General features: G+C 39.7%; 42 protein-coding genes (1 of these 42 running past the window's edge). 16 read left to right on the top strand and 26 right to left on the bottom strand.

Annotated elements, in window-relative coordinates:
- On the top strand, positions 1-347 hold the 3' portion of the coding sequence (locus tag BV372_RS17480; protein ID WP_086687769.1) for a carbohydrate ABC transporter permease. 481 nt of this gene lie to the left of the window's left edge; the window shows 347 of its 828 coding nt (coding positions 482-828); the start codon falls outside the window, past its left edge; it ends in the stop codon at positions 345-347.
- 56 nt (positions 348-403) lie between these two features.
- Here the strand turns inward: BV372_RS17480 and BV372_RS17475 are convergent, their stop codons facing one another.
- Both BV372_RS17475 and BV372_RS17470 read right to left on the bottom strand, forming a co-directional pair.
- A complete protein-coding gene (locus BV372_RS17475; protein WP_086687768.1) occupies positions 404-1,435 on the bottom strand; it encodes a hypothetical protein in 1,032 nt (343 codons plus the stop codon).
- 154 nt (positions 1,436-1,589) lie between these two features.
- Positions 1,590-2,186, bottom strand: a complete 597-nt coding sequence (locus tag BV372_RS17470; protein ID WP_086687835.1) for a hypothetical protein — start codon at positions 2,184-2,186, stop codon at positions 1,590-1,592.
- Between BV372_RS17470 and BV372_RS36400 the strand changes: the two genes are divergently transcribed.
- The 4 genes from BV372_RS36400 to BV372_RS17455 all read left to right on the top strand — a co-directional run bounded on the left by BV372_RS36400 (position 2,180) and on the right by BV372_RS17455 (position 11,398).
- Positions 2,180-2,329, top strand: coding sequence for a hypothetical protein (locus BV372_RS36400; RefSeq protein ID WP_179198130.1), 150 nt, complete (start codon positions 2,180-2,182; stop codon positions 2,327-2,329). The genes BV372_RS17470 and BV372_RS36400 overlap by 7 nt on opposite strands.
- Positions 2,330-2,849: 520 nt before the next feature.
- Positions 2,850-6,902: a CHAT domain-containing protein gene (locus tag BV372_RS17465; protein WP_086687767.1), complete on the top strand. Its 4,053-nt coding sequence runs from the start codon at positions 2,850-2,852 to the stop codon at positions 6,900-6,902.
- A gap of 235 nt (positions 6,903-7,137) precedes the next feature.
- Positions 7,138-8,100, top strand: coding sequence for a serine protease (locus BV372_RS17460; RefSeq protein ID WP_086687766.1), 963 nt, complete (start codon positions 7,138-7,140; stop codon positions 8,098-8,100).
- A 961-nt stretch (positions 8,101-9,061) separates the two neighbouring features.
- Positions 9,062-11,398, top strand: coding sequence for an adenylate/guanylate cyclase domain-containing protein (locus BV372_RS17455; protein ID WP_086687765.1), 2,337 nt, complete (start codon positions 9,062-9,064; stop codon positions 11,396-11,398).
- Here the strand turns inward: BV372_RS17455 and BV372_RS17450 are convergent.
- From BV372_RS17450 to BV372_RS37145, 3 genes are all read right to left on the bottom strand, one after another.
- Positions 11,378-11,587, bottom strand: a complete 210-nt coding sequence (locus tag BV372_RS17450) for a hypothetical protein (RefSeq protein ID WP_086687764.1) — start codon at positions 11,585-11,587, stop codon at positions 11,378-11,380. The two genes, BV372_RS17455 and BV372_RS17450, sit on opposite strands and share 21 nt — an antisense overlap.
- 261 nt (positions 11,588-11,848) lie before the next feature.
- Positions 11,849-13,024 carry a deoxyhypusine synthase gene (speY, locus tag BV372_RS17445; RefSeq protein WP_086687763.1) on the bottom strand — a complete coding sequence of 392 codons (1,176 nt, stop codon included), beginning with the start codon at positions 13,022-13,024 and terminating at the stop codon, positions 11,849-11,851.
- Between the two features lie 42 nt (positions 13,025-13,066).
- On the bottom strand, positions 13,067-14,014 hold the full coding sequence (locus BV372_RS37145; RefSeq protein WP_218776738.1) for an O-acetyl-ADP-ribose deacetylase: 948 nt from the start codon (positions 14,012-14,014) through the stop codon (positions 13,067-13,069).
- A gap of 169 nt (positions 14,015-14,183) precedes the next feature.
- On the opposite strand from BV372_RS37145, the gene cobO reads away from it, so the two are divergent.
- Entirely contained in the window at positions 14,184-14,861 is a 678-nt protein-coding gene (gene cobO, locus BV372_RS17435) for a cob(I)yrinic acid a,c-diamide adenosyltransferase (protein WP_086687762.1), read from the top strand.
- A 169-nt stretch (positions 14,862-15,030) separates the two neighbouring features.
- On the opposite strand, the gene BV372_RS17430 is transcribed toward cobO, so the two are convergent.
- The 4 genes from BV372_RS17430 to BV372_RS17415 form a co-directional block, all read right to left on the bottom strand.
- Positions 15,031-15,633: a Uma2 family endonuclease gene (locus BV372_RS17430; RefSeq protein ID WP_086687761.1), complete on the bottom strand. Its 603-nt coding sequence runs from the start codon at positions 15,631-15,633 to the stop codon at positions 15,031-15,033.
- A 263-nt stretch (positions 15,634-15,896) separates the two neighbouring features.
- Positions 15,897-16,703, bottom strand: coding sequence for a hypothetical protein (locus BV372_RS17425; RefSeq protein ID WP_086687760.1), 807 nt, complete (start codon positions 16,701-16,703; stop codon positions 15,897-15,899).
- A 616-nt stretch (positions 16,704-17,319) separates the two neighbouring features.
- The gene (locus tag BV372_RS17420; protein ID WP_086687833.1) at positions 17,320-18,369 is read right to left on the bottom strand and encodes a hypothetical protein; all 1,050 of its coding nucleotides are present in this window, start codon (positions 18,367-18,369) and stop codon (positions 17,320-17,322) included.
- A 109-nt stretch (positions 18,370-18,478) separates the two neighbouring features.
- Positions 18,479-19,711: a hypothetical protein gene (locus BV372_RS17415; protein WP_086687759.1), complete on the bottom strand. Its 1,233-nt coding sequence runs from the start codon at positions 19,709-19,711 to the stop codon at positions 18,479-18,481.
- A 400-nt stretch (positions 19,712-20,111) separates the two neighbouring features.
- Between BV372_RS17415 and pap the strand changes: the two genes are divergently transcribed.
- The 4 genes from pap to BV372_RS17395 all read left to right on the top strand — a co-directional run bounded on the left by pap (position 20,112) and on the right by BV372_RS17395 (position 25,057).
- Positions 20,112-21,503, top strand: a complete 1,392-nt coding sequence (gene pap, locus BV372_RS17410) for a polyphosphate:AMP phosphotransferase (protein WP_256973291.1) — start codon at positions 20,112-20,114, stop codon at positions 21,501-21,503.
- Positions 21,504-21,770: 267 nt separating this feature from the next.
- Complete coding sequence (locus BV372_RS17405) at positions 21,771-23,699, top strand: alpha-amylase family glycosyl hydrolase (protein ID WP_086687758.1); 1,929 nt, start codon at positions 21,771-21,773, stop codon at positions 23,697-23,699.
- An 89-nt stretch (positions 23,700-23,788) separates the two neighbouring features.
- A complete protein-coding gene (locus BV372_RS17400; protein ID WP_143845169.1) occupies positions 23,789-24,025 on the top strand; it encodes a universal stress protein in 237 nt (78 codons plus the stop codon).
- A 315-nt stretch (positions 24,026-24,340) separates the two neighbouring features.
- Positions 24,341-25,057, top strand: coding sequence for a response regulator transcription factor (locus BV372_RS17395; protein ID WP_086687756.1), 717 nt, complete (start codon positions 24,341-24,343; stop codon positions 25,055-25,057).
- On the opposite strand, the gene BV372_RS17390 is transcribed toward BV372_RS17395, so the two are convergent.
- The 5 genes from BV372_RS17390 to BV372_RS17370 form a co-directional block, all read right to left on the bottom strand.
- Complete coding sequence (locus BV372_RS17390) at positions 25,015-25,485, bottom strand: response regulator (RefSeq protein ID WP_086687755.1); 471 nt, start codon at positions 25,483-25,485, stop codon at positions 25,015-25,017. The two genes, BV372_RS17395 and BV372_RS17390, sit on opposite strands and share 43 nt — an antisense overlap.
- Before the next feature lie 418 nt (positions 25,486-25,903).
- Positions 25,904-26,479 carry a chemotaxis protein CheB gene (locus BV372_RS17385; RefSeq protein ID WP_086687754.1) on the bottom strand — a complete coding sequence of 192 codons (576 nt, stop codon included), beginning with the start codon at positions 26,477-26,479 and terminating at the stop codon, positions 25,904-25,906.
- Positions 26,479-27,309, bottom strand: a complete 831-nt coding sequence (locus tag BV372_RS17380; protein WP_086687753.1) for a protein-glutamate O-methyltransferase CheR — start codon at positions 27,307-27,309, stop codon at positions 26,479-26,481. Before BV372_RS17380 ends, BV372_RS17385 begins: the two co-directional genes overlap by 1 nt.
- Before the next feature lie 788 nt (positions 27,310-28,097).
- The gene (locus BV372_RS17375; protein WP_086687752.1) at positions 28,098-29,756 is read right to left on the bottom strand and encodes an alpha-amylase family glycosyl hydrolase; all 1,659 of its coding nucleotides are present in this window, start codon (positions 29,754-29,756) and stop codon (positions 28,098-28,100) included.
- Between the two features lie 556 nt (positions 29,757-30,312).
- Entirely contained in the window at positions 30,313-33,921 is a 3,609-nt protein-coding gene (locus BV372_RS17370) for a response regulator (protein WP_086687751.1), read from the bottom strand.
- A gap of 326 nt (positions 33,922-34,247) precedes the next feature.
- On the opposite strand from BV372_RS17370, the gene BV372_RS17365 reads away from it, so the two are divergent.
- Entirely contained in the window at positions 34,248-34,463 is a 216-nt protein-coding gene (locus BV372_RS17365; protein WP_086687750.1) for a hypothetical protein, read from the top strand.
- 176 nt (positions 34,464-34,639) lie between these two features.
- On the opposite strand, the gene BV372_RS17360 is transcribed toward BV372_RS17365, so the two are convergent.
- The gene (locus BV372_RS17360) at positions 34,640-35,362 is read right to left on the bottom strand and encodes a hypothetical protein (protein WP_086687749.1); all 723 of its coding nucleotides are present in this window, start codon (positions 35,360-35,362) and stop codon (positions 34,640-34,642) included.
- Between the two features lie 267 nt (positions 35,363-35,629).
- Between BV372_RS17360 and BV372_RS17355 the strand changes: the two genes are divergently transcribed.
- Entirely contained in the window at positions 35,630-35,812 is a 183-nt protein-coding gene (locus tag BV372_RS17355; protein ID WP_086687748.1) for a CsbD family protein, read from the top strand.
- A gap of 132 nt (positions 35,813-35,944) precedes the next feature.
- A complete protein-coding gene (gene psb35 / locus BV372_RS17350; RefSeq protein ID WP_373270781.1) occupies positions 35,945-36,151 on the top strand; it encodes a photosystem II assembly protein Psb35 in 207 nt (68 codons plus the stop codon).
- Positions 36,152-36,248: 97 nt separating this feature from the next.
- On the opposite strand, the gene BV372_RS17345 is transcribed toward psb35, so the two are convergent.
- Positions 36,249-37,355: a hybrid sensor histidine kinase/response regulator gene (locus BV372_RS17345; RefSeq protein WP_086687746.1), complete on the bottom strand. Its 1,107-nt coding sequence runs from the start codon at positions 37,353-37,355 to the stop codon at positions 36,249-36,251.
- A 347-nt stretch (positions 37,356-37,702) separates the two neighbouring features.
- Between BV372_RS17345 and BV372_RS17340 the strand changes: the two genes are divergently transcribed.
- Positions 37,703-38,416 carry a response regulator transcription factor gene (locus BV372_RS17340; RefSeq protein ID WP_086687745.1) on the top strand — a complete coding sequence of 238 codons (714 nt, stop codon included), beginning with the start codon at positions 37,703-37,705 and terminating at the stop codon, positions 38,414-38,416.
- Between the two features lie 304 nt (positions 38,417-38,720).
- On the opposite strand, the gene BV372_RS17335 is transcribed toward BV372_RS17340, so the two are convergent.
- The 8 genes from BV372_RS17335 to BV372_RS17300 all read right to left on the bottom strand — a co-directional run bounded on the left by BV372_RS17335 (position 38,721) and on the right by BV372_RS17300 (position 54,472).
- The gene (locus BV372_RS17335) at positions 38,721-39,125 is read right to left on the bottom strand and encodes a phosphomannose isomerase type II C-terminal cupin domain (protein ID WP_086687744.1); all 405 of its coding nucleotides are present in this window, start codon (positions 39,123-39,125) and stop codon (positions 38,721-38,723) included.
- An 88-nt stretch (positions 39,126-39,213) separates the two neighbouring features.
- A complete protein-coding gene (locus tag BV372_RS17330; RefSeq protein ID WP_086687743.1) occupies positions 39,214-40,557 on the bottom strand; it encodes a sorbosone dehydrogenase family protein in 1,344 nt (447 codons plus the stop codon).
- 138 nt (positions 40,558-40,695) lie between these two features.
- Positions 40,696-43,002: an NACHT domain-containing NTPase gene (locus tag BV372_RS17325; RefSeq protein ID WP_086687742.1), complete on the bottom strand. Its 2,307-nt coding sequence runs from the start codon at positions 43,000-43,002 to the stop codon at positions 40,696-40,698.
- 224 nt (positions 43,003-43,226) lie between these two features.
- Positions 43,227-44,420, bottom strand: coding sequence for an EAL domain-containing response regulator (locus BV372_RS17320; protein WP_086687741.1), 1,194 nt, complete (start codon positions 44,418-44,420; stop codon positions 43,227-43,229).
- Positions 44,398-48,348 carry a PAS domain S-box protein gene (locus tag BV372_RS17315; RefSeq protein WP_086687740.1) on the bottom strand — a complete coding sequence of 1,317 codons (3,951 nt, stop codon included), beginning with the start codon at positions 48,346-48,348 and terminating at the stop codon, positions 44,398-44,400. The genes BV372_RS17320 and BV372_RS17315 overlap by 23 nt, the downstream gene beginning before the upstream one ends.
- A 768-nt stretch (positions 48,349-49,116) precedes the next feature.
- Positions 49,117-51,918 carry a family 10 glycosylhydrolase gene (locus BV372_RS17310; protein WP_086687739.1) on the bottom strand — a complete coding sequence of 934 codons (2,802 nt, stop codon included), beginning with the start codon at positions 51,916-51,918 and terminating at the stop codon, positions 49,117-49,119.
- A gap of 105 nt (positions 51,919-52,023) precedes the next feature.
- Positions 52,024-53,346, bottom strand: coding sequence for a TIGR03279 family radical SAM protein (locus BV372_RS17305; RefSeq protein ID WP_086687738.1), 1,323 nt, complete (start codon positions 53,344-53,346; stop codon positions 52,024-52,026).
- Positions 53,347-53,509: 163 nt separating this feature from the next.
- Positions 53,510-54,472: an undecaprenyl-diphosphate phosphatase gene (locus BV372_RS17300; protein WP_086687832.1), complete on the bottom strand. Its 963-nt coding sequence runs from the start codon at positions 54,470-54,472 to the stop codon at positions 53,510-53,512.
- 361 nt (positions 54,473-54,833) lie between these two features.
- Here BV372_RS17300 and BV372_RS17295 point away from each other — a divergent pair, with 361 nt between their 5' ends.
- Together BV372_RS17295 and BV372_RS36390 are read left to right on the top strand one after the other, a co-directional pair.
- Positions 54,834-55,613 (top strand): DUF3120 domain-containing protein, encoded by a 780-nt coding sequence (locus BV372_RS17295; RefSeq protein ID WP_179198128.1) that lies wholly within the window; start codon positions 54,834-54,836, stop codon positions 55,611-55,613.
- 6 nt (positions 55,614-55,619) lie between these two features.
- Entirely contained in the window at positions 55,620-55,781 is a 162-nt protein-coding gene (locus BV372_RS36390; protein WP_179198127.1) for a hypothetical protein, read from the top strand.
- A gap of 159 nt (positions 55,782-55,940) precedes the next feature.
- Here BV372_RS36390 and BV372_RS17290 read toward each other — a convergent pair whose 3' ends face one another.
- Both BV372_RS17290 and BV372_RS36385 read right to left on the bottom strand, forming a co-directional pair.
- Positions 55,941-57,080 carry a PepSY domain-containing protein gene (locus BV372_RS17290; RefSeq protein ID WP_086687737.1) on the bottom strand — a complete coding sequence of 380 codons (1,140 nt, stop codon included), beginning with the start codon at positions 57,078-57,080 and terminating at the stop codon, positions 55,941-55,943.
- Positions 57,073-57,237, bottom strand: a complete 165-nt coding sequence (locus BV372_RS36385; RefSeq protein WP_179198126.1) for a hypothetical protein — start codon at positions 57,235-57,237, stop codon at positions 57,073-57,075. Before BV372_RS36385 ends, BV372_RS17290 begins: the two co-directional genes overlap by 8 nt.
- Positions 57,238-57,671 lie beyond the last annotated feature (434 nt).

Genomic DNA, 57,671 nt, shown 5'->3' with positions numbered 1-57,671 from the left:
AGACAATTCCCATAGAGTTAGAGGAAGCCGCAACCATAGACGGGGCGAACCGACTGCAAATTTTGTGGCGAGTGATGTTACCTTTAGCACGTCCAGCCTTGGTGACGCTGTTTTTGTTCACCTTTATTGCTGAATGGAACGATTTGTTTAAACCGTTGGTATTTACCACACGCCCGGAATTAAGAACAGTGCAGCTAGCATTGGCAGAGTTTCAGGAGCAGTTTACCAATAATTGGCCCTTGATGATGGCAGCGGTAACAATTGCAACTGTGCCAGTGATGGTTCTCTTCCTCATCGGTCAGCGTCAGTTTATTCAGGGTATTGCGACGACAGGGATTAAGAATTAGTCAAGGGAGAAGGGAGAAATAACAAAGGACAAATGACCAATGACAAATGACAATTCCTAATTCATTTCCTGAATTTGTAAGCGGATAGTATGTTCAACAGTGCCACTCAGTTGCAATTCCATGATTTCACCACCTAAGGGTTCTAAAGAACTGAGAAGCGATCGCAAATTTGGTGTACTTGCACCTGTATCTACATACAATCGATCTGCTAAATTACTGATGCGCTTCCAAGTCATGTATAACTTGGCGATCGTTTGTTCAATCTGAGATGCTTGATTTACTAAATCAGCCGCTATAGTTAAACAGCCTACTCTTTGCGCTTCTTCTAAGGCTGTTTCAATATCAACATCTGCTTGGGTCAATGCTTGAACTTGAGCAGCGGATTTTAGATATTTTGCCAGATAACGCGCTTCGGTAGTTACCTGTTTGAGGGTATCAACATCGGGGTTAGCAGCAATTTCTTTTTGTAAGTATTTTTGGTGGGGTTCTGGCAGTTTTTCCAATTCCTTCACCAGTGGGGCGATGTAGCGAGGGGGAAGGGTGTTATCTGCTGCTTTTACCTTGACTGGTTCTGGTAGCAATTCTGAGGACATTGCTGTCCATTCGTCGCTGAGTTGGCGTACTTCGCGCCGAGTGATGCGATCGCCTTTTTGCGCAGCTTCACTCACCATCTGCTGCACTTCTGGGGAAGCTTTGGAAGTTTCGACAAAAGCCCGTTTACTAAAATTATTGACCGTGCCAGGATCGAGTTTACCTTCTTCTAAGAGCGTATCAGCACTGTTAGCTAATTGAATCCAAGCATAAGCTTGACTTTTGCTGATTTCTCGTTCTTTGAGCCAGCGGAGAAAACCAGCACCTCGACTATCACCACCGATTTTCTCGCGATCGCGGATCGCGCGTAAAATTCGTCCCCGCCAGATTTCGGTTTGTAAATCAAAGCGATCGCATACCTGCCAAGCTACATCTAGCTGTTGTTGAAAATCCGACTCTAGAATCTGTTCGTCTTCTGGATCGGGCAGTTCAAAGGTAAGATCCGCTGGCTGTTGCAAAGCAGCAGCAATGTCGTTGATAGATTCGTTATATTCCACGACTGGTTGCCGAGTAGTGTATGCGTCGGCTTATTATGCCACAATCTGTGTACTTGGGTAGTGAGATAAAGTCAAATTTTACCTAGTTCATTTGTATTAATTGCTGCTTCTTTCATTGAGTCTCGACTCAGAAGTAGTAGAACAAATAATTTTTTTAGCGTACACCATTGGCTAAAATTCCCAAAATTTTATTAACATCTTTCAGGTAATATTCACTTAAGTCAATCTGAATCTCTTGCCCGTCTAATTTCAAAAATTGCCAAATACTTCCAGTTGTAACAGTTCCATAAATTGCCAAGTTTTCTTTACCTGAGCGTTCGTTAAATATTCTTGCTGCTAGCATCTCTGCTATACATTGTCCTAAACCAGCAGGAATATTTTCTTTTTTCGCCTCCACAATTACAACTACTGGTGCTGTAACAATTAACCTTTCTGGAGAATCGCTAATAATAAAATCACAAATTCCGTTCAATCCCTGTGCTGCATCAACATTAAATTCAACTCCTGAAAACAAATTTATCTTGTCATTTAATTGTCTCCTCAGGTCTATTAAAATTGGTGCAATAATCATTTCTGAACGAGCTTTTTCACTATTGCTAGCAATTGCTATAGGTACATTATATTGAAGAATTTCTTTTAATAACTGGCTGCACTCTAAATCAGATACATTAGCAAAAATATCAGCCGCTTCAATAGTATTTATTTGAAAAGTCTGTTTAACTTTCTCTAAATTAAAATCGCTGTATGCCATATCAGTTTTATGAATATTTTGATGATCTGCGAGATCCCCGACTTCTTCAAGAAGTCGGGGATCTGAACACCGAATATGAGCAACTAAGTAGCCATCATGAACTGCGTACACCAGAACGGATGAAAAAGGGGCGCTTAGGTTAGGGGCTAGGAGCTAGTATTTTTTACTCGCACTTCTTTACTTTTTCAAGCCAGCTAATCACGGGAAAAACCCACAAACCTTGCCATGAAAATCTTTCTTCTCTAGTCCCTAGAACACCGAAAATCTCGGATGGTGTGTTGCTATAAGGCATAACACACCCTTGTATTTTGAAACTTCCCCGCCGAAATGGCAATTGCGTAGGCGTAGTCAGCTTTCTCTAAGAGAGGCTCCGCAAATGGCATCGCTTAGTTTGTTAATGATTAGTAGTCATCATTCCAGGCGTACACCAAAACACATAAAAAAACTTCTGATTCCCCTTCTCGCTTACTCTGAAGGGTTAGGGCGTGTTTTCAAAACCAAAAAGCCTTTTGCACAAAGGAAAATTTTGTCTATGTCGTGCCCGCACTACGTATTTAATTATGAAATTTAAAGATTAAGTGAACTTCCCAAAAACTGCATAAGCTCGAAATCCCTAGATATATAGTAACTCGTAGGTGTAAATCAGCAAACTCACTCAGATTTATGAGCCAAAGAGTTGAAAACTCAAGACAGCAGAGCATTTCACAGATTTTTTGGTACTTGCTACCAAAATTGGCCCGCTACAGTTTCATTTTATTGCTGAGTGTGGTTTTGTTGCCTGATGCAGTGGGGGCAAAGAAAAGTACAGAGTTGCAGATACCACAACAGGCGAAACCAATTTTTCAAGACGATATTCGTGTGGCAGCGAAACCAGCGTATGCAGATTCGTTTTCAGAAAATATAACTAGGGAAGTCTTTACTAGTATTAACGCTGCAAGCTTAGGGCTGCAAATAGCCCAGTCACCAGCTACAAAACCTGCGCCAAGTCCAATCCAACCACTAATTGATAAAGCATCTCAACTCTACAAAGAAGCAATTGAACTGTCCAAGCAACCATCAGCAGCAGCAAAGCGACAAGCAATTACAAAATACGAAGAAATACTAAAAATCTCGAGATTACCAGAAGTACGTGCAGTAATACCTCAAAAAGCTCGCTCCTATGATGAAGCTTCTATACTTGGTACGATCGCCATTATTTACGGTAATCTAAATGAAAACACCAAAGCTCTGGAATATTTTGAGCAAGCATTAGCTATTTCGCGGGAACTAAAGGATCGTCTTCTTGAAGCTGGTACACTTTTTGGGTTCGGCAATATCTACGGCTTCAACCTGACTGAATACACAAAAGCTGTGGGATATCTGGAACAAGCATTAGCTATCTTGCGGGAATCCAAAGAACCAGAAGCTCGCTCCCAACAAGGTGTAACGCTCTTAGCACTGGGTGTATTTTATCGGGAATTAGGGGAAAAGCAAAAAGCGATTGATGCCTACAACCAAGCCCAGTCATTGTATGACAATCAATCCAAGGAAAAGGCTCAAGCACTATCTGGAATTGCTGGAGTATATGGTACATTCGGCGAACCTAAAAAGGAGCGTGAGTATTTAGATCAAGCCTTAGCGATTCACAAGGCAAATAACGATTTACCAGAACAAGCAAATACACTGACATCTCTCGCATCCAATTACGAAAATTTGGGTGAAACAGAGAAAGCCCTTGATTATTACCGACAAGCACTAGAAATCTATCGGCAAACAAAAGATTTATTTAGACAAGGATTAACACTCGGTTACATAAGCTTAATCTACAGTGGAAGAGGCGATCGCTCTTCAGCAGAAAAATATATCCAGCAGGCTTTAGAGTTACAAAAAACAGTCCAAAAACAATTAGAACAGGACGTAAAATCTCAAAGAAATCAAATCATTATTCTCAAGCAGATTGCCTCCAGTTATCTTTCGTTGGGCGATACACAGCAGCAAATTTATTACTTAAATCAAGGACGAATTATAGCCCATGAGCTAGGTAAAACTCAAGAAGAAGCAGATATTATTTCCAGCATTGGTTTGGCTTACTATCATCTCGGTGAGACTCAAAAAGCCAAAGAGAATTTTACTCAAGCTTTAAAACTACAAACTGAAATTAAAGATTTTCAAGGAGAAGCTAAAACGCTAGTAAATATTGCTTCTATCCATAGACAATCAGGGGAATTTCAGCAAGCCTTAGATATACTCAACCAAGCACTAGAGATTTCTCAGCAAAAACAAAACTCCCTTCTAGAAGGCAGCATTCTCTTTGACATCAGCTATGTTTACAGAGATTTAGGGGCTGATGAATTAGGTATCGAAAAAAGCAAAGAAGTTTTGGCAATATATCAGCAAAGTAATCCGTATTTAGTAGGAAGTACTCTATATTCCATAGGTGTTGCTTATCTACAAAGCTGCTTTTATCAAGAAAAACCAGAAGATTGTCGTCAAACATTAGATTATTCTAACCAGGCTTTAAAATACGCCCACGAAAAAGCTTCTGTTTCTAACGAAATTACCATTCTTGGAACTATTACTAAGGCTTATGAATTATTGGAGGATTATCCCCAAGCGATAAAAAATGGCGAAAAAGCTTTGGAATTATCTCGCAAATATAACCTTAAGAATAAAGAAATGAGTACTCTCGGTTTTTTAAGCGCCGCTTATGAACGCGCAGGAGATTATCAAAAAGCACTTGATGCTAGTAAACAATCTTTGTTGCTATCACAGCAACTAGGAGATTTAACATCACAAGTTACCGTCTACAAAATCCAAGGTACAATTTACAAATCTATGAAGCAGCCACAGCTGGCTATAGAGGTTTACAACCAAGAACTAAAGCTAGCGCAGCAAATTGGTGATATATCAGAACAAACTTATCCACTTTATAAGATAGCCATTATTGAGCGCGACAGAGGAAATCTCAACAAAGCCAAGACACAAATAGAATCAGCCATAAACATCATTGAGAATACGCGCAGCAAAGTCAACAGTAACGACTTGCGTACTGCCTACTTCGCCACAGTGCAGGATTATTACAAGTTTTACATCGACTTGTTGATGCAGTTGCACAAAAAAGACCCATCAAAAGGATACGCTGCTGAAGCACTGCACATCAGTGAGCGATCGCGCGCCAGAAGTCTCATAGATTTGTTAAACGAAGCTCATGCCAAAATTCTTAAAGGCGCAAACCCAGAACTAGTACAACAAGAACGCGATTTACGGCAAAAAATTGATGCTAGAGATGCACGGCGGCTAAATTTACAAACCTCAGCAAATAAGAATGATCCGAATACCAAAGAAACAATTCAAACACTGTCTACAGAAATCAGTAATCTCCTAGGCCAATACAAAGAAGTCCAAGCAAAAATCCGGGCTAATAACCCCGAATACGCGAAATTAATCAACCCAAATCCCGAAAAGGATATTCTCCAATTACCCCAAATTCAACAACAACTCGATAAAAACACGCTGCTGTTGCAGTATTCCTTGGGAGAAGAACGCAGCTATTTGTGGGCTGTCACTCCTACATCTATGCAAGTTTACACACTCCCCTCACGGGAGGAAATAGAAAAAGTCGCAACCAGATTCTATGAAAGTTTGCAGCAAGGATCAGCCAGTGACATATCCATTCCAAACGCACAACAACTTAGTAAACTCATCCTCGCACCCGTCGCTGATAAATTATCAGGAAAACGTTTAGTAATTGTTGCTGATGGTGGGCTGCAAACCATTCCCTTTGCAGCGTTGGCTGACATAACCCCCCAACCCCCTTCCCTGCAAGGGAAAGGGGAGAAATCAAAGCCTCTCTCCTCGCAGGAGAGAGGTTTGGAGAGAGGTTCCCAATATCAACCTCTGATGGTAAATCATGAGATTCTTAATTTACCTTCAGCCTCAACCATCGCCTTTCAACGCCAACAACTCGCCAACCGCAAACCCGCACCAAAAGCTTTGGCTATCCTCGCTGATCCGGTATTCAATGCAACAGATTGCCGATTTACCTCAAAAGATTGCCGAGAAACTGACACACCCCAACCTATTAACTCTAATCTTGATACTAGATCTCAATTAGAACAATCTGCCCTGAGTCGTTCCGCCAAAAACCTGAAACGCAATGGTTGGGAGAGGCTACTATACACAGGAGACGAAGCAAAAGCAATTTTACAACTTATACCATCAGAAAGCAGCCTGCAAGCCTTCGGTTTTGATGCCAACTATAATTGGGCAACCAGCAGCGCCTTAAATCAATACCGGATTCTACATTTTGCCACCCACGGAATAGCTGATCCCAAAGAACCAGGTTTATCCGGCATAATACTGTCTAAGTATGATCGAAAGCGCAACGAAATATTACCCAGTAAATTGACTTTGGGAGATTTGTTTAACCAAGATTATCCAGCAGAGTTAATTGTCTTAAGTGCCTGCGAAACTGGACTTGGTAAAAACGTCAACGGTGAGGGATTAGTCGGCTTAACACGCGGCTTAATGTATGCGGGTGCAGCGCGGGTTGCGGTATCCCTGTGGAAGGTTAGCGATGAAGGCACATCAATATTAATGCAGGAATTTTACAAACAGATGTTACAGGAAGGTAAAACCCCGGCTGAGGCGTTGCGTGCAGCCCAAAGTAAGTTATGGCAAGAAGGGCGTAGTCCTTATGAATGGGCAGCTTTTACTATGCAGGGGGAATGGCGATGAATTTGCAGCTAAAGATAGTAATTCTTGCATAAGGAGTAGGGAAATTCGGTGTTATTTATAAACGGAACTAATCTATTTTCCAACCCCCTAACTTCCAGCCTAATCCCAGTTCGGTAAGCTTAGTCTGTGTGTCCGTATCTGCACCTTTCTGGGTGATGATTAGTGAAAGATCTAAGTACGTGACACATAATTATTCGCAGAAAATTTTAACTTTCATTTTCAAAGAGATAATCCAATGAATACAAAACCTATTGACAAGCAACGTTTCGCTCTTTTCTTTGCTGGAATTTTTAGTGCGATGACTTTGGGTGGTTCGGTAGCTGTACAAGCACAGACAGAATCACAACCCAGTTCTCCACCCAAATTCACCAAATTCCAAGCAGGTCAATTAAAAATACAAGGCAATGGGAAGCCGTTTAAACCTACTGGACTAAGACAGTCTGAAAAACCAACTGGAGGTAGGCGGGGAATTCCTGATGGTATAGACGATCGCACTCCTATGCTTAGCCGAGAATACCCTTGGTCAGCTATTGGACGGGTACAAGGAACAACAACTGATGCCCAAAGCTATCACTGTACTGGTACTTTAATTGCTGACGATATAGTTTTGACAAATTCCCACTGTGTTATTGATCCTGAAACTCATCAACTCAGTAAAAAAATTCAGTTTCGACCTAATGTTATCAATGGTGTTGTGAGCGATGAAAGAGATATAGCGACAGTAGATCAAGTAATTTATGGTACAGACTTTACTGGTGACAGCGCCACCAATCAGACTAACGACTGGGCAATTATGAAAATTGATAAACCACTGGGTCGCAAGTATGGTTATTTAGGGTGGAAATCTCTTCCTACTGCTGCACTGTTGAAGAATAAACAAAAATTATTTTTTGTCGGCTACTCTGGTGACTTTCCCGATCCTAATAAAAAAGGCTATGAGTATCTAAGTGCTGGTCAAGGATGGACTGCGGGATTTCAAGCTGGATGTAGTATTGTTCGGGAGGAGGAAAACGTCCTATTTCATGATTGTGACACTGCCGGCGGTTCTTCTGGTGGCCCTATCATCGGCTTGATTGATGGACAGCCATATATTGTGGCTCTTAACAATGCTGAAATTAAAAATACCAACACTCATCAAGATATTATCAACCTGGCTGTAAAAATCTCCTTCTTAGATGAGTTGGCAGCTAATAAGTAAAATTTCCACAATGTAATTGTCCTAAATGGGATAGGTAATATTACTGTAGAGACTTTGAATGCAATGTCTCTACAACCCAAAACCTAAAATTGTAATTACCCAAAATTCCTGATTGACCGACTCCTAACCCTCTTTCATGAGTAGGCTTTCTAGATTTTGTATTTTGCCTATGAGGGTTTATGGGTGTAAGTGATTACAACCTTTATACGCTTACAGCCTTATTTCCTTACACCCAGTTTCAACGGATAAGCTTGGTGTATCAGCCCTACGGTATAAGGCGATCGCCTGGAACAGTAAAATTTATACGTAAAAGCTTTTGCTATAAATTACACTAGTATTAATTATAGAACTTTTTAATTCTACCTGCTACATATTTCTTAACAATAGCAATGTATAGGAGTTGTTTCCTTAAAGTTGTTTATGCTTTATGCTTGATACTTGTGTCTAAATTATTCAAAATTTGCATTAATCTAACTCGTATTAATGTACCGAGTTTGAGAAATTCAGGCTACTAAAGATTATGCAAAAATCATTGATTGTAAAAAAGTCAAAAACAGTTTAATCTATTCTAGATGTAAACTCATAGCATAATAGCCAAAACCAGAAGTTAATTTTTAAACAATCTAGGAAACAGAAAAAGAAAATTATCAATATATATTTACCAAAGCTATAGTTAGTCAATAAATATATTCATTTTGTTTAAAAATAGATCAATAATCAGCAGGGCAATTTTATTAAATCTTGTATATTTAATAAATATTTGTAACTATAGCTTACAGAATTATCAGTGGTGCTTATCTATAAAATGTGAGAACTGAATCTTAAGTTTTAAGTCCTGAGTTCTCAGTAGAGTCATGGGGTTATATGGTAATCATAATGCTATTTTGCTATCCTCTACATTCCCCTCATTTCTGCTGAGTTCTCATTCAGTAACAACTTGAATGCGTATTCCCACACCACTATGAAATACCAGGTATTAGAGCGTATTTTTAATAAACCTTCATACCCACGTAAATTTGAACGCTTAGAACTGGATCAAAATTTACATATTTTAGATACTTCCGAGCAAGTCCAAAGGTTTGCTGCTCGACCAGAAGAGGTGATTCAAGGAAAAGATGTGCGCCTAAGTTTTCCAGAATTTATAGGTCTAGAAGATGTTCTAGAATCTATCCTGAAAGGAGAACAAGAACTATTTGAAATAGCTGGAGTTAGACGAGACACAGAGCAGATATCTGAGATTTATATAGATATATATATTATCGGTGAACAACTTGATTCAACCTCTTGCAATAAATTAATTATCCTGATTGAAGAGGTTACCGAAAGGCTAGCTTTAGAACAGAAATTAACACAGAGATATCAGGAAGCTAGTCTGTTATCAAGTACTTTAATAGTATACAAAAATTACATGGAACAAGTTATCAACTCAATGGCAGATGCCTTGTTGGTAACAAGTAATTCAGGAACGATAAAAAAAATTAATTTTGCTACAGAAAAATTATTTGGTTACAGCGAATCAGAGTTAGTTGGAAAGCCCATATCGTTAATAATTGATGATTATACATTATTGCAAAAATATTTATCATCTCAGCAAAGCTCTGCAAATATAGAAGTAGTTTGCCGTACTAAAAAAACAGAAAAGTTGTTAATTGCTTTTTCTTGTTCAGCTATTCATCACCATACAGAAAGCTTAGAGGATATTGTCTATATTGGTCGGGACATTACTGCTCGCCAGCGCCGAGAGCAGCGGATTTGTGCTCAGTATGCGATTACCCGCATTTTATCAGAATCCCAAAGCATAAAGCAGGCCATGCCAAAAGTTTTGCAGGCGATTTGTCAAACTTTAGGATGGGATGTGGGAGAGCTTTGGACACCAAATCAATATATAACTAAATTGGCGCAACATGATAGTGCTAATGTTGTGCTCAGATGTGTAGAAATTTGGTCAAGTAGACTAGTTTCGGTTCGAGAGTTTAAAGCAATTACTTGGCAAACAACTTATAACTCTGGTGTAGGATTACCCGGCCGAATTTGGGCTAGACGTTCGCCACTTTGGATTAAAGATATTGCAGATGATGATGACTTGCAGCGATCGCAACCAGCCGCAGCAGCAGAATTACAGGCTGCATTTGGCTTCCCCATCTTAGATGACAGTGAAATTTTAGGGGTAATGGTTTTTTTGAGCAAAGAGGTACAACAAAAAGATATAGACTTACTGCAAATGATGGTTTCTATTGGTAGCCAAATTTCCCATTTTGTCAAATGCAAACATACAGAAGCAGCTTTGGTAGAAAGTGAAGAACGATATCGAGATTTATTAGAAAATGCTAATGACTTAATTCAGTCTGTTAACGTTTATGGACGTTTTTTATATGTGAATAAGGCATGGCAAAAAACCTTAGGCTATAGTGCAGATGAAATTGCTAGGATGAATCTTTTTGACATCATTCATCCTGATTTTCAACAACGCAGCCGCCAAAAATTTTATAACGTGATGTCAGGAGAAAAACTGGAACAAGTCCAAACTGCATTTCTTACTAAAAATGGTCAACCAATCTTTGTAGAAGGAAATATTAATTGTAAATTTGTAGAAGGAAAACCGACAGCTATTAGGGGGATTTTTCGGAATGTTACCCAGCGATTATTAGCAGAAGAAGCCTTGCGTCATCAACAAGAGCAAACTAAACATCTGTTGGGAAATATCTCGTCACCAGTAATTTCTCAACCTCCGCAACAATTAGGCAGCATAGCAAAAGACTTTGTTGATGTTACAGTTTTATTTGCGGATATTGTCGGCTTGAGTAAAATCGCTGCTGCAATGAGTGCGATGCAATTGATCAGCTTACTCAATCCTATTTTTTCTGCTTTTGATCGCTTGAGCGAAAAGTATGGTCTAAAGAAAATTCATAGTATTAACGAAGTTTATATGGTAATTGGTGGGTTACCTGTACAACGTTCAGATCATGCTCAAGCGATCGCTCACATGGCCTTTGATATGCAAACTGCGATCGCCTTATTTAATAGCGAGCATCATCAACACTTTAACATCCGCATCGGCATCCATAGCGGTCCTCTATTACTAGGCATCATGGACGTACAAAAATTTAACTATAACCGCTGGGGAGAAACAGTGAACCTTGCTAGCTGCATGGAATCTCAAGGAATTCCTGGGCAAATTCAAGTGTCACAAAATACCTACGAACGTTTATGTAATGAATTTTTGTTGGAAAGGCGAGGTGAAATTAAAGTTCAAGGAAGAGGAAAAATGACAACTTATCTATTGATTGGGCGCAAATAATTTGAATTCCTGCTGGTTTGGAAACAGCGATCGCCTTGTGATTACTTCGCTAATCACTTTAAAATATTCCGCACCACCGCTTGCCCAATATTCATCTTCTAACGCTTTGTGCAATTTCGCCCTCGCCTTTGGGTAGTTTTTCTCTGCTTCTGTAAGCAGTCCTAATTGTTCATAGTAGTGGCATGGCAAGGCTAAAGTTGTGCATTAGATTTCTAATTGATAGGGCGCTAAAGCGCAACTACGAACATTTTTTATTGCAACATTTTAGTCTTGTCACGCCAGTAGGCTGCGTTATGCTTCTGGCTAACGCACCACCGATTAAAGTAATCAGATTAATTTTTGCAAGCTGATGCATTAACAATGCAGGATAATTACACAATAGGGTGCGTTAACCTACCCTCCAGGAACGCTAAAAGCGAACGGCAGAACACACCCTACGACTGAAAACAGCTAAGGAGTATTAGGAATTAATCTACCACAGGGATAAGTAGCTGCTTGCTGGGATGCACTGTCTGCAACAGCCGCAGGTATTTGATCTGATGGTTGTGCTTTAGCTGCTAGATAGTCTTTGCGCAATGTCTCGAGAATTGCTTCTCGTCTGTCGTACAGCCGCTTCAAAGGACGAGGCTGGCATTGCTTAAGGACGTATGCTGTTACTAGTGGTAAAGCAAGCGTACTATCGGTATAACAAACAATCGTGCTGGGCAATTCTTCTGGGTCAATCTTACCCCAACTAACAGCTTCTGAAGGAGTTGCCCCAGACAAACCACCTGTATCTGGACGCGCATCGGTAAACTGAACAAAGTAATCGTGTCCGCGTTCTTCTAGCCCTAGTACTTCGTGAATTTGCGGTTGGGTTTGTAGCAAAAAGTTTTTAGGACTACCGCCGCCAATAATCACAGCTGCACTTTTACCTTCTCCTTCCCGTGCATTGTAGGCGATCGCAGCTGTTTCGTTCACGTCAATTGATGGATCTAAAATTAGCTGCGAACCTTCCAACGCCAAGGCTGCGACGTTCATCCCAATGGAACTATCCCCAGGCGAAGACGTATAAATGGGTACACCATACTCATAAGCTGTTGCCAACAAGCAGGAATTTTTCACACCCAATTGCTTTTCGATTTCCCAAACATACTTTCCTAGCAAATGATGAAATTCAGCAGTTCCCATCCGTTTTTGAAAAGCTTCAGCTTGTAGTATCTTACGGATAAAAGCATCAGTTTCCAGCAGTACATCGTAGCCGAAAATAATGTCATAAATTCGGATAGTTCCTTCTTGGCGTAGCTTGACATCATCCAAAAACGGATTACCCGCGAAGAGTTCAAAACCCAAACCGTAGTGCATATCGTGGTAAAGATTTGCACCGGTGCTAATCATCCAGTCAATAAAGCCGTTGCGAATCAAAGGTGCAAGGACGGAAACCCCGAATCCGGCTGGTGTCATCGCACCGGAAAGGCTAACACCCACCGTTACACCGTCCGTTAGCACATCGCGACTCAGCAGTTGGCAAATTTCCCGTAACCGCGCTGAGTTGTAAGCGGTGAAGTAATTATCAATCAAATCAACCACTCCAATATCTGCTGACATCGGTGTGGGTGCAATTTTTTGACCCAGCTGTTTTGACATTTTGAGAATCCCGAAAAGTAAACGCGCCGAATCTAATGTTATCTAGCTTTCTGCTAATTCTTGTACAACCTTGAGATAGCAATCGTAGGCACTTTGCCCAAAACACACAAAAATTACTTGTTCTAAAGACTTATGGCTATGTAAAAACTTGTTAACTTCTGCGATCGCAATTCTGCTAGCGCGTTCTAATGGAAACCCATAAACACCTGTGCTAATCGCTGGGAAAGCAATACTTTTAATTTGATATTGTTCAGCCAAGGTCAAACTGTTGCGATAACATCGAGCTAACATCTCGTCTTCACCTTGATTGCCACCGTACCAAATGGGACCGACTGTGTGAATTACCCATTTTGCTGGCAGTTTGTAACCTTTGGTGATTTTAGCTTCTCCAGTGGCACATCCATGTAACTGGCGACATTCTGCCAACAATTCAGGCCCAGCTGCACGATGAATTGCACCATCAACACCGCCACCACCAAGTAGAGAATTTTTAGCAGCATTGACAATCGCATCTACTTGTAGCTGAGTAATATCACCTTGAAAAACTGATGTTTGCTTGATCATCTTTGGTCTGCCATTGTTGTGAGCGTTTTGTAACATCAAAGCTGCATGAATTGCTTGCAGTCTGTTGAATATTGCCAGAAAGTGTCCATTTTCAATCATCCCAGCTAAATGACCACTACAAAAGCGCTCTTTACGAACGTGTGTTGTGAACAATTTCTGCAATGTAGAAATGTCTGCTAAAGTTAATAATTCTGGATCTGTGACAAAACGATGAGCTTCATTCTCCCAAGCAGTCCAATCAAAGTCAATGACAAAATTTTCTTGGTAAACAGATGTAATGAAGCTATCAAATTCTTTAGAATAACAATAAGGATTTAAAGTCAAAGGTTCAGTTTGTATGTCATATAACTTTGCTTCTTTATCCGAAAATAAGGTTAAAAAAGCTAAGATGATTTCAATATTTTTCAGTGTAATTGTAGTGGACATCTAGAAAATACAAGTTAAGTAAAATTGGATAAAGAACAAAATTTTACTTTATTTTAAGTTGATATCATGGATTGCGTAAATCAGGAAGGATGAAATAGAATTTAATCTTTCCTAGTTCTTTCTAGCTATCCGTTGTTAAAGTTATTGCCAGTATTGTCAAATAAAATTAATGAAAAACGATACCCCACAACAATTAGATTCAGACCAAGAGATTGCACGTGTAATTGACGAAGTAATGTCCTCATCTTTAAGCAATGAACAGTATCGCCAAAAGATGCAGCGACGTAAAGAAGTACAGGAAAAGCGCATAGCGCAAGCTGTACCTGAAAAAGGATTAATTATTGTAAATACTGGTAATGGTAAAGGTAAAACAACAGCGGCCTTGGGGATGGTGATGCGATCACTTGGTCACGGATATAAAGTGGCGATCGTCCAATTTATCAAAGGAGCCTGGGAACCTTCAGAAAAAAGGGTGTTCAGTAATTGGCAAGACCAGTTAGAATTTCATGCGATGGGCGAAGGCTTTACATGGGAAACTCAAGACCGCGATCGCGATTTAGATAAAGCTCAAGCCGCCTGGGAAAAATCATTAGAATATATCCGTAAGCCAGACTTCAGATTAGTTTTATTAGATGAAATTAATATTGCTCTGAAAATGGGTTACTTACAAGTTGACCAAGTGTTAGCAGGTTTAGCCGAAAAACCTGCTGATACTCACGTTATTCTTACAGGTAGAGGCGCACCAGCCGCGTTAATCGAGCGAGCTGATTTAGTCACAGAAATGACCCTAGTTAAGCATCCCTTCCGCGATCAAGGCGTGAAAGCTCAACCAGGAATTGAGTATTAAAAAATTTGTCATTAACTATTGTAGGGTGGGCAATGCCCACCATATGTAGGTTATGGTGTTTTTCAAAAAACAAATAGTAACCCTGCCTAATCTATTTTTAATTACGCTCGTGTGTTGCACTGCTTACAGTGAGGCTGACATTTTCATCAGTGCGCTGCTGCATTGTCAATTAATGCATAATGTCATCAAGTTTAAATCGTAAATTGGGAAATAGATAAGAAGAAATAGTATCTCCTAAACGATATTGTTGCTGCTGGTATACACCGTTAACTAACTGACAGATGGTGAAGGTGGGTTGTTTTGGATTACCAATAAATTGCCAACCACCCAAGCCACGAAAGTCCACAATCCAATACTCTGGGATGTTAAGAAAAGCATATTCTTCAACTTTTCTGGCATAATCATCCTGCCAATTAGTGCTGACAAGTTCAGCAACAAGTTTGATAGTACTACCGTTACAAATAATAGGTTCTTTTTGCCAGAGTGGTTCTTTACTAAGTTCTACTTTATCTAAAATAATTACATCAGGACGCAACGCTGTTGCTTCAGCCGCAGGCGGTTTGATCAGACAAGTTTTTGGAACTAGCCAGTTGAAATTAGAACTAAAAATTTCGACATAGATTCTACCAGCTATGCTACCTGCAACAGCTTCGTGGGGACCAGTAGGTTCCATGTCTCTTAGCTCTCCATCAATTAATTCGTAGCGTGTATTGTCACCATATTGGGCAATAAATTCCTCAAAAGTAAATACTTTAGGCGGGGTGTAGGTCATAGGTCTTGTTTGGACTAGACGTAGCCTTATTGTAGCGAAGGCACTTCTACGGTATAGACTTTGCAGCAAACAACTATTAGCGATCGCAATACTCTTAATGACCCCAGGATCGGCACCAATATCTTTGGTGGATTAGTGACAAACGACGATGCAGCTTAATTTGGAAGATTTGAAATAATCAGCAGTACCGCAAACTTTTAAATCATAAATTAGGAATTAGGTTTTTCATAATTCCTAATTTATAATTTTTACTTCATCACTCATTATTTAACTAGTTTGCGGTATTCGCTGGCAGTAGGTTGATTACACATCTGCAAAATGCGTTGGTCATTAGTACTAACAGACTTTAGCTGATGGTAATCTTGCAGTGCGACTGAGTAAGCATAGCTACTTAACTCATCATCATTAATGCTAGGTATGCTATTAGTTGTAGCAACCTGATTTGAGCTACTTTCATCTGGCGAAGCATTAACCGTCATCGCCAATTCTCCTGAGCGGTCAACTGTGCCCTGAAAACAACTAAACTCAGAATTGGGCATATACATTGCACCCTTCACCTGAGCTTGGCGCTTCTCAAATACGATATACCCTTGACCAATCTGGTTTGGTGTTGGCGATTGACCGTACAGATAAACTCCATCTTTTTGGGGGAGATTACTAATCGGCACATTTCCCGCTTCTAGGGCAGATTTTTGAGATCTGCTCACCATTACTGTAGTTGCGGGTGCTGTTTTTAAGCCCTTTGCTGAACTTTTAGAAGACGGTTGGAGAAAAGTTTCAGTAGATGACAGTTCAATTTTAGGAACGGTAGCCGACTTAGTAACTTGTCTGTATTGCCAATTCTCACTATTGTTTTGAGTTTCGGAAGCCGTCAAACCTTGATTTCTTTGCGCTCTAACTTCTCTTAGCTTTGATAAAACATGAGCAGAACTATTTTGAGAATCTATTTTGATTTGATTACTCAGTACAGGTTTAGTCTGTTCACCCAAAACACCAAGGGTAATTATTAAAGCAACAGTGGGAATTGTCACCCGACGAGAGGAACAGAACTCATAAATGTTATTACCCACCTGATTTCTCCTGTTAAAAAACTAACTACTCTCTTAGCACCTTACTTAAAGTTAACTAAGTATTTGTAACGCAAGGCTCCCTCAAAGGTTTGATTTATATTGTCCGGGAAATAAAATTCCGCAAACCGAAATTTTTATGTACTTTGCGATCGCAAACTTAGATTACCGCCCTCAAGCCATCTGCTGCTTCACCCTACAGAGTCACCCGATCGGGTGATACAAGAGACCAGAATAAAAAATTATTTTTTATTTTGAATTTAAAAAACTGTTGACATTTATCCAGAAACATCTAACTTTTGTCCTATATCTTTAGTCACGGTATAGGCAACTACAAAAGCATTTTCCCTGATTACGGATTATGTCTAAAGATTTTTCTCAACAGCGATTTGCTGTGGAGTGGATAGTGCCTCAGCTATGCAAACAAAACAAAGCCCACCTACCCAACCCTACGGGAACGCCTGCCGTAGGATGCCCAAAGGTCTGTAGGGCGAAAGTGGGCTAAATGGACTGTTTGAGCCTGGATACCAGGCGTTGTATATGTTGCCCCAGATAGGGCTTGTGCGTACACGGTAGCCTCACAAACAAGAAGCGCTATAGAAGGACTGCCGCGATTTAGTTAACTGAACTGTATAGTTTCAACAAAATCTAAAATCTTTTCTTTGATCTTTTTAGCTTCTTCTTCCACCGTAGCGGGAGTTTCGCCGTTTAAAAAGCTGCGCTGATTACTAACTATATATAAAAAATCAGCCTTAATAAAGACAAGTAACCCTCGGTACGCATCTAATCTTGTGGCAGACCCGTTATTTTCTTGCTTAGAAATTGTTGACCCTTGTGGCATATCAACTAACACATAGTAAGCTCCTGCTAATGTGTCTTCCAAATATTCAGCATACTTGATTTGAGCATTTGGTATGTTGGCAAAAATTGCCTGAGGTACATATCTATCTACTAAAATCGATTGCAGATATTCTTCCTGTCCCAAAGATTCTATTTCCTCTTCATGTTCTGGAGGAATAGGATAATAATCAATCCTGATTAAAGTGCCAAAGTCATCAGAAAAGCCAACTACTCCTTCCTGGCTTTGAATTCTACCCCCCTGCTCCGAGTTAACAGGAATTGGCACTGTAAAATTTCCTAAAGGCGATTCGTATACTTCATCGCCATAATCTTCCACTAACATGATTTCAACTTCGTCATCTGCAAATTCTAGATTTTCTGCTTCTTCAAAAGCAGCAATTACCTCTTGGATAATTTCTTCTGCTTCCTCATCTTCTAAATCTAGGGCTTGTTGTAACTCTTTGAGATAAAGTTGTTTTTCTTTGGGAATAACGAATTCTTCGTCTACAAGTACGATCGCACCAGCCGCAAAAGCATCTAGCACTATGTCATCTGAAAGGGCTGCACTGGCGGTATTAAACAAAGCGCCGAGTCCGTTTTCTGCTGCAATCTCTAAAAGTCTTTGAACTATATCTGTGATTTCTTCTTCTGAGTATTCCTCAAACACCTCAAAATCCCAGAGAACAGTGGCTAAAGCTTCTGCGTCTATTTCTTCTATAGAAGAATCAGCGATCGCGGTGATAACTGCGATCGCTGCTACTGCTTCTTCTGGACTAAAAGATTCTTTTGTAGTCTGTTTTGAATCAAAAATTTTATCGTACTTAGTCATTATTGCTACCTCTGAAAAATACCTTTCTAGTAATAACTGATTAAAAGTGACAATGGTTAGTTTAGCAATGTAGCGAATCTGTGCCACAACAGATTCGCTATAGCATCATCTAATTGTGCTGCCTTGAAACATAAAGGAAGTGATTGGCAATGCTTTCATAGAACTTCATATCAGTCCAGTAACTTAGATGTCCCCCAGTTCCCCAACTTGTTTGAGATGTCATTTCCTCATTTTTGAGGTTTTCGTAGTAATCTAGATTACCGCTAATTGGATCTTGCAAGTGGAAATAATTCACCCAAGAAATTTGCTCAAGTTGGCAAACTACAGGATTTTTGGATAAGTAGGGAGTTTTCCGAATCAATTCTGGCTTCACACGGAAGGAGTTAAGCTGTTCGATAATCCGTCGTCGAATATACTGCTGTTCCTGTGCCACATTTCGGAAGAAAAAAGCGATTTTATCTAGTGGTGAACCAAAAGTAATTAGTCCTTTGAGCTTATCGATACGCATACTTTTACCCAAGTCTGGAGCAAGGCTGGACTCAATACAGAGAAGATTTAATGTATCGTAGGCAATACAACTACCTAGGGAATGTCCAGCTATGATGACTTGGTCGTAATTAGCTTGCTGATCTTGCAGAATTTCTTGGAGTAATGTTAAGCATTCTGAAATCACCTGTTGGCGAATTTTTTGGTAAGGTGATTTGGGATCGGTTTTGGTGTATATAGCAACATCACCAACAAAATTGATTAAAGGTGGAGTTATCAGCGTTTTACTCAGTTTCCACGCCGATTGGAGATAACGTCCTTTGAGAAATGGACCTGCAAACAATAGAACTAATAAAAGTCCCAGTCGCAATATAGGATAGATCAAGTTAAATATACGCAGAAATATGGTGAGCGATCGCAAGCGGAATTTAAACAAGCCTTTGCGATTTTGGTTCTCCAAAAGCTTATCTAATAAATCTTTGTTCTCCGGGCGGTTGTAAAACTCGATTGTGCCATCAAGTGTCTGCTCTGCCCATTGCAATATTTCAGGCACAGTGATTTTATTTTCTGTATCTGGTGCCCAGTAATATTCGTGAACGTCAATTAGTCCTTGTTGTTCATTGTCTGTCGGAGTTAATCTGACAAAGCTTTCCGTCCACCCACTACCATTTGATAATCTACGCCTAGCAATATGGTGTTCTAAATCGGTTGGTAATTTCTGCTCTTCAAAGTATTTGAGCAAGTTCTGAGCAAAATAGTCTACAGTTTCATAAGGATTTTGTTCACCAATCCCGTGGATCAGTAAAAAAGCTGTGCGACCTTGAGGAAACCTGGCATTAATTGGTGTCTCAGTCATATGCTTACCACTTTTATAGAAAATATTTTGCTCTTATAGCGGTTTGTGCTTGAGTGAAAACTGCTTACTAGTTCACCTAGATTAGCCATCCACCCCCACTACTAATTTTTTCCAGTCTTTAGCAGATAGACAGCTGCTATTTATAGTGTCACGAGCCTGAAGCGAAATTCCTAATACCTGTTAACAAGTTTATATTTCGTCAGATAGTTTGTAAGCTATTTCCAGGGTTTTCGGCATATTATCTATAGTTCAGCAATGCTTATTTATATTTAAAATTTTTGATGCTAGATACATTAGATTTGAGCCTCACTTTGGAGAAAGCCACCTATAAGTCCGAGATTGACAGGCTAATGCATCAACTGCGGACACTGCAAACTGCCTGTTGGGAAAAAAATTACCTGTGATTGTTGTCTTGGAGGGTTGGGCTGCTTCTGGCAAAGGTGGACTGGTTAAGCAAATGGTCTCCTACATCGATCCTCGCGGGTTTAAAGTACATCCCATTTGGGCTGCGGCTCCAGAGGAACGCCAATACCCATTTCTCTGGAGATTCTGGGAAAAACTACCCGCCCAAGGCGCAATTAGCATTTTTTATCACAGCTGGTATACCCATGTTCTAGAAGATCGGCTATTTGAGCGAGTAGCACCCGCCCAAATTCCGATATTAATGGGGCAAATTAACTCCTTTGAGCGACAGATGGTTGATAATAGGGTGGCGATCGCGAAATTTTGGTTGCATCTGAGCCGTAAAGAATTAAAAAGTCGCTTGAAAGAATATGCCAAAGATCCCCTAACAGCTTGGCGGGTGCGCAAAGAAGACTGGCAGCAAGAAAAACACTATGATCGCTATACGGCTTTGGCTGAAGAGATGCTAGTTCAAACCAGTACTGGTAGTTCTCCCTGGACTTTAGTAGAAGGTGACTCACAGCGCTGGGCACGGGTAAAGGTGCTAACCCATCTAGCTGCAACTTTAACTACTGCTCTAGATCGGCTGCAAATCCAGCTTCCTACTCCTATCCTGCCTGCACAAGTTCATTTAGAACCCACAGAGCCAAACTTACTAGCACAAATTGATTTGAGCCAAAGTCTGTCAGAAGTAGACTACGATGAGCAATTAGCTACCGAACAGATACAACTGCGTCAGTTACAGTTAAGTATCCACAAGTATCAAATTCCTGTACTAGTACTGTTTGAAGGTTGGGATGCAGCAGGTAAAGGTGGGGCTATTAAGCGTCTCACTGATATCCTTGACCCTCGCAGTTACTTCGTTCATCCTTTTGCTGCGCCGTCAGATGAAGAAAAAGCTCATCATTATCTTTGGCGATTCTGGCGGCAATTACCCACCACTGGCACCATCGGGATTTTTGACCGTTCTTGGTACGGACGGGTTTTAGTCGAGCGAGTCGAAGGATTTGCGGTAGAAACAGAGTGGCGTAGAGCTTACCAAGAAATTAATGAATTTGAAGCCCAGTTAACAAATGCAGGCTACGTTTTAGTCAAGTTTTGGCTGCACATTAGCCCAGAGGAACAACTCAAGCGCTTTAATGAGCGTCAAAATGACCCCTTTAAACAGTACAAGCTCACCGATGAAGACTGGCGCAATCGGGAAAAATGGCCTGACTACGAAGTAGCAGTCAATCAAGCGATTCAACGTACCACCACCCCAACGGCTCCCTGGACAATCGTTGCTGCTAATGACAAATACTATGCCAGAGTCAAGGTGATTGAAACAGTTGTTGATGCAATTCAAGCTGAAATCAAACGCCGTAAGAAAGGGAATCGTTTAATTTTTTAGTGCGGCTTTCGATAAATTCGGTTTGAAATGCAGAGGTACAAAGAGTCTTTCTGAAGTAAGGCGATCGCACCTCGAATTTATTAATGTATTTTTGAGATTGCAAAAGTAGCAATATATCTAGAGGTAGAAGCTTAAACTAGCTGGAGATAGATGCTAAAAAAAGAAAATTGATTAGATAATACCCATGTTTGCAGTTAAATAAATACTTTAAAAGCAAAATATCCTTAGATCTGCAAACCTTTATTCTCTAAAACCTTAAATCTTTTTATGGTACAGACTCCTCCATCTCAATTCTCTCCAGAGCAATACAAGGTAGATGCACCCAGTGAAGCAGTAGAAAATATAATAGAATCACCACCATCAGAGACAGAAATTAACTTAGAGTTTCTCTACACCAGGGATATTGAATTTCGTCAAGAAACTATTTACTTTATTGTGGTCGATCGCTTTCATGATGGCGATCCAGATAATAGCGAAGGTATTAACTCAGAACTTTACGATCCAAGTGGACAAGATTGGGGTAAGTACTGGGGTGGAGACTTACAAGGTGTTATTGATAAATTAGATTATTTAAAAAATATGGGAGTGACAGCCATTTGGCTAACTCCGTTGTTTGAGCAAGTTGAAGAGTTATTTGTTGGCAATGCTGCCATACATGGCTATTGGACAAAAGACTTTAAGCGGATCAATCCTCGCTTTATTGCTAAAGGAGAGAATCCTTCGTTAAACGCAACTCAGGAAACAAAAGATACAACATTTGACCGCTTGATTGCAGAAATGCACAAGCGCAATATGAAACTGGTGTTGGATATTGTTTGCAACCATAGCACTCCCGATACCAGTGGTAGCAAAGGTGAATTGTATGATGATGGTGTGAAAATTGCTGACTTCAATGATGATGTGAATCATTGGTATCATCATTACGGCGAAGTCCAAGACTGGGAAGACGATTGGCAAGTACAAAATTGCGAATTAGCAGGTTTAGCAACTTTCAATGAAAATAATAGCGAATATCGTGAGTACATCAAATCAGCAATTAAACAATGGCTAGACAGAGGTGTTGATGCACTGCGGGTAGATACTGTCAAGCATATGCCAATTTGGTTTTGGCAAGAATTCACTGGTGATATGTGTAATCACAAACCAGATGTATTCATTTTTGGTGAATGGATTTATAGCAATCCCAGTGACGATCGCTCTGTGGAATTTGCTAATAACTCTGGTATGACAATGCTAGACTTTGGGTTGTGTGTGGCGATTAGAGCCGCACTAGCACAAGGTTCAGAAAACGGATTTCATACAATTCAATATATATTTGACCAAGACCATCGCTACAGTGGGGCAACAGAGTTAATTACTTTTATCGATAACCATGATATGTCTCGCTTCCAATCGCTGAACCCCGATCCAGCGATGTTAAAGGTTGCGATCGCCCTGATTATGACCTGTCGTGGTATTCCCTGCATCTATTACGGCACAGAACAATATCTGCACAACGATACCGATGGCGGTAACGATCCTTACAATCGCCCCATGATGGAAAAATGGGATACCGACACGGAAATTTACCGTTATGTCAGGCTGCTTTCTGGTTTACGACGACTTAATCCAGCCGTATCAATGGGTAGCCACTGGCAAAAGTACTTAACAGAAGATGTTTATTGCTACTTGCGCCGCTATCGTGATTCTCTGTGTTTTGTGGCATTGAATCGTGGTGGAGAAGTTACTCTAGAAGAAGTGGACACAGAACTACCTGATGGCGAACATACCTGCGTAGTAACTCGTAACAAGTATGAAGTTAAAGATGGTAAGATTCAAAACTTGGTACTAGAAGAACGGGGAGTAATTGTTTTCAGCCACGTTGGGGAGAGAATCAAAGCACAAACAATTGTACGCGTGCAATTAAATGGCGTACAAACTCAACCAGGTGAAATCATCGTCGTCACAGGAGACTGTCCTGAGTTAGGTAACTGGGATATCGGCAAAGCCTATCCCCTAGAGTACATCAACACCAATACCTGGTTTGCGGAGATTCCGTTTAACGAGAGTACTGGTAAGTTAATCAGTTACAAATATGCCATGTGGCGTGAAGGGCGATCGCCCCTGCGCGAAAATACTGTACCTCGTCGTTGGGTAATTGCCAAAGAAGGCACAGTCAAATGGCGCGATACCTGGACATCGGGAAGGGAATCGTAGAAATATAGAATCAAGAGTGAGGAAGCAGAGTTTTCATTCTTCACTCTTGATTCTTCTCTACTCACAAATCAGTGACATGGAAAAAGCACTTGCCAAAAAGCCAGGGTTTTTGCCGGATTAAGAAAACTGAGTTCTTAATTTTGGATAAAGTCGAGCTTAGAAGTGCTAGAGATAACCAAAGTGATGTAATTGTTTTGGGGGCTTCTCGTGAAGGAATGCTGCAACAGGCAGTGCATGGTGATATTCCCGCCGCTATCTCCCGCAATAGCCAACAGACTGTCATTTTAGTCAGAGCTGCATCTGCTATTGGTACAGGTAAACCATAACACTCCTATTTGATTTGTGAACTTGATTAGTTCAGTCTCCTCTATTGCTGTTTTAATGTTATTAGCCATCTACCCGTAGATAGGTAATAAAAAATCTTCAGTCTATTTATATAGCTGCTTCTGGCTTTCTCTTGAATGATCGAACATTAATCTTGAGATTGTTATTTTGCTTTTGCAAACAGTTCCTCCGATGGATAGACTCAAATTCTTCTATCGCTTTAAAATTGGTACGAAAGCAGAGATAACCTACCAAAAAGAAGAATTCTGTTACCTCTAATTGCTGAAAAGTATAGATAGATAATTTGAGGCTGGATTATGAACAACATTCGCGTAATTTTAATTGAAGACCACGACCTCACTCGTATAGGAATGCGCGCTGCTTTAAAGCAAAAAGAAGGAATTCAGGTGATTGGTGAAGCTAAAGATGCCAAATCTGGTTTGTCGCTGCTTAAATCTATGCAACCAGATGTTGCAATAGTTGATGTGGGCTTACCAGATATGAGCGGCATTGAGTTAACCCAGATATTTAAAAATTCTGAGGAAGACTCATCTTTGCCAACTAAGATTTTAATTTTGACTATGAATGATAGTGAAGATACTGTTCTAGCTGCGTTTGCTGCTGGAGCAGATTCTTATTACATGAAAGATGCCAGCATTGAAAAATTAGCTGATGCTATCAGAATTACTCACGAAGGTAACTCATGGATTGATCCTGCTATTGCTCGGATTGTATTACAGCAAAGCAACAATGTTTATACAGAAGCAAATTCTCCTGTTAAACCTACAACAGTTGCAATTAACTCTTTGTCACCATCAGAAAGTGAATTTCTCCTTTCCTATCCTTTAACTGCACGTGAATTAGATGTATTGAAGTTGATAGTTGATGGGTGCAGTAATAGCCAAATTGGTGAGCAACTTTACATTACAGTCGGCACAGTTAAAACTCATGTTCGTAATATTTTAAACAAGCTTTCGGTCAGTGACCGTACTCAAATTGCAGTCCGCGCTTTGCGAGCAGGATTAGTTCGATAACTGTTGTTTAGAACATTTGCCACAGAATTTATAAATTCAACTGGTTCTATTGGCTTGACAAAGTAAGCCTGAAATCCCGATGCAAGTGCTTCTTTCTCAGCAATCTCTTGAGAATAAGCAGTTAGAGCAATTGCCGGAATTTGTTTTAGTTGCTTTGCAGACATTGCTCTAATTTTCCGCATCAGAGTACAACCGTCTATTTCAGGCAAGCCAATATCACAAAGTAATATATCAGGTTGCGTTTGTTCTAAAACTGCCAGCGCTTCATAGGCTGATCCTGTTACAGCTACATCCGCTCCTGAATCCTCTAACAGATAAGTCAGTAAGAGTTGTGTATCTTCATTATCTTCTACCAGCAAAACTCTTAAACCTTCTAAAATTAGAGAACTTTCCAGAATTTCAGCATTTAGGCTAGTTTTGGGCCGCATATTTTATCCTATCCCCAAAGTTTATTCTGAAAATTAATAGTTTCTTCAGAATTCTAACAGATAAAAAAAGTATGAGCAAAGGATTAAATTTCGGTCTTGAAATCCATTATAAAACTATTATTTGTTAATAAATTTATGACTTTAGATAGATGAAATAGGTCAAGCTAAAATTTAAATCAATACGGCAGATTTTAAGTTAGTGAAGTGGACATCTTAAGTTTCAAACCCAAGCATAAATACTGTTTTACTTCTAAATTCTGGATTCTGACTCCTGAATTCTGCTGTAATTTTGAAACTAAAATAGATTATATAGAAATATTGTTGGGCTTGGTAAGGAAAAACATAAACTCTAGTGCCAATAATTTTTCTGATTTATCCTCCATCAGGAGGATGTTAACTTTGGGTTACATTTGCAGAGTCATTGTTTATTTATATAATCGCAAAGATAAACTAATTTCTTTGCTATCTCTTCTAACGGCAAGATCCAATCTACAGCAACAGCAGTAATAGCAGCTTTTGGCATCACAGCACATTCAGCGGTAGTAGGCTCTTGAACAATTGCGATCCCAAGATGGGATTTTACCATTTTTAAACCTTGTACGCCATCTTCATTCGCTCCGGTTAAGATCACCCCAATTACCTGTTCGCCGTAAACATCAGCAGCAGACTCAAACAAAACATCGATTGACGGACGAGCATAAGAAACAGGAGCATCAGTAGAGAGCGCAAAGTAACCTGATTCAACTAACAAATGGTAATCAGCAGGTGCTAAATAAACATAGCCTGATAAAATTTCATCTTTATCTTCGACTTCTCGGACTATTAAAGATGTATCTTGCTGCAATAAATCTCCCAACTTATCGCGAGAATCTCGATGGCGATGTTGCACAATTATAATAGGAGATTTTAAGTCTTGTGGTATATTTTGCAGCAAGATTTTTATGGCAGATAAACCACCAGAAGATGCACCAATGACTACAATTTTAACTGCCATTAATTCAACCTCCGATAGAGCTTTTCACCTTTGACAAGCTCTTGGTAGTGATGGTCCTGGCTGGTAAAACGAATTGATTCTTGCCGTCCTAAACCTAAAATACCAAAAGGACAAAGGCTATTATAAAAAAGTTCATGTACATGCTTTTGCAGCGTTTGGTTGAAATAAATTAAGACATTTCGACAAATTATGATATGAAATTCATTAAAAGAACTATCAGTTGCCAAGTTATGTTGGGCAAACACGATATTTTCTCGTAAAGATGCGCGAATAATAGCACTGTCGTAACCTGGGGTATAGTATTCTGAAAAAGATTCCTTTCCACCTGCTTTTAAATAAAGTTGGGTGTATTCCTGCATTTGTTTGAGAGGGAAAATGCCACTTTTAGCTTTTTGCAATACTCTTTCGTTAAAGTCAGTAGCGTAAATACGACAACGTTGATAAAGCTTTTCCTCTTCTAGTAAAATCGCCATTGAGTAAACTTCTTCTCCCGTTGAACATCCAGCGTGCCAAATGCGAACAAAAGGATAGGTACGTAAAAGCGGAATTACTTCCTTTCTTAACGCCAGATAAAAGCTGGGATCGCGAAACATTGAAGTTACATTTACTGTGAGACTAAGCAAAAATCTTTCCAAACATTCCTGATCGTGTAGCACCCGTGCTTGCAAATCAGAAACGCTAGTGAAGCCTTCTTTTTTAATAAACTGATAAATACGACGCTTCAGCGAAGATAAAGCATAATTGCGGAAGTCATAACCCCAGTAGCGGTAAACTCCTTCAAGTAGTAATTGAATTTCGATATCTTCTAATTTTGGTTTTGGTGAAGTCATAATAAAGGCAAAAGACAATTAATTAGTCATCTTGCTATAAAGGTTTAAAAGCAAGCTCCACTAATTATTTAATAAACTACAAAAATCCAGTTTAAATTTTGAAAAAATCCTAACATTTGAAGGTCAAGTTTAGTCAAATGTAAGGTGAGCAATTCTCTCCCTATCCTGGGTTTTGCTAGGTAATGCCCACTAAGTGTATTTCAAAAATCAGATATGAATCCTATATTTTTTGCAAATCTTGTTGCTGGAGTATAGTTGGCGTGTCATTACAGATTAAACTTTTTCAGCAATTATTTTCTGATTCAATATTTTGCTTGCTAATAAATATCTTTACAGGTTTTTAGCAAATATATTAATGCTTAAATCTCTATTATCTAGGGAATGCAAAGAGTTAATAGTTAACTATTGCATGACTGATATTTATTAATTCATCCTTGTTTTATACAATTCCACCCATTTCCAAAATAAAACTTCGATAATGTTTTAACGCCTGTCTCAAGTGAGATAAATAAATAATTCTCTGGTTGTAATTTTAGTAGTTTATACAAATATTTAAATTGGCATTAAGATTTCATAAAATATTCAGCACTCAATACAATTAAATGTAAATTGCTAATTGAAAATAATTTAAAATACGATTTTTCCTTTTGCTTCTGCGTTCTAGTTTGATAAGTCTTGAATAATTAATAGATTGTTAAGAAAGTACTTCCTAAAAATACAAAACCAGGTTTTGTTGATAAACCTGGTTATGCTCTAAATAGCGTTTCTAGGAACAAAATTCCTGGCTGTTATTGCCAAACAAAGACCTTAGCTTCAAACGGGCCTAAATCAGTTATCAAGGAGTTATTCCCAGCTTCGACATCATAATTAGCTGTCCACTCGTGCCAAGTACCATTTTCAGGAAAGTCGGGAATTGTATATCCTGCCAAAAATTCACCAGAAAAGTTGGCAACGACTACCACACGAGAACCTTCACCATTCCAACGGGTATATGCTAGTACTTGAGATTCTGGATTTTCATGGAAGAAGTTAATGTTTTCTGTATACAGAGCATGATTTTGTTTGCGGAGAGCGATTAAACCTTTGTAATATTCAAATAAGCCGCGATTATCGTCACCAGCAAGCAATGTCCAGTCAATTTTTACCTGACTGGGAGTTTTATACTTGAATTCACCAAACTCTTCACCCATCCAAATTAAGGGAACACCTACCGCAGTCATTAATAGAACTACACCCAACTTAATGCGACGGAAAGCTTCCTCACCTAAAATTTCGCGATCGCCTAGATCTGCCATAACATGATTGTGGTCATGGTTGGTGAGGTAGTTAACTACATTGGTTGCACCCAGAAAGCCTTGGCGTTTGCAGTCCAGCACATCTTTGAGCCGTTCTAAATCAAAAGTATCTCCAGCGATATGCTCTAGAACGCAATGATAAAAGCTATCATGCCAGCAACCATCCATCGGGCCATCAATATTAGTAATGCTAGGTGTTTCGGGGATGTGTTCGGCAATATTGTAAAAGGGTTTGGCTCCAGCAGTTTGCTTTGCTTCCTGCACAATCCAATGCATAAAATCATAATTGGCAATTTGCCGTGCTGCATCGTAACGAATACCATCTAAGTGGTACTCCTGAACCCAGTAACGCACAGTATCGCCAACAAATTTGCGTGCTGGATAGATATCGAGATTTTCGTCGTAGTGTTCGTAATTAAATTCTGGTCCCCAGTTATTATCAGGGTCGCGGGGAGCATGGTGATACCAATAATCGTGATCAATTTGAGTTAATGGTGCTGATGCTTCCGAGTGGTTATAAATCCCGTCCATAATCACCCGAATTCCTCTAGCATGACACTCATCGATTAACTGTTTCAAATCTGCGGTAGAACCATAACTAGATTCTGTGGCAAAGAAATGCCGAGGATTATAACCCCAACTGTAATCGCCAGGATACTCTTTGACTGGCATCAGTTCAATGGCGTTAATTCCCAAATCGCAGAGATAATCCAGCTTCTCAATGACATGCTTGTACTTACCTCGCTCCTTGGGATCATCTTCTCCACCAGAGAAGTCTGCAACATGCAATTCGTATATAACTAATTCATGATCGGCAGGTAATGGGCGATCGTCGTACATCCAAACATACGTATCGACAATCTTTTCACCATCCTTGATCCGCACAATACTATTTTCACTAGCGCTCATGCCATCAATATCGGTAGCATAAGGGTCAGTCACCTCTACCCACTGGTCTTCTTCAAAAAACCAACTTTTCGACTGTACACGAAATTTATATTCGTAAGTGCCATCTTTTAAATCTACACTAACTCGAAAATAACCATCTTCACCCTTTTCCATTGGAATGTCTTGCCAATCAGAAAAAGAAGCAATTAAAGATACAGCTTTGTTATAAGGAGCAAACAAATTAAATTCTATAGAACTTGACATAAAATTCCTTTTTGTGGCGAACTCTTGTTCTGCGTTGTATAGTTGCATTTTCCAACGCAGCTTTAAAGAAGCACATCACACTTCAGAACAAAAAATGGCTTAATTGATTCTTCCTCAAGATTTACCGGAGTCATCCATAAGATAGTCCGCAATATTTTTACAGCTTTTGATGCTAATTTCCGGTTTGAATTATGAAAAAAATAATGATAATTTCAAAATTTAGCAGTTATAACTTGGCTGAAGTCCAAGAATTCTGGTATAAGGAAACAGTGAATAGAGAACTGTTGACTCATGCCTGTTCCCTATCTCCAAGTTAAGTTAGTCTTTAGGCGAGATTGCGTTTGCTCAATAACACCAAATCCCCACTGAACCTGCTTGTAGAACAGAGAGGAGTAGAGGGTAGATTGATTTTGTTAAGATCAATTCGATGAATGTGAGATGAAATACGATTACTACTTAGTATCCATCAAAGATACTTTGTCTGCTACCTACTAAAAGTAGATGTTTGATCTATCTCAAGGTAAATTTTGGTGTTTTCGCTTTGAATTCAGCCATTTTACCGATACAACCAAACCCGCAGCAGCGAGAGTAATTGCTCAGTATCTACAGGTTTAGTAATATAATCTGATGCTCCGGCTTCGATGCATTTTTCTCTATCACCTTGCATGGCTTTCGCAGTTAAAGCAATTATCGGCAGCGAACGAAATTGCTGTTGTTGACGGATAGCACGAGTTGTTTCATAACCATCCATTTCTGGCATCATTACATCCATCAAGACGGCATTTATATCAGGATTAGCTTGCAGAACCTCAATGCCATCTCTACCATTTTCAGCAAATAATACTTGCATTTGATAGCCTTCTAACAAGCTAGTGATTGCAAAGATATTCCGCACGTCATCATCGATAATTAAAATCTTTTTATGTGCAAGTACCGAGTCGGAATTACGAAGCTGCTCTAGCATTTGCCGCTTCGGCTGGGGTAAGTTTGCCTGAATACGATGTAAAAATAAGGCAGTTTCATCGAGTAAACGCTCAGGCGATCGCACATCTTTTATAATTATCGTTTCTGCTAGCCGTCGCAGTTGAGTTTCTTCTTGACGGGAGAGTTGTTTACCTGTGTATACAATGATGGGAATTTTCCGTAAGTTGGGTTGTTTTTTAATTTGCTCAATTAGCTCTAACCCACTCATATCAGGTAAACCCAAATCCAGCACAATACAATCAATACGCTTGGATTGCAATGTAGCTAACGCTGCTGCTGCTGTATTTACCGCCGTACTTTGAACATCGCCATTGCCGATCAGTTCAATAATACTGCGAGCTTGTACTGTGTCATCTTCGATTACTAGTAAATTTTTTACCTTACGCTCGATAAAGCTTTTAATATCAATTAAAGCCTCAGTTAATTGTTCTTTAGAAACAGGCTTTTGCAAGTAGGCGATCGCTCCTAACTCTAACCCGCGTTGCTGCCGATCATCAATCGAAAATATGTGTACTGGAATGTGGCGAGTTTCCGAATCATGTTTGAGGCGGTCAAGCACCATCCAACCATCCATATCTGGCATACAAATATCTAATGTAATCGCATTGGGTTTAAACTGTTGTGCTAGCGTTAAACCTTGTTTACTGTCTAAAGCCACCAAAACTTTAAACCCTTGTTGTCGTGCCATTTCTAGCAAGATGCGGGCAAATTTTACATCATCTTCAATCACCAGCAAAACTCTGTCACCTGGTTGAATAATATCGCGATCGTCTGCAACTTTGGTTTGAATATTCGCAGAGCTTGAGGCTACAGGGTGAAGTGGTGAAATTTTCTTCTGTTTATCCTTCCTCTTGTCTTCAAAAATAATTTCTTCTTTACCTTGTTCCTTTGTCCGAACTCCCTGTATGGGTAAATAAAGAGTAAAAGTACTTCCCAATCCTGGTTGACTAACCAGTTCAATTCTCCCACCCAACAGATGAGCCAGTTCACGGCTGATAGATAAACCTAAGCCTGTTCCACCATATTTGCGGCTAGTTGTCCCATCTGCTTGTTGGAAGGCTTCAAAAATTAGTTGCTGTTTGTCTGTAGCAATACCAATACCCGTATCCCTCACTGCAAAAGCAACCGTGTCGGCTCCTGCCATGCTAACTTGTAAAGTGACTCCTCCCTGTTCGGTAAACTTAAAAGCATTCGCCAACAAGTTATTCAAAATTTGTTGTAAGCGTTTGATGTCAGTATTAAATCCATGTGGCAGTTTTTCATCAAATTCTATATTAAAACTAAGTCTTTTTTCTTGAGCAATTTGACGGAATGTTGATTGTAGGTAACTTTGCAAATCTGTAAAAATTACTTGCTTATTTTCTAAAATAAAAGTTCCAGATTCGATTTTAGCCAAATCTAAAATTTCATTGATTAACTCTAATAGATCTGTCCCAGCATTATATATTGTTTGGCTATATTCTATTTGCTTATCTGTTAAATTACCCTCAGGGTTTTCTGACATTAATCTTGCTAAAATTAACAAGCTATTTAGCGGTGTCCGCAACTCATGGGACATATTTGCTAAAAATTCTGATTTATATTTAGAAGTTAAAGTTAATTGTTTGGCTTTATCTTCTAAAGCCAGCCTAGCTCGTTCAATCTGTTGATTTTTCTCTTCAACTTCTCGTTTTTGTACCGCTAATAATTCTGCCTTTTCTTCCAACTCTTCATTTAACTTTTGTAATTCTTCATTGGATTGCTGCATTTCCTCCTGTTGTTGCTTCAATAGTAATTGTGATTCTTCCAACTCCTGTGCCTGTTCTTGTAAAAGTTGATTGCTGTGCTTGAGTTCTTCTTGTTGATTTTGCAATTCCTCGGTTAATTCTTGAGATTGGTGGAGGAGTTGCTGAGTTAGCATATCGGAATTAATAGCATTTAAAGCTACACCAATTACTTCGCTAACTTGCTCCAAAAAAATTAAATGTAATTCATTAAAACTTTGAAAAGATGCCAATTCAATTACAGCAGTTACCTGCTTTTCAAACAATACAGGCAAGACAACAATATTTAATGGCGGAGCTTCTCCTAAGCCGGAACTTATCCGAATATAATCATTGGGAACTTTTGTTAATAAAATTCTCTGCCCTTCTAAAGCACACTGTCCTACTAATCCTTCTCCTAAGCGAAATTGATTGGCTAAATTTTTCCGCTCACTGTAAGCATAGCTAGCAATTAACTTCAATACAGGCTGATTGTCTAGCGCATCCATCACATAAAAAATGCCATGTTGCGCTCCTACTAAAGGCGCTAACCGCGATAAGAGTAACTGAGTAACAGTTGCTAAATTTCTGCGTCCTTGAAGAAGGTTACTAAACTCAGCCAAATTTGACTTTAACCAATTTTCTTCCTCATTTTTTTGCTGAGTTGCTCGCAAATTAACAATCATTTGATTGAAACTGCGTGTCAATAAACCTACCTCATCTTGGTGTTCTGTATTTGGTAAGTTAGCTGACAAATCACCATCAGCAATCTTTTCCGCTACGCGAGAGATTTGCCCTAGAGGTTTCGATATATTGCGTGACAGCAGATACCCAATCAAAGCTATCAATATAAAAGATATAGGAATACCATAGCTAATAGTAGCAAGAGTTGCTTCTGCTGCGGTTTGTACTTTCCTAGAACGTTTATCTAATAATTGATGTTCCTCTGTTGTCATCTCCTCAGTCAGGTTGCGGATTTTCTCCATTAACCGCTTTCCCTCATTTTGAAGAACTACTTTCTGAGCAGCTTCAAAGCCCTGATTTTCCCGCAAGTCAATCACTCTTTGCATGACATTTACTCTTTCGGTAATCAGCGGCTCCAACATATCAAGCCGACGTTGTTGATTGGAGTTATCAGAAGTTAAAGTACGCAGTTGTTTGATAGGTTGGTCTATGGATTTTATCGCTGTCTGATAAGGCTCTAAATAAGGCTTTGATCCAGTAATTATGTAACCACGCTGTCCAGTTTCAGCTTCTTGAAGTTTAGAACTTAGGTCTTCTAGCAGCCCCAGCACTTGGTAGGTATGGCTTTCCCTTGATGAAGTTGTAATCAAGTCATTAGTAGTGCGATAGGAGATTAAACCAATTGTGCTTAAAATTGCCAGACTCAGAGCGAAACTAGCTCCGATTTTGCTTCCAATCTGCAAACGCTTTAACATTTCAAATTTCAATTTCGACTATATCGGCTTTCAAGTATTACTCTTGCTGTCTTGTTTCAATAACAAAGACATTACATAATTAGTAGCAATACATTTTTTAACAGTTTTTATGATATTTTAACAGAAAGTAATACAAATGCGAGAATTAGATGATTCAAGATGAAAAATAAGTTTATGAAAACTAGTATTCATCCTGGAGATTTCAGAACTTAATTCTCTAGATTTAAATGATTAATCTAGACATTTAAACTTTCGATAGATAATAAAATAAGTAAGTTGCACTATAAATTAAATAGAGATTATATTTTATGAAAAACGGGGTTGTAATGAGTGCAAGAAGTTTGACAATACCCAAATTTAATCAAGGGCAAACAGTAGAATTTATTGGTGGCGAGGGAATGATAGTTAAATGTAGCCCTGATTCCCAAACTTGGGCTTATCTTGTAAAAATGGAAATGGGAGAAGAACCAGAAATGGGCAGGATTGGTGATGAAACTACTATTTTGTTATTTGAAACGGATATTGCCTTGTCAGTAAACTAGATTGTTGTCGCTTCTTCAATCTGATGCTGTTCAAAGAAATTACTGTTTACAAAAATATAAATATAAAAGTATATTCACGCTAATCAATTTCTCAGTTTTGAATTTTATCGTTGGTTGATGAAAATGTCTATAAGCAGTCTACATACAGACTGCTTTTTTTATGCCAAAAAATGTTATTAAAATTTATTAATAGCAGAACTAACAAGTGGATGATAAATATGGAAATCTTCAACTCCATTAGCCTGTAAAATAGTTCTTGCCGCTGCAATTTGGATATCAGTACCTCCTAGCACTAACAGATAACCATCCAAAGCCAAAAAACTTTTATAAGGTCCGGCAATATTCTCAGGAATTTTTAATATTATCCAGTCATCTTTACTAAAAACCTTGACTTCGCTAAGAGTCTCATTCAGTAGCATTCCTTGAGTAACAAGAGAAACTTGATTCATTGGATAGCCAGCTACTTTTAATTCGATCAGAGCTTGTTCTGTACTGTGGTGATTAAAAAACAGAGCAACTGCATTTTTATAGCGGCCTGTTGAGTGAGAGGATACTGAAGAAGCTGCCCATTGTTGAATGCTACCTTGACTGAGAATCTTTTCAGCCATGCTAATTTCTTCTGGTGTAGCTTTGACGATCACTAAGTAGTAACCTTGGGAAACTAAGTCGATGAAAACCTTTCTTTCATCTTCAGGAATTCCCAAACCTACTAATACACCGTTCAGACTACTAGTCACGGCACAAACTACAGACACTTTAATCATCGGAAAATTAGCACCTATTAATCGAAAAACTGCTAATTCTACATCCGAAAATTTGGCAAAAACACCTACTGCTAATTGCTGCTTTGCTAATGTCATTTTTTTATTTTGGCGATCGCTAGCTAGATAAATTATCATTTCTTGCCTCTATGCTCCGCCTATCTACAGAGCCAAAACCCTTTATCTGGCGATAGAAATGGCAACTCTGTGCTTATATCTGAAGATTTTGGTTGTAAATCTTGAAGATGAACCCAGTTATGAAAAAACTATGTATTAGGAATAGAGAAACATTTATTGATTTTCTTCTGAAGATAGAAGCACACTCAAAAATAAAAAGATAATCTATAAATATTGGATGGCTTGATAAGCCTTAAGCAAATAATCAATATTAATTAGGAGAATGTTATGAGTCTTGAAAATAGAGCTAAAGCTGTTGCCAAAAATATTGAAGGTAAAGTTCAAGAAGCAGTCGGTGAAGTTACTGGCAATCCTAACGACAAAGCCGAAGGTCAAGCAAAGCAAGCAGAATCTCAAGTTCGTCATACAGCCGAAAACCTCAAAGATGAAGTTAAGAAGGCTTTAGACTAATAACAGCTATTCAGGAAGAAGGAATAGTAAAAGTAAACAATTATTTTACTATTCCTTCTGGACTCAGATAATTATAGTCTTGTTAAAAATATCGCTAGCTTTGATTTATTACTAGATTCAGGTTAAAAAATGATGATGAATATTGCCTTTAGTTACCTTTTAACACAAGCAGCTGTAGCAGCAGAAAGTTCTAGCTATTCTCTTGCCCTGACAACTGTTTTAATTGTAGGTTTTGTTGCAGCTGCAATTATCGGCTCTATTGCTTGGTACAATTCCAAACGTCCTGTAGGCTGGGAAGATAAAGAACGTCCCGATTTCGTTCCAGATGTTGATAAGTAATTAAATTAGTGTTTAGTGTCTCCTTTTTTGCCATAGTGTTTATAGTGTTCGCTACTTGCCACAGCGGACGCTATTTTATTAATGTAAGTGAGATATTTCATCTCGGTAAACTGATAGTAAATGTACTCCCATGTCCAGGCTCTGATTGAACGTTAATTGAACCTTGATGTGATTCGATAATGCAACGAGATAGATACAGTCCTAAACCGCTACCTGAACCTGTATGTTTACCCGGACGAAACCGCTCAAATAACATTGCTTGGTCTTGTTGAGAAATTCCAGGGCCTGTATCTAGAATTTTAATCAGTACATTATTTGTATCTAAATATAAACTAATATCTATATAACCTGTTGTGGTAAATTTAATTGCATTGCCGATAATATTAGTTAAAACTCGGCGCAATTCTATGCGATCGCCTATTACTATAGTTGCTGTCTCTGTTTGTACATTGAGGCTTTCTTCGTCCAGTTCCGCCTTTAATACTAAGTTTTTTTCTTCCGCCAGTGGTTTCAATTCTTGAGTAACTTCCTGAACTAATTCTTGAATATCAAAAGGATAAAAACTTAGGTTTTTACAACCAGCTTCATGTCGATAAACTTCTAATAAAGTATTTACCATTGCCAGCAAATCTTGATTGCTGCCAATCATAGTATTAATAGTTTGAGTAAATTCTGGTGTACCAGAGCAAAACATGCCTTCTCGCATTAATTTTAATACTCTATTTGCAGCCACTAGAGGTGTCCGTAAATCGTGAGTAAACCGCGAAACGAAATCTTCCCGTAGACTAGCCATGTGGTCGCGTTCGTCTATAGTGTGTTTCAAACGCAAAAGAGAACGAACCCGTGCATTTAACTCATCTGGATCAAATGGTTTACGAATAAAATCATCAGCACCTGCATCAAGTCCTTCAACAACACTAGAGTAAATGTGAGCAGTAATTAATAAGATAGGGATGTATGGTAAAGTTTGATTTTGTCGAATGCGGCGAGTGAATTCATAGCCATCTAATTCTGGCATCATAATATCAAGCAGTATTAAGTCTGGTGGCGACTTCTCAACTATAGCCAAAGCAGTTTTGCTATCTTCCGCCAAAATAACTTCATAGTCATCTTCTTGTAAGACTGTTTCTAAGAGTAGTAAATTGTCATAAACATCATCAACAACTAAGATGTTGTCTTTTTTCACAAGATTCTTTAGTGACATGGTTAATTAGAAAATTAATTGCTTAAACCTGCTAACTTCAATACACAATTCTTTGAATTAAAATTTTCTCAGTTGAACGAAATTATCTGTTTATCTATCTTAAGGCGATCTTATTTAGTTAATTATATTAAACAAAAAATCTATCTATTGATAGATGCATAAAAGCTTAATTAAACTTTTTTGGCAAAATTTTTAGCTTTAGGCCCTTAAGATAGAGGGTTTACGACTTTAGTTAGATGTATTTTTTATAAAATTACTATCATCTCCCTTTTGGTATAAACTTCAGAGTAAGATAGCAAAGTTATTTTATTCTGTACTTTAGATAGACCCGGATAGAGGTAACAGCCATGAGTGAGATTAAGGTCGTTGTGATTGAAGACCACAACCTTACCAGAATAGGCTTACGGGCTGCTTTACAAGCTGAGACAGACATCAAAATTATTGGTGAGGCTGCCAACGCCACGGATGGATTGCAACTTCTGTTGACGCTAAAGCCAGATGTTGCCACTATCGACATTGGTTTACCAGATATGGATGGCATCGAATTGACACGCAGGTACAGGCAAAGCCAACAAGACCATCAAGACCTGACGACAAAAGTTTTGATTCTCACAATGCAAAACAGCGAGGAAGCTGTTTTGGCTGCGTTTGGGGCGGGAGCAGATTCTTATTGTATGAAGGATATTGAGAGCGATCGCTTAGTAGATGCAGTGAAAACTACTTATACAGGTAGCCCCTGGATTGACCCAGCAATAGCCGATGTTGTACTCAAGCAGGTACGCCAAGATAATGTCCTCGGAGGAACAAGCGGCAAAAGGGTGATGATTGATGGTCTTGACTCAGAACTTGAGAAAACTATAGAAACTTGTCCCTTGACTCCACGAGAAATGGAAGTGTTAGAGTTGATTGTTGCTGGTCATGATAACGCAGAAATTGCTAACAAACTTTATCTGACTATCGGTACTGTCAAAACTCACGTTCGGGGGATTTTGAGTAAACTCTGTGTTGCTGACAGAACGCAAGCTGCTGTAAGGGCTTTGCGTGCTGGTTTGGTGCATTAAAGGTTCAGCAATATGCGATCGCTAATATTGAGTCAGTTAAATACTGATCGTTGAGGCTGACGCAGATACACAGCGACGGATGATGCGGAGAGCTTTTTTTGCTCGGCAATTAGGTAACACCTTGAACCCAAAATTATTATGACACGGAGACTAGCCTGAGTTTTCTTCTCCATGTTTCCATTTTAAATATATTGGCTAGATGACCCTGTAGGTAGCTTATGGCATTTTAGATTTTAGATTGTGAAAAACTTATCGCATAAGTGTTTGAGCAATTAATCTGTCACAATCGTTTTTCAAAATAGTATTAGATTTCGGTTACTGGCTTGACCAAATTTAAATCATAAGGGCGCTCAGTATCATCCTCACCTAAATACTCACCATTTTGTATTTCCAAAATCACTAGTGGAATTGAACCAGGATTTTCTACTTTGTGCAGGGTAGCGGCTGGAACATAAGTTGACTCGTTGCGATTCAATAATATTTCGTTCTCACCACAAGTTACCTTGGCAACACCAGAGACTACAACCCAATGTTCATTACGGTGATAATGGATTTGAGGTTTAATGCCGTGCCGAGGCTTGATTTCTACACGACTAATTCTATAGTTTTCGCCCTCTTCTACAAGCTCTACGTTTCCCCAGTATCTTGCACCAGAGTGGGAAGAAGATGGAGCAGTATTAGATTGATCGTTGTTCTCATGCTCTGTCATAACTAATTTTTCAACCTGCGATCGCTATTGTTTTGTCAATAATCTAGCTTAAAAGGATTAAGTTGAGCGTAAGTCCGCATTTTTCTATCTAACTTCCTGTGTACTGAATGCGATAAATGCGATTATTGGCTTCTTCTGTTACCAATAAACTGCCATCAGGCAACACAAGTAAACCCACAGGTCGCCCCCAAGTGGTTGGTGTCGATGGATTGAGCAAAAATCCAGTTAGAAAATCTTCATAGTAACCTTGCGGTCGCCCGTTAGTATCGAAGGGAACAAATACAACTTTGTAGCCTGTACCGCGATCGCGATTCCAAGAACCACGAAAAGCTACAAAAGCTCCGTTACGATATTTTTCAGGAAACTTCTGACCATCATAAAACTGCAAACCCAATGCTGCTGAGTGCGCCTGGAACAACACATCTGGGGTGCGGGTACGGGCTACCAAATCGGGGCGTCTACTTTTGCCATTCGTTTTCTGACGTGGGTCAAGATTATTTGGTGTCAGGTAAGCATAGGGCCAGCCGTAAAATTCCCCCGACTGAAGGCGTGTGAAGTAGTCTGGTACTAAGTCATCGCCAATTCCATCGCGTTCGTTAACCGTAGCGTAAAGTGCTTTAGTAACTGGATGAAAGTCCAAACCAATAGGGTTACGCAAGCCATAAGCAAAAGTCTGTTTTTGGGAACCATCCAAATTCATCTGCTGTACCGAAGCCCGTGGTAAGGATTCTTCATCTACATTAGATTGGGAACCAACAGAAACATATAGTTTGTTACCATCAGGTGAAACTACCACGTTACGCGTCCAGTGCTGGTTATAGCCACCCCCAGGTAGATCGGCAATTTTTTTGCCAGTACCAGTGAGTTGTTGTTGACCTTTAGTGTAGGGAAACTGTAGTACTGCATCAGTATTGCCCAAAAAGAAGGAATTACCCGCAAAAGCCATTCCAAAAGGAATATTCAAGCCATTTTTGGCACTCGCAAAAGTCTGTCGCACCTCAGCCACTCCATCGCCGTTGCGATCGCCCAACAGCCGAATCCGATTTTGTCTAGTTTCTGTCACTAACACATCACCATTGGGAGTTAAAGCCAGCCAGCGTGGCGCATCTAAACCTTCAGCAAAAACATTAACTGTAAATCCTGCTGGTACGCGTAAAACTGGGTTTTGCGGAATTGGCACAACCTCAGGGCTTTTAGAAGCGCTTTCTGTCGCGAAAGGCGCTGGTAAATTACTCAGGTTGATGCGGATTTGTGTAGGCGAAAGTGGTTCAGTACGGACAAGATTTTTCGGCTGGGTCGAATTCTGTGCCAACTCAACTGAAGATGCTGATGGTTGCGGTGTGAAATTATCTAAAGAGGCGCGAGTCTGGTTACAGGCTGTTAATGTAGTAAATAACAACAATAGTGGCAAGAAACGCTGAGGCAATTTCATAATTGGACGCTTGCGAGAGTCGCAACAGAAAAATAGCAGTCAGTATTAGTATTGAGTTTAACTAAAGCTCTGTAATTATCCATCCCTCTAGAGAAGGGGCAAGAGAGAGCAGGAAAAATCATCAATAACAAACGTCAATTAGCTACCAGACAAAAGCAAACTCTTCTCTATTGACTTCCGCACATTAGGAGTAATATTAACAGCACTGTTGAGGCAATCTAGTAGTAGTTCATTGGCATACCAATACTGTTGTAATTCCTGCCAATCTTTTTGATTAAAATTCCATACATGACCAATTTGGCGCTCAGCAATCATCAGATTCCGCAATTTCTCAATCCAAGCTTCTCCATAAGTTTGCCACCAAACTTTGAGTGTTTCTCTACTTTGATGCTGCGAGGGTAACTGATTTTTCAAATCTTGCAACGACGTTTTTAAAGATGGCTGATTCCTCAGCAAATGTTCTAAGTCTAAAGCTAAACTCAAAGTAAACAAGCGTTGGAAAAATATATCAGCAGTCATAGTCAAGCTGACAGCCAGGGCATGAGTCAGAGCCAAATCTAAGGCTAAATCAATAGAGAGATTTCCAGCTAGTCGCAGATCTAAAGATAGAGCAAAAATTTGGTTGCGGGCAAGAGGATGATCTGGTGGGAGGGCAATAGTAAAGTAAAAGGCACGTACACTAGCTGGATGATAGGATTGATTGACTGCACAGGATTTTTCTCCTATCCAATTGAGAAAAGCCTGCAATCTTTCATTTCCAGTTATCAAACTATCTGTTTGTTTCTTCATTAACTGCAACAAATCATCAGCAGGTTGTAACATGCCTACGCTGAGTAAAAATATTTCCCGCCAACGTTCTTCATTGATATGAGTAACTAGTTCTTGTAGTGTTTGGGTATTAGCATTAGCAAAAATTTCTCTAGCTGTAAAATACTCTTGAAAAGTCAAATGGGAAAAAGAATAAATTCCTCTGGCTCTTTCAATCAATAATCCATGTTGAGCTTCAATGGCTTTTAACACAGCCGCACTTTCTAATTCCAAAGCATCGGCATCAGTTGTTGCTTGAGGAAGATGAGATAGATAACCGACAATAAGTTGCCGCATTTTATTTTCTGGGAGAAAGTAATCTCCTTGAGCAAAGGTAATTGCTGCCACACGACTCAGCAACTTAATTTTTTGTAATAGCGATAAATTGCGATATATTTGATCTCGTTTAATGCCCCTTGCTTCATCCCAGCGTACTAATAGTAAATCTAATCCTTGTTTATATAGTTCCGCACGTTGCGATGGAAAATCTTCCACAAACTGAAATAACAAACAGGTAAGATTCAACAAAATTGGTGTAGAGGCTAATTCTAGAATTTGTGCATTTTCTGGTAGTTCCAACTTTTGCATAAACTTATGTGCCAATGCCTGCGCTTTTGCTGGAGTTTTTTTGGCAACTGCTATAAACCATTTGTATGCAAAAGTGACAATTTGTAATTTAGTAAAATCAGCAATTTCTACTTCAGTAAATCCTTTAAATCTATAATATTGGGCAGCAATCCGACAAGTAATAATAATTTTATTTTTAGAAAAATTCTCAATAAATTGCCGGATATTTTTGATAATTCGTTCGCTATCCGTTTCGGAAACTTCATCTAAAGCATCTAATAAAATTAACGCTTTGCCTTGAGAAAATATTGTCAGAATTTGCTGTTCGGTAACATCAAAACTAAAAAAATAATTATATATGTAATTTACTAAACTTGTTTGGGTTGATTCTCTAGTATCTTCAGCGAGATTTTTCAAATTAATAAAAATTGGCAGACAATCTGATTGAAAAAATCCTTGATTACAACTAATAGCGATTGACTGCAAAAATGTAGTTTTACCAGAGCCTGGTTTTCCCAACACCATCAGCTTAGAATATTGTAAAACTGCCTCTAGTCCAGCAACTCGATTTTGACGGACCTTACCTAAACCAAATCTATCAAATTTATCACGATCGCATTTTTGTAAATCATTAATATCTATCCATGTTTTACTATTCATTTCCTCCAAGATGTTAACGTCAACATAAAGTTCATTTAAACTAACAGGCTGGGCAATATCTAAAATATGCAAAGTACCGCACTGGGCTTGAATTTTTTCATAGTGAATAGACCGCAGCTTTTCTACTAGACTATTAATATCTAAAGTCAAATCGGTAGGCTTCTCAGAAGGAATTAATTCTTCGTCAGTTGACTTTTGTAAAATTTCTGTCGGGTCTAGGTCTAAAACTACGCAAATCTCATTAAAGGCTTGGCGATCAATAGGTTTTCCCGTGAAAAACTTCCAAATGGGCTGACGAGTTTCTAAACCAACAGTCGCAGCCAAATATTCTTGCGTCCAACCTTTGCGCTTAAACGCTAGTTTAGCTTTTCTAATACCTTCTACAGATGCTTGGAGCGATCGCTTTGCCATTCTCTTAATAAAAAACTACATACAGTTTTGGCTATTCGTATACAACTTATACAAGTTATACATTAACTTATACCAAAAACATAACACAATCACCAAGACTAGCTATCTATAATAGTATTCAGTCAGCCAATTCTACATACCCAACTAGCTTATGGCATTGCTACACAATATTTTGCCTTGTAGAGCAATGCCCAAGCTTTTCATAATAAATAAGCTGTTGTCATTCAAAAAAAATTTTCTAGTTCTGCTGCTGGCAATGGACGACTTAAGAGAAACCCTTGCATAGCATCACAGTTATATTGGCGTAAAAAATCAAGTTCTGCTTCTGTATCTAGACCTTCAGCTACTACTCGTAAATTTAAACTGTGAGCCATTTGAATTACGGCTTTTGTTAGTTCTAATTTCTCAGAGTTACTGTCTATATTGTGAATATAATATCGCCCAATTTTTAAGGTGTTAATTGGTAATTCTTTGAGATTAGTTAAAGAAGAATAACCAATGCCAAAATCATCAATAGTGATTTTTACACCCAAAGAACGCAATTTACTCATGGTGGCGATCGCATTATTCAGGTTTTGCATAATTAGGCTTTCGCTGAGTTCGATTTCTAGACGTTCTGGTGCAAATTTATTGTTGATAAACAGCGCAGATATATCTTCGATAAAATCTGGCGAATAAAATTGGCTCCCAGAGACATTAACATTAATCGTCAATGACAAAAAATCGAGATTATCCTGCCAAATATGAATCTGTTCACAGATACTTGTAAATACCCATTTTTCAATAGGCAAAATTAAACCTGTAGATTCGGCTAATTGCATGAATTCTAAAGATGGAACCGATCCCAATTCAGGACTTTGCCAGCGCAATAAACTTTCAGCTGCAATTATCTTTCCAGAGGCAATATCTACGATTGGTTGATAATATAGCTCGAATTCTTGAAATTTTTCTTCTTTGACTAATCGATGTAAATAGACTTCTAATAACTGCATTTTTGGTGAGAATGCCATACTTGCAGGCTGAGTTGATAATAAATTTTTCTTTAAAGCAGCCTGCTTTTCTAGACGGTTAACAATTGCACTTAATAATTCAGCACGTGTGAATGGCTTCGTCAGGTAGTCATCTGCTCCCAAATCCATACCTTGGCGAAAGTCAGCTTTTGCAGATTTTGCAGTTAAAAAAATAAAAGGAATTGTAGCTGTTAACGGGTCTTGGCGTAATGTTGTTAAGACGCCATAACCATCAATTTCTGGCATCATCATATCGCACAAAATTAAATCGGGAATTTCAGAGAATGCTAAATTTAACCCAATTTTGCCATTAGCAGCAGCAATAGTCTGAAACTCCTCAGCTTCTAGTAAATCTAAAAGGTTTTCTCTAACTAATTCTTCATCTTCAATTACTAAAATTTTTGTCATAATTCCCACCGGATTGTATTTGGTTATTTAATGGCAGAGTGACTGTGAACTTTGTTCCAACTCCCAATGTAGTGAAGACAGAGATTTCACCCTGGTGGATATGAACACATTTTTTCACAATTGCCAATCCTAATCCAGTACCGAGGATATTCCCTACATTACTGGCTCGATGAAATGATTCAAATAGATGGGGTAGGTCTTCTGAAGGAATACCAATTCCCTGGTCTTGAATTTCAAATATTGCTTGGTCATAGTGACAAGTCAAAGTAAACTCAACATTGCTATCAGATGGGGAATACTTGATTGCATTTGAGAGTAAGTTACTAAGAATATGTCCCAGCAATTTTTCATCCATAAAACATGGCATAACTTCTCTTTGGTTCCTGAAAGAAATTAGCCGCTGATTGTTGAGATCTAGCTCAACTTCTTCCACCAAGCGACAGCAGTATTCAACCAAATCGAAGGATGTTGGTTTATAGTCTAGTATTCCCGCCTCTGCCTTGCCGATAAACAAAACATCGTTCAACATTTCCGTCATACGATTGACAGCAGTTTGAATACGGCGTAGATGAATAAGTTGTTTTTCTTCAGTCCATTTATGCTGGTAATGTTCTAGTAACTCTGCCGAAGAAAGGATAGTACTCAAGGGCGTGCGGAATTCATGGGAAGTCATGGAGATAAAACGAGATTTTAGGTCGTTGAGTTCTTTTTCTTTCTCTAGGGCTATGATTAACTCTTGTTCTAATTGCTTGTGCTCTGTGATATCTGCCCAGTAACCGACAAATTCCACTAAGTTACCAGCTTCATCTTGCAATAACCTACCTGTGTCATAGACCCAACGATAGTTGCCGTCTTGGTGCAAGAAGCGGTAATTCAAAGTGTAGTGACCTGCATCTACTCCCTGTGAAAGTTCGGCAAAAACATCAGCAACATCGTCGGGATGGATATGTCTAGCCCAAAAACCCGAATCTTCAATAAATTTCTTGGCTTCATAGCCCATCATCGCTCTGACATTTTCGCTGACAAAAGTGGCACCAAAATCTTCTGATAGCTTGCAGGTATAGATGACAGCAGGGGTCGAGGAAAGTAAATATTGTAGCCGTTGTTGGCTAAGAACTAGTGCCGTTTCTGCCTGCTTACGTTCGGTAATATCTGTTTGAATACCTATGTAATGGGTAAGTGTGCCAGCAACGTCATAAACAGGAGAAATGTTTAACTCGTTATACAAAACTCCACCATCTTTGCGATAGTTGCGGAGAATTACAGTGCAGTCTTTACCTGCTTGCATCGCTGCATTTAGTTCTTGTAACTCTATTTGATTAATCTGATCGTTTTGGAACAAACAAAAGCTTTGCCCAATGACTTCTACTGCACAGTAGCCAGTCATGCGCTCATAGGCAGAATTAACATAAATAATGGGGCCGTTGGGAATGCTGGCATCAGCAATAATAATCCCATTACTGCAAGCAGCGATCGCGCGATCGCGCAGTCTTAAACTTTCTTCTACGAGTTTGCGTTGGGTAATATCAGTATGAATACAAACAGTTCCCAAAACTTTCCCTGTGGCATCCTTAAAGGCGTCAGCGCATAAGTATACTTGCGAAAGCCTGCCACTGCGGGTTTGCATTGTCACTTCGCCTCGCCAGGAATTACCACTTTTGATCGCATTTAGAACTTGTTCAAACTCTGCTGGATACTTGAAAATCGCAATTCCTCCCCCAGCAGCCCGGAGTTCCTCTAAAGTGTAATCATACAGTTTGACGAATGCCGGATTGACGTAAATAGTTTCACCCAAGATGTTACCCATACAAACGGCATCGCTTGTACTTTCAATAGCTTTACGAAAGCGTAATAGTGACTCCTCAACTAATTTGCGCTCCGTAATATCAGTAGAGATACCACAAATAGCAGAAACTACACCATTAGCATCTTTTAAAGGAAACTTAATCGACAAATAAGTGTGTAACCCATCTGCGTGGGGAACAGCTTCTTCGGCTTCTATGGCAATGTTACTTGTACTTACCTGGTGGTTATTAATTGCAAACTGATCGGCAGCATCCTGACTCCAAATATCGTAAATACTTTTGCCAAATATTTGCTCTTGCTTAATATTAAATAGTTGTTCATACTGCCTATTGATCAATAAGTATTTATTTTGAGCATCTATTACATAAATCACTGCTGGGGTATTATCTAAAATTGCTTGTAGCTGCTGTTGAGTGTTTCGCAATGATGTTTCTGCTTGTTGACGCTCGGTAATGTCTCGGCTCATACCGCGATACCCAAGGAATTTACCTTCAGAGTCAAGGATGGGAACACCACTAGTTTCGAGCCAAACTAAATGCCCATTTTGATGCATCTGGATGTTCTCTAGACATTGAAATGCTTGAGGTGTAATGAAAATCGCTGCAAAGTCCTTCGCCAGAACCTCTCGCCTATCCAATGGCATAAACTCAAGGGGGCTTTTCCCTAGCACTTCCTCTGGTTCGTAGCCCAAAATGTCCCCGATCTTAGGGCTGACATAAGTATAGAGGCCGTTTTTGTCAACTTCCCAAATTAAATCGCTGCTAGCTTCTACTAACTTGCGAAACCGTTCTTCACTATCTCGGAGTGCTTCTAGTGCAATGCGATCGCGTAGGGCTGCTTGCTGTTGGCTGATGTCGGTAACTGTACCCACATAAGTAATTATTTCTCCCGTATCTGTTCGCTCTGCAACTGCTTGACCAAAAACCCAAACTTCACTTCCATCAGGACGCTGATACCGATATTCTGAGCGAAATGGCAGTTTTTGTGCCACAGATTGATTCCATTCTGTCTGCACCCGTTCTCTGTCTTCGGGATGAATCGCTGCTAACCAGCCCACTCCTAAAGCTTGGTCTTTTGTCAATCCTGTCATTTCGCACCAGCGCTCGTTGACGTAGAGGCTAGTTCCGACATCATCTGTGCAAAAAATTCCTACTGGTGAGATTGTCGCTATGGTTTGATAAAGTTGTTCGCTCTCCCATCGAGTAACTTCTGCTGTTACGCACTCTTCGCTTTTTTCTAAAACTTTTTGTGCCTGCTTGCTTTCACTAATCTCGTCATTCCACCGAAAAGACTCTTTATTAGCTTTGTGTTTGGTAATCTCCCGTTGAATGGAAACAAAATGCTTGATTTTCCCTGCTTTATTTGCGATCGGGAATTGTTTCAAATCCACACAGTATGTCGAGCCATTTTTCTTATAATTAATTAATTCTGTGCGGATTGGTGAGCCATTTTGAAGCGCTGCCCGAATTTTTGTTAGTTCAGTTCGAGAGGTTTGCTCACCCTGTAAAATACGGGGTGTTTTGCCAATTACTTCGCTCAAGGTGTAGCCGCACATCTGGGTAAAAGCTGTGTTGGCATACACTATCTGCGGACCAAATGGTTCATCCAGTGCCTCAGCTTCCGTAATCAAAATCGCATCGTTAACATTTGCGATCGCTGATTCTAGCAAATGTAGATGTTCTTCAATTGACTCAAATTGAGCTGTGCTTTCCTTTGCTTGTTGCTGCAACAGTTGATAAATGCTGTCCAAGGTGATCGCACCAATCAGTAGATCTTGCTCATCTACCACGGGAAGCAAACCCGACTTATATTGGTGCAATAGAGAAAGTACTGTTGCCAGATCGTTAAGTTCAGACAGCTTTGGCTGAATTGTTAGAGGATGCATAACTTCAGAAATTGTTGTGGTTTTGAAGTCAATTCCTGAAGCTAAAAGCCTGACTATATCTTTCTCTGTCAACCACCCAACCATCTGCCTAGCCGATCCGACTAAAGTGCTTTTGCCTTGCTTCGCTATCAGGGCGATCGCATCTAACAATAACGTTTCCGGCTCAACCGTCAACGGCGAAAAGTCAATAATTGACTTTAAGCATTTTAGCCACAGAATTTGCGGTATGGCTTGCATAGATGTTGAGTATAGCTATGATTAAAAAATTGTTATTTAAAGCAAACTGTTGTCTATACTTTTAATATTTTTTCGTCAATGTATAATAATTACGAGGGTATAAATACTGGATTTTTTCATATATACAATATTCTTCTGACTCTGTCTAATGAATTTTTGCAAAGAAAGGTGCAAAACCCTCAAACGTAAGCATGATCATTTAGATATGGAATTAATTGTGATTTAGATCAGAAATCTAACGTCCAATAGGGTCTTAATTACAAATCAAAATAAAAAATTTACTTACAAAGTACTGTGCTCAAATCCACTCCGAAAGTGAGCTAAACTAGATATTTTTTGAAGTTAACAGGGAATAAAGAAAATAACAATCAGCCTCAATGGGCAAATTTAGTAAACCAGGAAACCTTTTTAAATAGGTCGTAGAAAAAGGTTTATCTTTTTAAAATTTACCATTTTCTTGATGAGAGAGTGTCAAATTTTATTAACTCGGCAGATAAGACAGGGTAAGCCCAGCATTACCTTATGTTTGGTTAATTATATCTTGTCGATTTCAAGAATTATCATTAGTAGTGCTGAAGGCTTTTGGAGCAAAGACTTTCAGATTTTTGCAACCATCATTCAGGCTGAATATTACCCAGGAATAAAACTAACAAAGTCAGTTCAGTACCATAATCAGTAAGTGTAAATTATTACTATTGATACTATCTCTTTAAATCCTGATTACAGATAATTCTCCCCCTTGCTCCCCTACCTTCCTCTACTCTTCCCCTAAGGACGCGACAGTAAGCGCCGTTCGCCGTAACGCAATAATCTTTCAATAGTTGCCAGACGATTTTCCCAAACTTTAACTTGATAAGGATTTTCTATAGCCTCTTGGCTCATCCAAGTTCTAAATTGAGTTTGGAAGCGAGTTAGAGAGGCTCTTGCTGTGATGAACTTACTGGCAGAAGGCGAGGTTGCAAGTTGATTTAAGGCACTTTGTAAAACTTGTGCTTGATTGTTGAATTCAGAAATAGTTGTTGCAGGCATCCGCATTTGGTCGTTTTGCAAAATAAACTTCCATTCGCTTTGCAAGGCTGTATAACGAACAGCAGCAGTTTGAAAAGGCTGGCGGTGAGGAATTGGTTCGCTGGTTGTGGGTTGTACCTTGCCTTGGGTATTACTAAAGAGTTTGTGTAACTCGTTGCTCAAGTTTTCTGCCGCAAAAAGTGCGTAACCACTCACTGGTAAGTCCCTAACTAATTGCAATTGATCGAATGCTCCGACTGCTGGCAAGGAAAGCAAGCGAATTCCTGGTACTAATAAAGTGGCTCCCAATTTTGTAGAAGCAATCCAAGGTTGTGCAAGTCGTTGGAAGCGAGGAGTATCCAAGGCGTAAGTCATGGGAACAATTAAATCTATATCTCCTTGTCTAGCCCAAACTTCCCAATGCTGTTGGATCTTCTGAATGCGTTCTAATTCTGGTAGGGGAAATACGGCAACTGACAAAATTAAATTTGGTCGTTTTTGTCGTAACTGTTGTGAAAGTTGGGCGACAAAACTATCAACTTGCTCGGTACGGAATGCTGTCCATTTTTGCCACATGTCGCGATCGCTTGGGGAAATCTTCAATGGATCTATGCCTGTCTGTTGCTGAAATTGCGCTCTGGCTGCTTTGCCATAGCCATAAATTCGGCCTGCGGCTGGATCTTGGAAAGGATAGCGAATGTAGTCTAACTGAAGACCATCTACTTGATAGCGAGTAACAATTTCTTCGTACAGCTTCAGTAGGTACTGGCGCAATTCGGGATTAGCTTGATCGAAGAACGGTTTGGTTTGACCAGCAGGAATCATGTTGCCACGATTATCGTAGTTTGCCCAATCGGGATGAGCAGCCAGTACTGGCCCTGGATAATCAGGCTTGACGTTAATCACCTGATTGTGGCGCTGATTACCAGCAGCGAAAACCCAAACCCAAGCATGTAATTCCATACCCCTGGCATGAGCTAATTTAACTGCTGCTGCCAATGGGTCCCAGCCACGAATTAATGGGTTTTGCTGAGGCGCAACTTGGCTGGGATAAATGGGATAGCTGGCGTTAACAGTTTCAAAAAATACAGTGTTAATTCCGGCTTGTGCGAGGCGATCAAAAACTTGGGCGAGTCCCTGCTCACTACCAGCACGGACAATTGTCCCCCGATCTAACCACACCGATCGGATTTCTGGTTGAGCTAATTTGCGATCAAGGGGAAACTGTTTCCACAAACTCGCCTTGGCTGTTAGCCACTGCTGACGAGCTAGAGAATAGTTTTTTTGGGCAATTAACTGAGGTAAGTTTTTGGCAATTTCCCTGGCCTTTGCGATCGCTTGCGTTGTGTCGGGGATTTGAACACCAGATCTGCTAGCGATTAAGTTGGCGCGATCCACTTTCAAAGATTGGGTGTTGCTAGCTCTCTCTTGTTCGCCACCAGAGGAGGAAACTGCGGCAGCTAAATGGGCACTTTCTACTCGACCAATCAGATGTTCTAGCTCCTGCTGGAGAGCGATCGCTTCATCGCTACCAATCGGCGTATTAGAGTTGGGTACAACATCCAAACGCACCGCTTGTTCTAGTTGGTCAATCGGCTCCTGTGTATTTTGAGGTGTAACATTTACCAGCGGTCTAGGTTGGGGAGCAGTGGCGATCGCTGTTGGCTGTTGCGGCGTCTTGGGTTTTGAATTTTGAGTGGTTTGAGGAGGAAGTTTTGGTGTGATTGCTTGTAAAATAGTTGGGGATAAGGGTGGTTGTGGCTTAGGAGTTGTGGATGCAACTGCCACCGAAGTAGAGCAGGCTGGTGAGCCGCCTTCAATTTTCCGACTAGCACTGGGCGGCAATTTTGTATGACGCTCTAATGAGGCTTTTAACCAAGCATTATCTACGTCTGCTGCCGCAACTGCATCTACACCCCAGCGCCAGCCCAACAAGGTGGAATGATCGGTTGTCACTACTGCGGCTGGGTTATCTTTGGCATTCCAAACAGCAGCTGGTGCGCTCAAGTTATCAGGTATCACCACACCACCATGCACTTTACCAAACAGTTGGTCTTGGTTGCTCCATTCCTGTGGCAGCTTGGTTTTTGCTGGTTGCAGCTGTTGTGTATTACCAAGGCTGAATCCCCAGTAACCTCCTAACAGCGTTCGCAATAACTGCCTTACTCCTGGCGCTGACAGGCTACCTACAGGACCGCTGGCAATCAAACGCCCGCCTTTACTCATCCATTCTTCTAAGGCGATCGCTTGTGTTGGTGTCAATGTTTCCACATTTGGCAAAAATAATACCCGGCGATCGCCCCAATCGGCTGAACTCCTGACTGCATCTAAAGGAATCACGCAATACTTCACCCCAGCTGCTTGCAAGCGGTTTGTGATTCCTGTCCATTGATTAGTATTATCTTGGCTATATACTATGCTCAATACAGGCTCTTCATCTGCGGCTATTGCTGGTAGAATCCCAAGACCATTTAATAGTAAAAATTGCAAATTAAAAATGAAGAATCCGGCTTTTTTAATTTTTAACTGTAATTTTGTAATACGGTTTTCCTGATTCTTCACTCCTCACTCCTCACTTAATTAGTTATTTATTTGTCCACAGTCAAAAATCAACTGTCATTAGTTATTTTTTATACTCTTGACTTTTGAATTTCAACTGAGCAGCTTTTAAGCAATACAGGTATTGATTAATTCTTCAATTCCTGCTACAGGGAAGATTTTTGTTCCCAGTTTGCTAGCGACCTCTTCAATACTCATATCATCTAAAAATATCAATTCCCCATGTTTAAGCATGACATTTGGCAGCAAAATTCCATCACCTAAATCTTGCCCTTGTAAATTTAAAAGTAGATCGTGCCCTGTTAATAAGCCTGTAACGCTAATATTCTGTCCCCAGTAATCGCTAGATAACGCACGCATATTTACTTCCAAACCCGCTACAGCATTTAACTGTTGAAGAATTGGTTGAAATGCTTTCTCTACTGCATTACCAACTACCCAAGTTAATTTTTTCTTGGGAGATATTTTAGTTGGTAGTGATTTAGCAGCAGTGGCAAATTGCTTGAGAAACAACCGAATTGAACCAACGCCATTATCAATTTGGGGATATTCTTCGTATTCAGCTTCACTAGGCAATTCTTCTCCTGCAATTAAAAACCATTCATCGGCTAACCAAACAATGCTTGAACCGAACTTTTGACGAAATTCTAAAGAGAGCGATCGCACTTGAGAAATCACTTCTTGAGCTTTCTTTGGTGTTACTGGAATGAGTTCGTCTTGTTCGGGACGAAATCGTGTTAAACCCACTGGGACTACAGCCACTGATGCGACTGTCGGCACTTCACCAGTATAAAATGACGCTAAATCTCGGAGAGTTTGTTCCAGATGTACGCCATCATTGATACCGGGACAAACGACTACCTGAGCGTGAATTTGCAGCCTTCTGGCTTGGAACCACTTTAGTTGTTGCAAAATTTGTCCAGCCCGGGGATTTTTTAACAATCTAGTTCTGACTTCGGGTTCTGTAGCGTGGACAGAAACATATAAAGGAGACAGACGCATTTGTTCAATCCGCTGCCATTCTCGTTCTGGTAAATTGGTGAGAGTTAAGTAAGAACCATATAAAAAGCTCAGACGGTAATCGTCATCTTTAAAGTACAGACTAGAACGCTTACCTGGTGGCTGTTGGTCAATAAAGCAAAACGGGCAGTGATTATTGCACTGAATCAAAGCATCGAATAGAGCAGTTTCAAATTCTAGCCCTAAGTCTTCATCGTAGTCTTTTTCAATTTCCAGGTGATGGGTTTTGCCAACAGCATCTAAAACTTCTAGTTCTAGAACCTCATCAGCACATAAATATTGATAATCAATCAAATCACGGGGAGATGTACCGTTGATAGCAACGATCGCATCTCCCGCTTCAAAGCCGATTTCCGCGGCGATGGAATCGGGTAATACTTTGCTAATTCGAGCCGGACGAATTGTAGTCATGGGTCATGAGTCATTGGTATTTGTCATTAGTCATCTCTTACAAAGTTCTGATGCCTGCGGCAAGCCGCTGCGCGTCTACGGAGCAAACCTCCGCTCAGACTTTGCACTTTGTCATTGGTCGTTTGCTTTAGACAAATGACAAAGGACAAATGACAACGGACTATTAACTATTCTTCAACAAACCAGCACTAATCGCCCCTAGTATTAATACACCAAATGCCAATCGATACCAAATAAATACCCAGGTACTTTGGGTTTTGAGGAAGCGTAGCAACCCAGCGATCGCAATATACGAAAATATTGCAGCAGAAATCACTCCTGCAACTAAGGGAAGTATTTGTGCACTACTTAACCCTTCTCCTAAAACATCTTTTAACTCGACTAACCCGGCTAGGGTAATGGCGGGAATGCCTAGCAAAAACGAAAACCTAGCTGCGGTTTCCCGTTCCAATCCCATAAATAAACCCCCTGTCAGGGTAGAACCAGAACGAGATACGCCAGGGATTAATGCTAAACATTGAGCCAAACCCATCAATAGCCCATCGTTCATTGTCAGTTTTTCAAAGTTGCGTTGACGCTTGCCTAGTTTTTCAGCTAATCCCAGTAGCAGCGACATAACTATAGAAGCAACAGCGATCGCACCTAAGCTTCTGATTGGAGAATTATCAAAATCGGGGATAAACTTTTTGATTAACAGTCCAAAGAAGATAATGGGCAATGTCCCTAAGATAATGCCCAACGCCAACCGCAAGTCGTAATTATTGTAATCTTTCCGAGCGATCGCTGTTGCCGACCCCTGAACAATTCGCATCAAGTCTTGCCAGAAGTACCACAGCACAGCTGCAATACTACCCAGTTGAATAATGGCTGTAAAAGCTACCCCCGGATCACCCCAACCAAGAACTACGGGCACAACTTTTAAATGGGCTGTGCTACTAATCGGTAAGAATTCTGTGATTCCTTGTACAAAGCCTAAAATAATCGCTTGTACAAGATTCATTTGTTGCACCCCATTAGCTACTGGGTTAGGCTGGGCGCTGAAAACTTGAATTGGAAATGCGGCAACTGAGACAGTAGCAGACGCTGCACTTAAAATTACGAACCATTGACGTTTTAATAGAGCCATTAGTTTACCTGCGATCGCTGACATTACAACCAATTACACAAACACCTACCAGGGGAACTTGCCAGGAAAATAACTAAGAAAGATTTGGGTTGTCATTTATCCCCAAAAAGGCGCGCCATTAATTTACCACTGTCCGATTCAGAAAGTGGCTGACAATAGCTAGAGTTTCTCAGAAATAGATGAAGCCCTGACTACAATCTTTTAAATTTGGTGTGACCGACATCAGCTCAGTATGTTGTCTTCTTCTAGGCAACATCTAAAAATCTAGGGAAAAACAAGGTAAGATAAATATGCCCCCGGGGGGGATTTATGTATGTGATATCTTAAGTAAGATAAAGTTTAGTAACAATTATTAAAAACATTGATTAATAATACATTGTCTTCCTACAGTACTTCTACCGCCTCTATAGGTAGCAAGTTGGTTTCTACTCATACGGGGCACAAAGGCATAAGTGAATTGGAGTCTACACTTTCTCAATCCCCCAATCTGCCAATCTCTTCATCGTCGCGACAAGTTTGGTTAGTACTAGCAGCGGCGGTGTTTTTAGTATCTGTACCAGTGTTTGTAGAAGCGCCACTGGTGCGATCGCTGCCAAGTTTAAGTTTGGCGATCGCCGGATTGTGGGTATGGCTGAGTTTTACCTTAATGTCACGTCCTGCTACTTATCTCTGGGGTGATTTGCTGTTGGGTTTCAGCTGGAGTTGGCTAGCCGGAGCAATTTACTGGGGATGGTTACGTTGGGAACCTCTATGGCATTTGCCAGTAGAATCTATCGGGCTACCCTTTGCCTGTTGGTGTCTGGTGCGGAATTGGGGCAAAGTCGGTAACTGGTTCTATTTAGGTTCTTTATTCGGTACAGCCTTAACTGATGTGTATTTTTATTTAGTAGATTTAATGCCCTATTGGCGGCAAATTATGCAGGTGGAACCTGAGAATGTTGCACCAATTTTACAAACTGCCCTCATCCAAGTTCAAACACCTTGGGGACAAGCCTGGGCAGTCATCCTCGCCTCAGCGCTGTTGACAGTAGGAGTTTTACCTTTACGCTACAAGCAACGACATTGGTATGCCTTTGGTGGTGCAGTTTTAAGCACAATTTTGGTAGATAGCCTATTTTTATTAGCTGCGGTTTTAGCGTAAAAATTGATGAGTTGGGCAAAGGGCGATCGCATAATTACCGCCCCCTCCTATTCATCCCAGGTAAATCCTCAAAACTCAAAAGAAACTGTTCCCAATAAAGTTAAGGGTGCACAGGAACCAAGAAAAAGCGCTGAGATTCGTAATACTCAGTATCAAACAGATTCTTGATATTGATAGCTGTTCGTAGAAGTGTCCGACCTTCTTTTGACAATGGGTGCTAATTGGGTGCGGCCACTAGTACTGATGACTTTAAAACCTTGCCGCAACTTCCAGTCGTTACTAAATTCGTGTTCTAAGTTGTAGGTAAATGCGTTTTTTAGACAACTTTTAATGGCGTTGCAACACGTCTAAATTATCTACAACATTTTCCGCTTTGACACGACGACGATACCACCACATCACTAAGCCAGTAACGAACATAATTGATGGTGAAAGACCTACCAATACGTAAAGAATGCGGCTATAAGCTCCCCAATAAGTTCCATAGTGGAGGGGAGCAAAGGAGTTGAGGAAGCGATCACCTAAAGCTAAAGAGCGACTGTCAGCAACTCTCAAAACCTTACCAGTGTATTGATCTAAGGTCACTTCACTTTCACCATAGGGAGAAGTTTCATGAGCTTGTCTTTTCCCGACTCTGATAATTTTATCTGGCTTGTCTGGGATTCCAATATAGGTCGTTTGAGCATTGGGTATAGCTGCATCTGCTGCTTGCAAAACCTGAGATAGTGGTAAAGGTGATTGCCCAGGGATAGGTTGAGAAGCAAGTTCTGGTGGCTGAGGGGTGAAGGTGGCTGCATAGATGACTGGAACAGAGTAGTCATAGAAATTCCAGCAAAAGCCGGTGAAGCCAGTTAAAGCAAAAAAAACTGCAACGATAATTCCAATTAGTTTGTGAATATCAAAATTTACTCGCTTCGGATGAGCATTCCATTTAATTTTGAACCCAGCAATTAGTTTTCTCCAACCAGGCCAGAGAATTATCCCTGTAACACTCAAAAAGAATAACAACAGCCCCGTAACGCCAGCAATGATTTGTCCAGGTTTACCAGCTAAAAGCTCATAGTGCAAATGTAAAGCCAATTGCAATATATTAGAGTCTTCTTTGATAGAACCCATAGCCTTGCCGGTATAGGGATCGATGAAAACCTGCGTTAGTTTATCGGCAGAGTTCCATAGCCTAGCTTCATAAGCAGAAGTCCCATCTTTGGGTACAACGATAGAGCCAATTTTGAGGTCGGTTTGTTTTGCGATCGCAGAGTTGATAGTTGCTAGAATCTCATCAATCGATACAGGTGTTTGTTGAGGAACTACATGGCCAAACTTTTGGGCTACTAAGAAATCTTCAATTTCCGGTTCAAAAACTAACAAGCTACCAGTCAAACCAATCACAACTAATATCAACCCTACAATCAAGCCGATATATCGATGGATATAGAATGTAATGTCTCGCAGTTGTTTCTTATTCATACCAAATAGCCCTACCCAAAACCACATCAGATTTACTATTAATTTGTATTTGTTGAGCATTTGATGCTTGCAAAATTAGCTCAATGCCTGAACCTGTGTTTTGTAGTTTGATTACTGTTATGGCAGCTACTTGTGTCATTGCTGGGTGTGCTGCCATAGCTATGAATGCACTAGTTATCCATGTAGCTTGAAAAAAATAATTTCATATTATTTGTGGAAATTATCAGAATTTTATTGCAGCAATAGTGATTAAGATTGGTAGGCTTAATCGAAACCTTTTTTAACTTTTAAGGAAAATTTTTTTTATTGCTTCTAGGATAATTTCCCAATTTATACTTAGATGCTGAAGACGAATCAGTTCACTTCATTTGGCAATAGTTAATTTAAACTTTGGATAGAATTTTTCTTTTATTTTTTGTGATACACAAAATAGAGAAAGGAAAAAATTCAGGATTATTTCCTTCCCCTATTAAGCTTTACTCACAGACAGGTATATACAGCAAATTTCAAGTTAGTGAAGTACAGATCCTCAGCCTCAAACCCAAGCATAAAGACTGTTTTACTTCTGAATTCTGAATTCTAACTCCTGAA

The sequence above is a fragment of the Nostoc sp. T09 genome, from assembly GCF_002154695.1.
GTDB lineage: Bacteria > Cyanobacteriota > Cyanobacteriia > Cyanobacteriales > Nostocaceae > Aulosira.
The sequence above is the reverse complement of the archived record's forward strand: the minus strand, read 5'-3'. Positions and strand labels throughout refer to the sequence as shown.

What these genes read in the sequence shown, in the direction of transcription:
- BV372_RS17415 (WP_086687759.1), bottom strand. Translation starts at nt 19,711, where the DNA reads ATGACTGAGACACCAATTAATGCCAGGTTTCCTCAAGGTCGCACAGCT.
- BV372_RS36385 (WP_179198126.1), bottom strand. Translation starts at nt 57,237, where the DNA reads ATGGCAGCACACCCAGCAATGACACAAGTAGCTGCCATAACAGTAATC.
- BV372_RS17430 (WP_086687761.1), bottom strand. Translation starts at nt 15,633, where the DNA reads ATGACCTACACCCCGCCTAAAGTATTTACTTTTGAGGAATTTATTGCC.
- BV372_RS17375 (WP_086687752.1), bottom strand. Translation starts at nt 29,756, where the DNA reads ATGTCAAGTTCTATAGAATTTAATTTGTTTGCTCCTTATAACAAAGCT.
- BV372_RS17320 (WP_086687741.1), bottom strand. Translation starts at nt 44,420, where the DNA reads ATGACAAAAATTTTAGTAATTGAAGATGAAGAATTAGTTAGAGAAAAC.
- BV372_RS17365 (WP_086687750.1), top strand. Translation starts at nt 34,248, where the DNA reads ATGAGTGCAAGAAGTTTGACAATACCCAAATTTAATCAAGGGCAAACA.
- cobO (WP_086687762.1), top strand. Translation starts at nt 14,184, where the DNA reads ATGAAAAACGATACCCCACAACAATTAGATTCAGACCAAGAGATTGCA.
- speY (WP_086687763.1), bottom strand. Translation starts at nt 13,024, where the DNA reads ATGTCAAAACAGCTGGGTCAAAAAATTGCACCCACACCGATGTCAGCA.
- BV372_RS17380 (WP_086687753.1), bottom strand. Translation starts at nt 27,309, where the DNA reads ATGACTTCACCAAAACCAAAATTAGAAGATATCGAAATTCAATTACTA.
- BV372_RS17340 (WP_086687745.1), top strand. Translation starts at nt 37,703, where the DNA reads ATGAGTGAGATTAAGGTCGTTGTGATTGAAGACCACAACCTTACCAGA.
- BV372_RS17460 (WP_086687766.1), top strand. Translation starts at nt 7,138, where the DNA reads ATGAATACAAAACCTATTGACAAGCAACGTTTCGCTCTTTTCTTTGCT.
- BV372_RS17330 (WP_086687743.1), bottom strand. Translation starts at nt 40,557, where the DNA reads ATGAAATTGCCTCAGCGTTTCTTGCCACTATTGTTGTTATTTACTACA.
- BV372_RS17325 (WP_086687742.1), bottom strand. Translation starts at nt 43,002, where the DNA reads ATGGCAAAGCGATCGCTCCAAGCATCTGTAGAAGGTATTAGAAAAGCT.
- BV372_RS36390 (WP_179198127.1), top strand. Translation starts at nt 55,620, where the DNA reads ATGAGTTGGGCAAAGGGCGATCGCATAATTACCGCCCCCTCCTATTCA.
- BV372_RS17470 (WP_086687835.1), bottom strand. Translation starts at nt 2,186, where the DNA reads ATGGCATACAGCGATTTTAATTTAGAGAAAGTTAAACAGACTTTTCAA.
- BV372_RS17315 (WP_086687740.1), bottom strand. Translation starts at nt 48,348, where the DNA reads ATGCAAGCCATACCGCAAATTCTGTGGCTAAAATGCTTAAAGTCAATT.
- BV372_RS17395 (WP_086687756.1), top strand. Translation starts at nt 24,341, where the DNA reads ATGAACAACATTCGCGTAATTTTAATTGAAGACCACGACCTCACTCGT.
- BV372_RS36400 (WP_179198130.1), top strand. Translation starts at nt 2,180, where the DNA reads ATGCCATATCAGTTTTATGAATATTTTGATGATCTGCGAGATCCCCGA.
- BV372_RS17305 (WP_086687738.1), bottom strand. Translation starts at nt 53,346, where the DNA reads ATGACTACAATTCGTCCGGCTCGAATTAGCAAAGTATTACCCGATTCC.
- BV372_RS17455 (WP_086687765.1), top strand. Translation starts at nt 9,062, where the DNA reads ATGAAATACCAGGTATTAGAGCGTATTTTTAATAAACCTTCATACCCA.
- psb35 (WP_373270781.1), top strand. Translation starts at nt 35,945, where the DNA reads ATGATGAATATTGCCTTTAGTTACCTTTTAACACAAGCAGCTGTAGCA.
- BV372_RS17360 (WP_086687749.1), bottom strand. Translation starts at nt 35,362, where the DNA reads ATGATAATTTATCTAGCTAGCGATCGCCAAAATAAAAAAATGACATTA.
- BV372_RS17390 (WP_086687755.1), bottom strand. Translation starts at nt 25,485, where the DNA reads ATGCGGCCCAAAACTAGCCTAAATGCTGAAATTCTGGAAAGTTCTCTA.
- BV372_RS17335 (WP_086687744.1), bottom strand. Translation starts at nt 39,125, where the DNA reads ATGACAGAGCATGAGAACAACGATCAATCTAATACTGCTCCATCTTCT.
- BV372_RS17465 (WP_086687767.1), top strand. Translation starts at nt 2,850, where the DNA reads ATGAGCCAAAGAGTTGAAAACTCAAGACAGCAGAGCATTTCACAGATT.
- BV372_RS17405 (WP_086687758.1), top strand. Translation starts at nt 21,771, where the DNA reads ATGGTACAGACTCCTCCATCTCAATTCTCTCCAGAGCAATACAAGGTA.
- BV372_RS17420 (WP_086687833.1), bottom strand. Translation starts at nt 18,369, where the DNA reads ATGACTAAGTACGATAAAATTTTTGATTCAAAACAGACTACAAAAGAA.
- BV372_RS17300 (WP_086687832.1), bottom strand. Translation starts at nt 54,472, where the DNA reads ATGGCTCTATTAAAACGTCAATGGTTCGTAATTTTAAGTGCAGCGTCT.
- BV372_RS17355 (WP_086687748.1), top strand. Translation starts at nt 35,630, where the DNA reads ATGAGTCTTGAAAATAGAGCTAAAGCTGTTGCCAAAAATATTGAAGGT.
- BV372_RS17370 (WP_086687751.1), bottom strand. Translation starts at nt 33,921, where the DNA reads ATGTTAAAGCGTTTGCAGATTGGAAGCAAAATCGGAGCTAGTTTCGCT.
- BV372_RS17345 (WP_086687746.1), bottom strand. Translation starts at nt 37,355, where the DNA reads ATGTCACTAAAGAATCTTGTGAAAAAAGACAACATCTTAGTTGTTGAT.
- BV372_RS17290 (WP_086687737.1), bottom strand. Translation starts at nt 57,080, where the DNA reads ATGAATAAGAAACAACTGCGAGACATTACATTCTATATCCATCGATAT.
- BV372_RS17385 (WP_086687754.1), bottom strand. Translation starts at nt 26,479, where the DNA reads ATGGCAGTTAAAATTGTAGTCATTGGTGCATCTTCTGGTGGTTTATCT.
- BV372_RS37145 (WP_218776738.1), bottom strand. Translation starts at nt 14,014, where the DNA reads ATGTCCACTACAATTACACTGAAAAATATTGAAATCATCTTAGCTTTT.